General features: G+C 34.1%; 37 protein-coding genes. 11 read left to right on the top strand and 26 right to left on the bottom strand.

The genetic code is table 11. From position 1 onward, the window contains the following. The 5 genes from ACGH6R_RS10475 to ACGH6R_RS10495 all read right to left on the bottom strand — a co-directional run. On the bottom strand, positions 1–185 hold a 185-nt coding region (locus ACGH6R_RS10475; RefSeq protein WP_411599737.1), incomplete at its 3' end, for a hypothetical protein. Positions 186–246: 61 nt separating this feature from the next. Then, entirely contained in the window at positions 247–495 is a 249-nt protein-coding gene (locus tag ACGH6R_RS10480) for an antiterminator Q family protein (RefSeq protein WP_411599738.1), read from the bottom strand. A 127-nt stretch (positions 496–622) separates the two neighbouring features. Beyond that, entirely contained in the window at positions 623–781 is a 159-nt protein-coding gene (locus ACGH6R_RS10485; RefSeq protein WP_267360640.1) for a hypothetical protein, read from the bottom strand. An 853-nt stretch (positions 782–1,634) separates the two neighbouring features. Further along, positions 1,635–3,203: a hypothetical protein gene (locus ACGH6R_RS10490; protein ID WP_411599740.1), complete on the bottom strand. Its 1,569-nt coding sequence runs from the start codon at positions 3,201–3,203 to the stop codon at positions 1,635–1,637. 756 nt (positions 3,204–3,959) lie between these two features. Further along, the gene (locus ACGH6R_RS10495) at positions 3,960–5,948 is read right to left on the bottom strand and encodes a TonB-dependent receptor domain-containing protein (protein WP_411599741.1); all 1,989 of its coding nucleotides are present in this window, start codon (positions 5,946–5,948) and stop codon (positions 3,960–3,962) included. Positions 5,949–6,117: 169 nt separating this feature from the next. On the opposite strand from ACGH6R_RS10495, the gene ACGH6R_RS10500 reads away from it, so the two are divergent. From ACGH6R_RS10500 to ACGH6R_RS10515, 4 genes are all read left to right on the top strand, one after another. Beyond that, on the top strand, positions 6,118–7,047 hold the full coding sequence (locus tag ACGH6R_RS10500; protein WP_267349634.1) for a siderophore ABC transporter substrate-binding protein: 930 nt from the start codon (positions 6,118–6,120) through the stop codon (positions 7,045–7,047). A 393-nt stretch (positions 7,048–7,440) separates the two neighbouring features. After that, positions 7,441–8,757, top strand: coding sequence for a 30S ribosomal protein S12 methylthiotransferase RimO (gene rimO, locus ACGH6R_RS10505; protein WP_411599771.1), 1,317 nt, complete (start codon positions 7,441–7,443; stop codon positions 8,755–8,757). Between the two features lie 9 nt (positions 8,758–8,766). After that, positions 8,767–10,155 carry an MATE family efflux transporter gene (locus ACGH6R_RS10510; RefSeq protein WP_267349637.1) on the top strand — a complete coding sequence of 463 codons (1,389 nt, stop codon included), beginning with the start codon at positions 8,767–8,769 and terminating at the stop codon, positions 10,153–10,155. A 575-nt stretch (positions 10,156–10,730) separates the two neighbouring features. Further along, positions 10,731–12,053, top strand: a complete 1,323-nt coding sequence (locus ACGH6R_RS10515) for a phosphoethanolamine transferase (RefSeq protein ID WP_411599743.1) — start codon at positions 10,731–10,733, stop codon at positions 12,051–12,053. Between the two features lie 79 nt (positions 12,054–12,132). On the opposite strand, the gene tkt is transcribed toward ACGH6R_RS10515, so the two are convergent. From tkt to ACGH6R_RS10540, 5 genes are all read right to left on the bottom strand, one after another. Further along, the gene (gene tkt, locus ACGH6R_RS10520; protein ID WP_267349640.1) at positions 12,133–14,139 is read right to left on the bottom strand and encodes a transketolase; all 2,007 of its coding nucleotides are present in this window, start codon (positions 14,137–14,139) and stop codon (positions 12,133–12,135) included. Between the two features lie 122 nt (positions 14,140–14,261). Then, positions 14,262–15,212: a transaldolase gene (gene tal, locus ACGH6R_RS10525; protein WP_411599744.1), complete on the bottom strand. Its 951-nt coding sequence runs from the start codon at positions 15,210–15,212 to the stop codon at positions 14,262–14,264. Positions 15,213–15,572: 360 nt separating this feature from the next. Continuing rightward, entirely contained in the window at positions 15,573–15,803 is a 231-nt protein-coding gene (locus tag ACGH6R_RS10530; protein WP_267349643.1) for a FeoC-like transcriptional regulator, read from the bottom strand. A 95-nt stretch (positions 15,804–15,898) separates the two neighbouring features. Beyond that, positions 15,899–18,196, bottom strand: coding sequence for a Fe(2+) transporter permease subunit FeoB (gene feoB, locus ACGH6R_RS10535; protein ID WP_411599745.1), 2,298 nt, complete (start codon positions 18,194–18,196; stop codon positions 15,899–15,901). Further along, positions 18,193–18,435 carry a ferrous iron transport protein A gene (locus tag ACGH6R_RS10540; RefSeq protein ID WP_267349646.1) on the bottom strand — a complete coding sequence of 81 codons (243 nt, stop codon included), beginning with the start codon at positions 18,433–18,435 and terminating at the stop codon, positions 18,193–18,195. Before ACGH6R_RS10540 ends, feoB begins: the two co-directional genes overlap by 4 nt. A 353-nt stretch (positions 18,436–18,788) precedes the next feature. Between ACGH6R_RS10540 and ACGH6R_RS10545 the strand changes: the two genes are divergently transcribed. The 3 genes from ACGH6R_RS10545 (at position 18,789) to ACGH6R_RS10555 (ending at position 20,612) form a co-directional block, all read left to right on the top strand. Beyond that, complete coding sequence (locus ACGH6R_RS10545) at positions 18,789–19,145, top strand: ArsC family reductase (RefSeq protein WP_411599746.1); 357 nt, start codon at positions 18,789–18,791, stop codon at positions 19,143–19,145. 13 nt (positions 19,146–19,158) lie between these two features. After that, a complete protein-coding gene (dapE, locus tag ACGH6R_RS10550; protein WP_411599748.1) occupies positions 19,159–20,298 on the top strand; it encodes a succinyl-diaminopimelate desuccinylase in 1,140 nt (379 codons plus the stop codon). Positions 20,299–20,420: 122 nt separating this feature from the next. Next, positions 20,421–20,612: a hypothetical protein gene (locus tag ACGH6R_RS10555; protein WP_411599749.1), complete on the top strand. Its 192-nt coding sequence runs from the start codon at positions 20,421–20,423 to the stop codon at positions 20,610–20,612. 32 nt (positions 20,613–20,644) lie between these two features. Here ACGH6R_RS10555 and cysZ read toward each other — a convergent pair whose 3' ends face one another. The 7 genes from cysZ to ACGH6R_RS10590 form a co-directional block, all read right to left on the bottom strand. After that, positions 20,645–21,415, bottom strand: coding sequence for a sulfate transporter CysZ (cysZ, locus tag ACGH6R_RS10560; RefSeq protein WP_411599773.1), 771 nt, complete (start codon positions 21,413–21,415; stop codon positions 20,645–20,647). A 113-nt stretch (positions 21,416–21,528) separates the two neighbouring features. Further along, positions 21,529–23,472: a GNAT family N-acetyltransferase gene (locus tag ACGH6R_RS10565; RefSeq protein ID WP_411599750.1), complete on the bottom strand. Its 1,944-nt coding sequence runs from the start codon at positions 23,470–23,472 to the stop codon at positions 21,529–21,531. Between the two features lie 3 nt (positions 23,473–23,475). Then, positions 23,476–23,931, bottom strand: coding sequence for a DUF441 domain-containing protein (locus ACGH6R_RS10570; RefSeq protein WP_267349657.1), 456 nt, complete (start codon positions 23,929–23,931; stop codon positions 23,476–23,478). Continuing rightward, a complete protein-coding gene (gene purC, locus ACGH6R_RS10575) occupies positions 23,931–24,641 on the bottom strand; it encodes a phosphoribosylaminoimidazolesuccinocarboxamide synthase (RefSeq protein ID WP_267349659.1) in 711 nt (236 codons plus the stop codon). The genes ACGH6R_RS10570 and purC overlap by 1 nt, the downstream gene beginning before the upstream one ends. Before the next feature lie 258 nt (positions 24,642–24,899). Beyond that, on the bottom strand, positions 24,900–25,616 hold the full coding sequence (gene bamC / locus ACGH6R_RS10580) for an outer membrane protein assembly factor BamC (protein WP_411599752.1): 717 nt from the start codon (positions 25,614–25,616) through the stop codon (positions 24,900–24,902). 35 nt (positions 25,617–25,651) lie between these two features. Beyond that, positions 25,652–26,530 (bottom strand): 4-hydroxy-tetrahydrodipicolinate synthase, encoded by an 879-nt coding sequence (gene dapA, locus ACGH6R_RS10585; protein WP_411599753.1) that lies wholly within the window; start codon positions 26,528–26,530, stop codon positions 25,652–25,654. A gap of 95 nt (positions 26,531–26,625) precedes the next feature. Beyond that, positions 26,626–27,384, bottom strand: a complete 759-nt coding sequence (locus ACGH6R_RS10590) for a Nif3-like dinuclear metal center hexameric protein (RefSeq protein WP_267349664.1) — start codon at positions 27,382–27,384, stop codon at positions 26,626–26,628. Between the two features lie 370 nt (positions 27,385–27,754). Here ACGH6R_RS10590 and ACGH6R_RS10595 point away from each other — a divergent pair, with 370 nt between their 5' ends. Both ACGH6R_RS10595 and rnt read left to right on the top strand, forming a co-directional pair. After that, the gene (locus ACGH6R_RS10595; RefSeq protein ID WP_411599756.1) at positions 27,755–28,507 is read left to right on the top strand and encodes a hypothetical protein; all 753 of its coding nucleotides are present in this window, start codon (positions 27,755–27,757) and stop codon (positions 28,505–28,507) included. 106 nt (positions 28,508–28,613) lie between these two features. Further along, positions 28,614–29,297: a ribonuclease T gene (gene rnt, locus ACGH6R_RS10600; protein ID WP_267360610.1), complete on the top strand. Its 684-nt coding sequence runs from the start codon at positions 28,614–28,616 to the stop codon at positions 29,295–29,297. Positions 29,298–29,338: 41 nt separating this feature from the next. Here rnt and ACGH6R_RS10605 read toward each other — a convergent pair whose 3' ends face one another. Beyond that, positions 29,339–29,665 (bottom strand): Grx4 family monothiol glutaredoxin, encoded by a 327-nt coding sequence (locus tag ACGH6R_RS10605; protein WP_065558000.1) that lies wholly within the window; start codon positions 29,663–29,665, stop codon positions 29,339–29,341. Between the two features lie 455 nt (positions 29,666–30,120). Here ACGH6R_RS10605 and yccS point away from each other — a divergent pair, with 455 nt between their 5' ends. Then, positions 30,121–32,265 (top strand): YccS family putative transporter, encoded by a 2,145-nt coding sequence (yccS, locus tag ACGH6R_RS10610; RefSeq protein ID WP_267360608.1) that lies wholly within the window; start codon positions 30,121–30,123, stop codon positions 32,263–32,265. 106 nt (positions 32,266–32,371) lie between these two features. Here yccS and ACGH6R_RS10615 read toward each other — a convergent pair whose 3' ends face one another. The 7 genes from ACGH6R_RS10615 to yejK all read right to left on the bottom strand — a co-directional run bounded on the left by ACGH6R_RS10615 (position 32,372) and on the right by yejK (position 39,099). Continuing rightward, on the bottom strand, positions 32,372–32,959 hold the full coding sequence (locus tag ACGH6R_RS10615; RefSeq protein WP_267360606.1) for a hypothetical protein: 588 nt from the start codon (positions 32,957–32,959) through the stop codon (positions 32,372–32,374). 562 nt (positions 32,960–33,521) lie between these two features. After that, on the bottom strand, positions 33,522–33,851 hold the full coding sequence (locus ACGH6R_RS10620; protein ID WP_411599757.1) for a hypothetical protein: 330 nt from the start codon (positions 33,849–33,851) through the stop codon (positions 33,522–33,524). A gap of 111 nt (positions 33,852–33,962) precedes the next feature. Beyond that, complete coding sequence (locus ACGH6R_RS10625) at positions 33,963–34,529, bottom strand: hypothetical protein (RefSeq protein WP_411599759.1); 567 nt, start codon at positions 34,527–34,529, stop codon at positions 33,963–33,965. A 169-nt stretch (positions 34,530–34,698) separates the two neighbouring features. Then, positions 34,699–35,706, bottom strand: a complete 1,008-nt coding sequence (locus tag ACGH6R_RS10630) for a hypothetical protein (protein ID WP_411599761.1) — start codon at positions 35,704–35,706, stop codon at positions 34,699–34,701. 169 nt (positions 35,707–35,875) lie between these two features. Beyond that, entirely contained in the window at positions 35,876–36,883 is a 1,008-nt protein-coding gene (locus ACGH6R_RS10635) for a hypothetical protein (protein ID WP_411599763.1), read from the bottom strand. A 325-nt stretch (positions 36,884–37,208) separates the two neighbouring features. Then, entirely contained in the window at positions 37,209–38,051 is an 843-nt protein-coding gene (gene nfo / locus ACGH6R_RS10640; RefSeq protein WP_267377848.1) for a deoxyribonuclease IV, read from the bottom strand. A gap of 43 nt (positions 38,052–38,094) precedes the next feature. Then, a complete protein-coding gene (gene yejK, locus ACGH6R_RS10645) occupies positions 38,095–39,099 on the bottom strand; it encodes a nucleoid-associated protein YejK (RefSeq protein WP_411599765.1) in 1,005 nt (334 codons plus the stop codon). A 363-nt stretch (positions 39,100–39,462) separates the two neighbouring features. Here yejK and ACGH6R_RS10650 point away from each other — a divergent pair, with 363 nt between their 5' ends. Beyond that, entirely contained in the window at positions 39,463–40,854 is a 1,392-nt protein-coding gene (locus tag ACGH6R_RS10650) for an MATE family efflux transporter (protein ID WP_411599767.1), read from the top strand. Between the two features lie 137 nt (positions 40,855–40,991). Here ACGH6R_RS10650 and ACGH6R_RS10655 read toward each other — a convergent pair. Beyond that, a partial coding sequence (locus ACGH6R_RS10655) for an autotransporter outer membrane beta-barrel domain-containing protein (RefSeq protein WP_411599769.1) occupies positions 40,992–41,666 on the bottom strand: 675 nt, incomplete at its 5' end.

Below are 41,666 nucleotides of genomic sequence, written 5' to 3' on the forward strand. Positions count from 1 at the left end.
AACATCGTTTGCATCGATAATGCACCAATAATGTAACTTTCACCACTACTTTTTATTTTTCGGATATTGCCTTCACTGCACGCTAAATCCTGCGCTATTTCACGTAAATTTTTAGGTTTGATAATTAATGTCGACGATGTTTGTGTTTTGCTTCGTTCAATATAAAGATGATCATCAACAATCATTTCGTCTCCGTAATAGAATTTAATTAAGACTTTTGCTTCTTCTTTTATTTTCGCGATTTTACTATTTTTTCATCGTTGAGATAATGCTATCTATTATTAACCCGTCTTTATCTAAACAGACCTGTTTATATTCCTTTTTTTGGGATTGATATAGACTAAATACTTTGCGTTGTTGATAAGCTTCTTTTCGAGCCCAATTACCCCAACGGGTTAATACTTGAGTAATATCATAATCAGCATTCAAACTCACTTTATTTAACCATTGTGTCGGTTTATTATTTTTTTGAATATTCAGATACGGTGCTGTCATTATTTACCTCATATATTTTCCATATAATTCCAATTTATAATGTTTAACTATTTATTAATCTGTGACTATTAACTTATTGTCATATGTTGAAAAACTCTTTTTTTAGTAACAATATCGATAGGATTAATTAAAAAAGGGGACGCGTTACGTTAATGTTTTGATATTTTCCCTTATTAAGATCATATTGATTTATGAGTCGTCGGCGATAATCATAGAGTTGTTCAACATGTTTCTCAGCGACTTTTATTTTTTCATCAAGTAAAGCTAATTGCTGTTCTGGTGTCATCGTGAAGTTTTCCTATTCAAAATAAAACACACCTATAATAACAATAGTTATCATTAAAATCAATAACTATTGTTATAAAAAATTAATGATAATCCTATAAAAACAAAATGTTTAAAGTTTTACACTAACATAATATTTTTATTAAAATTGGTGTCATACCTCCTCAACAAAAAAACATAAATTAACTTAATATCAATTATTTATTAATAAATATTACGACAACAAAAATAATGATCTAATATGTATAGTACAATTTACAATCAAAATAGTGGTATTTAATATTTGATTAAAACTGAAAAACAATAACTTTTAGCCTTGACTAAATTGATAACTTATATTATCATAAGCGTTATCAAAACTAATTGACTTACCATAAAGTTAGCAATACCACGAGTTACTAATGGGGTAAGAAGATTCAAGTAGCTAGCAGAGGCGTACGAACATACTGCAGTTTTGATACGGTACTTGATAGCGTATTTTAAAGTTACAATATTGAGTACCTGACAACTGGAAAGACAGTGGTAGTCCACATTTTTGCCCCTATATTGGGGCTTTTTTAACCTTATTAGGACTATTCAAATTTTTATAAAAAGGTTAAAACAATACAGTTAATGATGAAATCCAGCAAGATAACAAAAAATCATTTTGATCATAACTGTGATTTAATATAGACATTTTATTGGAAGAAAAAGGTAAAGTGATAAAGAGGTTACCTATCCTATTTTCATATCAAACTTGATAAAATCATTTTAATAGGTAACGCTACTTTTGAAGTATTAGTCAGTGTAAATTCATCCCTAATACTAGCTAAATAACAACCCTTGTTGAATGGGTTAAATACTCCTTATAATCATTATAAGTAAGTTCCGCAAACGGCTCTTTTTGCTTCATCTATACCCCAAGCACTAGGAAACGAAATCATTCCATCGTGACTTGAAACCAGAATAGCTTCTGAAATGGCTTCATTATTGTCATTAGTGGTGTTGTGAGATTCATTAGTATAATACCAACCAAATTTCCAATTAGATTTTGGATAAGTTACAATCAAACTATTATACTGTTGATTAAGCGATCTCCCCCACTCACTGAAGACACCATATCCAATTCCGCGTGTAAACACATTATAAATACGACCTTTCGCACCATCTAAATTTTTAGTCGAGAACTCGGATGAATTATTTAATTCTTTTCGGCTCAACAATTTTGAAGAACCTGTACATTGAGCCCTTGCATCGTTTTGATTTTGGAAAGATTGTAATTTTGGTTCAAGCCATAAATCAAGACTGAATGTATAATCATAATGGATTTTATCATCAGATTTTAAGGTTGCCGTTATAGTGACCGTTTTAGTAGGCTGGTTAAGCGTAATTAAACCATCTTTATCAACAGTAACAGAACTATTATTTGTCGTGAAGGTATAATCGTTTTGTACACCACCCATGACTAACTGAAATTGCGCACCGGCAAAACCTGTCGTTGGAAAATGTTTTTTAGATAAGGTAGGCGTCACTTTAAATCCTTGATTGAAGACATAATCTTCAGTTACTCCGCCACCTACTGCAAAATTAGGTTTATTTTTAGGAATGTTATTTATACCAATTCCGGTGAGATTCCACTTTTCATCATTCTCAGATTTGTCATTTTTAACTGAACGCCATTGAGTAAGTGGATCTGAGATAAGACTATAAGGTTTTGCAAAGCAAGTATTAGCGATAGCTATTTGATAAGTTTTTGTTATAGGCTGAGCACCCATTGATTGAGTTTCAATAAAATTGACAGGATCACTTTCATTAGGATCGCCAAATTGAGTATGAACTTTAATATCAGTCGCAGTGATTTCTAATTTTAACGGCATTTTATATTTGTTATGGCTACAAGCAATATTATTAAAATCTGCAGGATCGATTTTAACATTATTACTATCCTTCCAAACGTAATTTAATGTGTTGCTGATGGGTTGCTTAGGATCAAAAGCATCATTATTAATATCAAAATAATCACCCTTATTATCATCAATAGTTGTTCTAGGAACAAAATAACTTTTTATGACAAAATCATTTAAGTTAGTCGTATGATCAAAATATTTGGTGGTATTACTAGTGATGTTACCGGATATTTCATTGTAATCAGTACCGTTGTAATTAAAACCTAATTTATTAACGATCGATTCTGTTGCAAAAAAAATAGGTTTATCCCCTTTTATCGAATTGACGGTCGTTGTTGATAGTGCTGCATTAGCAGGATTAACTGAAATGAAAGCCAAAACTGCACTTAAATAACTCAATTTAGTTGCAGTCCTATTTTTTTTTAGCATAGATAATAAGCAATTTAAATGTGAACCTATATTCAATTTAGAGATAACTAAATGGTTAGGTTTGTATTCACTAAAATTTCGTGAATTAGGGTTGATAATGTGCTTCATATAGTTTTCTTCATTAACAAAATAACAAATCAATCACAAATCTTAAGATTGATTTAATAACTTCACATTCATCCAATTAATTTAAATGAAGAGGTGATCCTTTTAAATATTATTGATCGGATTTATCGATCCATCAACACCCAATCAATTTAAAATCACTATCAAAAATAATAAGATACTGCTATATTCCTTACATTATTTTCAATATGAGGAGATAATAAAATTGATTTAATAATTGAAAAATTTATCCACTTAATTTAAAAGAAGAGATAATCTTCAAAAATATTATTGATCGGATTTATCGATCTATCAATACACGATCAATTCAGAATCACTATCAAAACAACATAAAATCACGATATTTATGACATATTCGTTATAATGCAAACATAAAAACAGGTTAATCACATTAGTTCACACTTTAAAATAACATAATGAATAATATTAATTTATTTTTAAGCGTTTTATCTAGGTTTTATACAATTCATTTTCTTCAATAAATTTTTCCTATCAAAATTATAGGTTAAGTAAGTTACAATTTATTAAAACATATGTAAACGGATTGTTATGAATAAGTAAGCAATGTGTAATTTGTACAAAATGAATTCAAATATTTCAATGAGAATTTACCTAAGATTAAAAATATGATTAAAAAAGAAGATTTGATAAAAATGTTATTAATCATACCATTGACTAAAAACAATCATTCTCATCAATTAAATACATTTGATGACTAATTGATGAGAAAAATGTTATCTAGAAACTAATTTCTGTTCCAACAAAATAGCGACGTCCATCTAAGGTTTTACCAAAGTCTTCATTGTCAACATCTTTATCAAACAAGTTATAAATACCCGTGTAAATTTTTGCTTTCTTGTTGATTTGATACGCTGCTCCCATATCCCAGAACGTATATCCAGGATACGTGACATACCTACTTTGTTTACCCATTCGCTTATTGGCGTTTTCTTGTCCGTAGTATGCCATCTTAGCCCATAAGTCCCAATTATGACTGATGTACCAATCCAATTGCATATTAAATTTTTGTTTAGGTGTACGGTTTAATGCACGTCCTTTATTGATACCGGTTTTTTGTTCTGTCTTTGTCCATGAATAATTTGACGTCAACAAGAACTCATTAAACAATGGCGTTTTAAACGTTAATTCAACGCCTTTAAGATCGGCTTTATCGACATTTTCTCTGCCTTGAACAAAATCAAATTTTTCTTGGTAACCATTCACTTTACATTTACCTTTTCCAGCTGGTCCCTGACAAATGTAATAAGTTTGAATCTTATCTTTATATTTTGTATAAAACGCCGTGGCTGAAGCATCTATTCCATAATCATTAGTATAGCCCAGTCCAATTTCGATATTGTCTGATTTTTCAGGTTTTAAATTAGGATTTCCCAGTACCATTCCTTTATTACCCGTGCCGGAACCCCCTGTAACTTGTCCCCAATCAGCAACGACTTGCCGTAATTGTGGTGTTGCATAACCCGTTGAATAGCCGCCTTTGAGAGTGAAATTATCATCAATATTCCATACGCTATAAACTCTTGGATTCCAGTTGCTTCCATAGTTTTCATCTTTGTTATAACGTAATCCAACAGTTAAATTCCAATTTTCTAATAAACTTATTTCATTTTCAGCAAATAGAGCATAATTCCAACGATCTATTTTAGTTAATGTCTTCTTCAATTGATTACCTTTATCGTGTAACTCTTGGTAATTATATTTTCCCCCTACTGTTAACATATTAATATTAAGCGGAATTGTTACACGGGTATCAAGATCGGTATTTCGAATTTTCATCTTTCTTTCCGGGTTATTATTACCTTCATAAGCAATAAATGAAGTTGTCGAAATATCACCAAACAGCCCAGTATGAGTTAAACTATACGTATTACGGCGATTATCACGAGGAAAATCGCCTCTATTCTTAGCTCGGGTATTACCCGCTGTTGCCTTACTTTTTTGAATTGAACGCCCCATATCTAAATCAAATCGTTGCGTATCTGTTGCATTTAAAGACAGCTTACCATTTAGACTTTGAAGTTTTTGTTGGGCATGACCATTCAAAAATTTATCTTCATTTCGTTTTGAATATTGACCATATAGTTGGATGCCAACTCTATCATCAACAATCGGTCCCATGACTGAAAAACTTCCTGTATAAGTGTTTTTTTCTTCAGAACGATAAGGAATTACAGATTCTAAACGTAATCCTGCATGCCATTTATCTGACACTTTTTTGGTAATAACATTAATTACCCCACCCATTGCATCAGAACCATACAGTGATGACATAGGACCACGGACTACCTCAATGCGTTCTATCGCCGTTAATGGTGGTAACCAACCTTGTTCAAATCCGGAAACGTCACTATTTGGTCGCGTTTCTCGGGTGCTGACCTTTTTACCATCAACTAAAATCATCGTATATTTGGCATCCATACCTCGAATGCTTATATCTGTTGAATCACCGCTACCGGTAATGGTGACACCAGGAATATCTTTTAACGCATCAGTGACATCACGATACGATTTTTGACTAATTTCTTCTGAGGTAATAACAGAAATGGTTGCAGGGGCTTCTTTGATTTGCTGTGCAAAACCCGAAGCGGTAACAACCATTGTATCAGTATCTGAACTATTCACAGCGGCTAGTGCTGTACTTGATAATAATAAAAAACCTGAATTAATGACATAATTTGTCAGTTTAAATTTTAGCTTAACGTTCATTTATTATAACCCCATTATTTATAATGATATTTTATAATTACCCATGAGTATGAACACTACATTAGATGATAATAATTATCAATATCTTTTATTAAATTATTTTTCGCTAGACAAGCAACCTACTTTAAATGATAATAATTATTATTTACATTTAATATAAAGGGTGTCTATGAACAGAAAGAAAAAATTGCTGCTAAGTAGCATTGCATTAATAGTTTTGGGGTTAACCGGTTGTCAATCACCGTCGACAATGACTGTCACAAACAATAGTGAAACGATCATCGTACCTAAATCTCCGAAAAAAATTGTTGTCATGAATTATGGAGCATTAGATACATTAGATGCTTTAGGTAAAGGCTCAATAGTGACGGCAACCCCACAATCGGTCATTCCATCCTATTTGAATCAATTTAAAAGGGATGATGTGGTTGATACGGGTAATATGAAAGAACCCAATATAGATGCAATTAAACAAACTAATCCTGATCTTATTATTATTGATGGACGTCAAGCAAATAAAAAAGATGAGTTGTCAAAAATTGCCCCAGTGCTTAATTTAAGTGTTGATAGCAAACATTATTTTGAATCAACAAAAAATCATATCAATTTGTTAGCGAGCCTTACCGGAACCGAAAACACAGCAACTCAACTCATTGCTTCGCTCAATAACAAAATCAACCAAGCTCAAAGAATGACCTCAGCAAGCCCTAAAAAGGCCATTGTCGCTATTCACAACAATGGAAAAATGATTCTTATTAATAATAGCTCAAGTGCTGCGCTTATCCATGATGTATTAAAAGTCAAAAGAGCGGTACCACTTTTAGCTAACCAGCTAGCTACAAATGGAGAACGCCCAGCACCTACTTTTGTTGACGATAAATATATTAAAACCGTTAAGCCAGATATTATTTTTGTCATTGACCGAAGTCATGCTATTGGTCAACAAGCCATGAAAGCCAACTATTTTGATACAAAAGTTCTCAATAAAAGTAAAACCACCGTTGTCTATTTGACACCTGATCTTTGGTACTTATCTGGTGGTGGAGCAGAAAGTTTAGACCGTCAAGTGTCTGAAGTGCTCAATGCTTTAAACGATTAACATTTTGTTTAAATTAATTCATACAGCCCAATTAAAAGGCTGTATGAGTTAGCATTCAACGGATTTATCACATTAAATCGACCTGCCCACAAGTATTCTTAGGTCACAAAATTTGAGAAGTTAATATCCATCTATTAAGTTGTGCTCGCATGATTTCAATCAAATATGGTAAATTTAACAGGTCAAAATCCCACTTTATACACTTGCCTGACGTTACCACTTAAAACCCATTTTCTGTTAATTAAGAATTTGAAAATCAGTATATTTACAATGCTTAAATGTGTTAAAATGCCGACATTTTAAATTAACAACAACTAATTAATCGATAAAATTTATTTTATTATCAATTTAATTCCTCTTTAAATATTAAGCATTATTATAAATATTATGAATATGTCATCCCCTACTATTGGATTTGTGAGCCTTGGTTGTCCCAAAAATTTGGTTGACTCAGAGCGAATTTTAACTGAATTACGAACACAAGGTTATCAAGTAGTACCAAGCTACGAAAATGCAGATTTAGTTATCGTCAATACTTGTGGCTTTATTGATAGCGCCGTACAAGAATCGTTAGAAGCCATTGGCGAAGCTTTAAATGAAAATGGCAAGGTCATTGTGACAGGCTGTTTAGGTGCAAAAGAAGATCAAATACGTAATGTACATCCTAAAGTACTTGAAATATCGGGCCCCCATAGCTACGAGGCAGTACTTACTCATGTCAATAAATATGCCCCTAAACCCGCATATAATCCCTTTACCAGTTTAGTACCACAGCAAGGTGTGAAATTAACGCCTAAGCATTATGCGTATTTAAAAATATCAGAAGGTTGTAATCATAACTGTACATTTTGCATTATTCCATCGCTACGTGGCGAAATGGTTAGCCGACCAATTGGTAATGTACTTGATGAAGCAAAGCGATTAGCTGATAGTGGCGTTAAAGAGTTACTCGTTATTGCTCAAGATACTTCAGCATATGGTATCGATATTAAAAATCGTACCAACTTTTGGAATGGTATGCCATTAAAAACTGATATTCAAACGTTATGCGAACAATTAGCAACGTTAGGCATTTGGGTAAGGCTCCATTACATGTATCCTTATCCAAGTGTTGATAATTTGATCCCGTTAATGGCGGATGGGAAAATTTTACCGTATCTGGATATACCACTTCAACATGCCAGTCCTTCGGTTTTAAAATCAATGAAACGCCCAGGCACCATTGATAGAACACTTGAACGAATTCATAAATGGCGAGAAATCTGTCCAGATATTACTTTACGTTCAACGTTTATTGTTGGTTATCCAGGGGAAACAGACCAAGATTTCGAATTATTACTCGATTTTTTAAACAAAGCTAAGCTTGATCGTGTGGGATGTTTTCCTTATAGCCCGATTGAAGGTGCAGTAGCCAATCAGCTCGCGAATCAAATTCCGGAAGAAATTAAACAAGAACGTTTTCATCGTTTTATGCAATTACAGCAGACAATTTCTACCCAAAAATTACAAAATAAAATTGGCAAAACCTTATCGGTTATTATTGATGAAGTCGATGAAGAAGGCGCTATTGGACGCAGTATGGCTGATGCACCAGAAATTGATGGTGTTGTCTATTTAAATGAAGAAAAAAATGTTCACGTTGGTGATATTGTTCAAGTTGAAGTTGAACATTCCGATGAATATGATTTATGGGGAACTGTTAAACAGTAAACACATCCAATGAAACAACATTATCGAAACGAAATCAAAAAACTTATTGCCCTTTCGGTACCCGTACTGATAGCACAAATATCGCAAACAGCGATTACCTTCGTCGATACCATTATGGCTGGTAACTACAGTAACACAGCATTATCAGGGGTTGCCATTGCAGTCTCAATTTGGTTACCAACCATATTATTTGGACAGGGTTTACTTAGTGTCTTAACACCGATTATTTCCAATTTAAATGGGGCTGCTAAACGTCATCAAGTTGCTGATCACACTCGACAAGGAGTCGTTATTGCCTTGTTCTTATCAGTGGTAATGATGTTCATTTTATACCATTCAGATAAACTGATTAGTTTAAGAAGTTCAGTTGAACATCCTATCGATCCTGAAATGGTTGAAGTTGCCGTTTCTTTTTTACGTGCCATTATGTGGGGTGTTCCCGCGTTCTTATTATTTTTAGTTTACCGAAATCAGTGTGAAGGGTTATCCAATACCAAACCAGCCATGGTGATCATCTTTATTGCATTACTTGCCAACATTCCCATTAATTATGTATTAATTTATGGAAAATTAGGTTTGCCTGCTTTCGGTGGAGTTGGATGTGGCATTACCGCAGCGATTATATTTTGGCTAATGTTTTTTTTAATTCGCCTTTATACGTTAACCACCACTAGCCAACGTGATATTCGTATAACACCTTTCACAAAACTTATTGATTGGTCTATTATTAAAAAAGTTATCCTGTTAGGCACGCCTCTGGCATTGGCTTATTTTTTCGAAATGAGTTTATTTGCCGTCATAGCATTACTGATTGCCCCATTAGGTAAAATTACAGTTGCGGCACATCAAATCATATTTACGATTAGCAGTTTAACATTTGCCATTCCGCTTTCACTCGGTGTTGCTACTAGCATTCGTGTTGGTTATTTGTTAGGTCAAAAAAAGCTATCTCTTGCCAAACATACCGCGTATATAAGTTTAGCTATTTCGTTGGCTATAGCAATTATTGTCGCATTAATTTTGGTTGTCTTTCGAACACCAATCATTGCATTATTTACTAAAGAAGTTGCTGTCATTACGATATGTATGCACCTAATTATTTTATTAGCAATCTATCAGGCTTCTGATTATTTGCAAGTTGTAGCCAGCAATGTGCTTCGTGGTTATAAGGATACGCAAAGCATCTTCTTTATTACATTGCTTTCTTATTGGGTAGTAGGATTACCTGTAGGTTATATCTTAGGTTTAACCGATCTGATTATAGCGCCAATTGGGGCTGCCGGTTTTTGGATTGGCATTATTTTAGGTCTGGCAGTCGCCGCTATTTTATTAATAGCCAGAATGATCTATATCCAAAAACAGCCTGAAGCAATAATATTAAATCGATCATCAAAATAACGATTTATTGGCTAGTAAGCCACTTCCCATCTTAATATTTAACACTTATCAAATTAACCGATAAGTGTTAAATCATTAATAGCCTCTACTCCATAACAACTATTCAATACAGTTAACCATTTTTTAACTCAAACAGCTATTTTATTCCTTCGTTTAAGGCTGTTAAACGCCTTTTATTAGGTACATAAATGATAGAAAAATCATTTAGTTCAATTCAAATTGAATCAAACACAAAATGACGATATAAATTGATTAAATAATAATTCACTATATAATCACGTGCCTTGTAGATAAATTTAATATAGTGTAATAATGTTGTGAAGCTCTCTAAAAAAATTTTGTTTTCTCATTGTATTTGTCTTAGCCTTGCAGTCTTAGTCGTGTATTTATTAGGATATCCGAAAAGAATAGATCGTATATTGCTTACTTATTTTTCATTAATTTTCCTAGGCAGATTCACCATTTTTCGATTTTTTTTTGGTCTATCATTTGTTATAGCTGCTCTTTACTTTCCCATTGCTTATTATTACGGCCCTCCTAATGTAGCAGTAATAAGTGCTTTGTTTGAAACAGACATGGACGAAGTAAATGAATTCTGTTCGCAAATATCGACTTATCTATTTTTGATTACCTTCTTACTTCTAATCGCTTTTGTTCTAATATTTATCAAACTGCCATTTCCTACTGTTCACAATTATTACCTGATTATTTTTACATTGATTTTATTGTGCTATAAACCGATTAAAGCGTATATTAAGTTTATCCCGACCCCTTCTCATTCACTGTCTGAAGAGATAATGGATAATGTGAAATATCCTTTTTTTGAATTTTATAAAGCGCTTTTTACCAGTGGAAAAATTTATTGTTCCGAGAAAGAAGCACAACTTAAACAAATTGAACAACAAAATACGATTCCTATTTTATCGGTTAATCCAGACCACAAAAATTACCTTATCATTATTGGTGAAAGTGTCCGTAAAGATTATATGAATGCCTATGGATTTAGTTATGACAATACGCCTTTTGCCACTCAACATGCAAATGTGATATGGGATGGTTTAATCGCACCCGCTTCGAATACGCAAGCATCTGTCCCTCATTTGATTAGCCAAGCTATTTATTCAGATGATAAAATAGTGAATGCTCAGTTAAATAATAATATTGTTAGTATTGCTAACGATGCAGGATTTGAAACTTATTGGCTTTCTAATCAAGGCAAACTCGGAAAAATTGAGATTACCGTACCTCGCATTGCCGCTTATGCAAGCTATAACTTCTACACCAAAAAAGGGGAATATAATGGTAAGTCATCACACGGAAAACATGATACTTTACTATTACCAGAATTAGATAAAATATTATCAGATAAACAGGCTAAGCCAAGACTGATCGTCATGCACCTTATGGGATCTCATTCCAATTTTTGTCGTCGATTACAATTTGATATTCAATTCAATCTATATAACGAAAATATCTCTTGCTATGTCAGCAGTATAAAAGAAACGGACGACCTGATTAAATCAACAATTGATATACTAAAAAAACATAATGAAGATTATTCGCTTGTCTATTTTGCCGATCATGGTCTTACCCACTTGGATCAATATCAAGATTTAAGACATAACTGGGAATACCAAAATAGCTACGAAGTACCTTTTATTTTCTTTGATTCGAAAAGTACAACACAACAAAAAATTGAGAAAAAAATCTCAGGTTATCAGCTTGTTTACTTGTTAAGTAAATGGATGGGTATCACCTTAGATGTTTCACATGAATATATGCAAAACAAGTTGACAGATATACCACACCAAACAAAGATTAAAATTAAAGATTGGAAAAATGAGTTATATCCTTATGAGAAATTAAAAAAAGATCCGAATCCTTTTTTTATCAAATAAAATCATAATATCTTAAGATAGATGCCAAAAAAAAACGCCATTACCTATATGGTAATGGCGCTTTAAACAGGAATAACAATTATTTCAATAAATCATTGGCTTTTGCAATTACATTTTCAACTGTAAAACCAAATTTTTCAAATAACTGTTCAGCAGGTGCTGATTCGCCAAAACTTATCATACCCACAATTTTGCCATTTAGTCCCACATATTTATACCAGTAATCACTAATCCCTGCTTCAATCGCAATACGCGCAGTGACCGAAGAAGGTAATACCGACTCTTTATAAGCGCAGTCTTGTTTATCAAACGCATCAGTTGATGGCATTGAAACAACCCGTACTTTTTTCCCTGCATTTGTTAATTGATGATAGGCTTCTACCGCTAATTCGACTTCTGAACCCGTCGCAATTAAGATCAACTCTGGCGTTCCTGCACAATCATTTAAAATGTAACCGCCACGATAAACATTGGCTAATTGTTCAGCTGTTCGTGGTTGTTGTTTAAGATTCTGCCTTGAGAAGATCAATGCTGTTGGACCATCTTTACGTTCAATGGCATATTGCCATGCTATGGCTGATTCAACTTGGTCACATGGACGCCAAGTACTGACATTTGGTGTTACCCGTAAACTTGCCATTTGTTCAACAGGTTGATGTGTTGGTCCATCTTCACCTAGTCCGATTGAGTCATGGGTATAAACAAACAGTGAACGAATCTTCATTAAGGCAGCCATGCGTACCGCATTTCGTGCATATTCCATAAACATTAAGAATGTTGCCCCATAAGGAATAAAGCCGCCATGAAGTGCAATACCATTCATAATAGCAGACATCCCAAACTCACGTACACCATAGTGAATATAGTTACCATCCGGATTGGCTAAAATTTCTTTTGAACCTGACCACATTGTTAAGTTACTTGGTGCTAAGTCAGCCGAGCCACCTAGAAACTCAGATAATACAGGTGCAAAAGCTTCAATTGCATTTTGTGATGCTTTACGCGTCGCTATCGTTGCTGGGTTTGCTTGCAATTTATTGACAAAATCGGTAGCCACTTGTTGCCAATTTTCTGGTAAATCGCCCTGCATTCGTCGTTTAAATTCGCTTGCAAGTTCTGGATATGCTTTGGCATAAGCTTCAAAGCGAGTGTTCCACTCATCTTCAATTTGTTTACCTTTGGTTTTCGCATCCCACGCTTCATAATAAGCTTTCGGAATGTCAAACGGCGGATAATTCCACCCAAGTGCTTGACGGGTTGCTTCAATTTCAGCATCTCCCAGTGGTGCACCGTGACTGTCATGACTGCCCGCTTTATTTGGTGATCCAAAACCTATAACTGTTTTACACATCAGTAAAGAAGGTTTATCGGTCACAGCTTGTGCTTGTTCAATCGCTTGAGCAATGGCATTTGCATCATGACCATCAATACCGCGAATAACATGCCATCCATAAGCTTCAAAGCGTTTCGCGGTATCATCAGTAAACCAACCTTCTATTTCGCCATCGATTGAAATACCATTTTCATCATAAAATGCAATGAGTTTTCCTAATTTCAGTGTTCCAGCCAATGAACAAGCTTCGTGTGAAATCCCTTCCATCATACAACCATCACCCATGAATACATAGGTAAAATGGTCGACTATAGTATGACCTGGTTTATTAAATTGTGCAGATAAAGTTCTTTCTGCAATTGCCATACCAACTGCATTAGCAATGCCCTGTCCTAAAGGTCCGGTTGTGGTTTCAACGCCCGGAACATGACCATATTCTGGATGCCCTGCTGTGATTGAATGCAACTGACGGAAATTTTTCAAGTCATCAATGCTAACTTTATAACCGGTAAGATGTAGTAAGCTATAAATTAGCATCGAAGCATGACCATTTGATAATACAAAACGGTCTCGATCTGCCCAAGTTGGATTGTTCGGGTTATGTTTTAAAAATCCACGCCAAAGTACTTCCGCCATATCAGCCATACCCATAGGCGCACCCGGATGACCTGATTTTGCTTTTTGTACACCATCCATGCTTAATGCCCTTATCGCATTCGCAAGCTCGCGGTGAGATAGCGTCGTTGCATTCATGTTTTAATCTCCAAAATATATTTTAAGTTATTCAAATTCATTTTTTCTGTATTTTTGAAACAGATTTATATTATTAACTTTATAAAAAAAGTGAAAGGGGAATGGTGACTCCCCCTTTATTATTATAGAAGTGTTGCAATCATCTCTTCTAATTTACCTTGATCCACCGCAAAGGCACGAATTCCTTCTGCCAATTTTTCGACAGCCATGGCATCGCTATTATGTTGCCATCTAAATTCAGACTCGGTAATCGGTGCAGGTCGTTCAACGACAGTTTGATTTGGATACAGTTTTTGTTCAACAGGCGCTGTTGAATGTTGCATTTCAGCCAATAAATTTGGCGCAATCGTTAATCGGTCACAACCGGCTAATGCTAAAATTTGTTCAACTTTACGGAAGCTTGCCCCCATAACTATCGTTTTATAACCATGTTGTTTATAGTAATTATAAATATTACGTACTGATACCACACCTGGATCTTGATCGGCAATATAAGGTCCAATTGGTTTTTTAGCTTGATACCAGTCATAAATACGACCAACAAAAGGCGAAATGAGAAACACATTGACTTCAGCACAAGCACGTGCCTGTGCAAATGAAAATAGTAACGTTAAATTACAATTAATGCCCTCTTTTTCAAGAACTTCGGCAGCTTTAATCCCTTCCCATGTTGAAGCAATTTTAATCAAAATTCGTGATTTATCGATACCTTTTTGTTGATAGAGTTCTATAATTCGGCGGGCTTTTTCGATACAAGCTTGTTTATCAAAAGATAAACGAGCATCCACTTCTGTCGAAATTCGTCCGGGTACAATTTTCAAAATTTCCGCACCAATATTGACAGCAACTTGGTCACAAGCATTAACTAATTGTTGTTCTTTGCTACCACCTAATTTTTTTGCAGTTTCAACTGCAGAATCAATCAGATAACGATATTGAGGAAGTTGAGCGGCTTTTAATACAAGAGAAGGATTCGTGGTTGCATCTTCTGGTGAAAACTGTTTAATTGAATCGATATCACCTGTATCGGCAACAACGACGGTTAATTTTTTAAATTCATCTAATTGACTCATATACTTCTATATCCTCTACAGCTTCAATTTTCTAAAAGATTATAATAGCATTTATCTAGTGATAAAACGACTTAGCGACTCGTTATTTTAACGTTTTTATACATTTAACAATAACCTGAAATAGATAACAAAAAAGCAAAATTTTCACACAGTTGTGATAGCAATTATAGCTTGTTTATCTCTACTATCAGTTTGTTATTTTTACATTATAAATTGATTTTTTAATGTGACCTAAATCACGAAATTCACTTTATCAATATGAAAAATATCTCGATAAAAACTCAATCTAGTATTTTTCAGCTAATCGTTAACGCTATATTGACCAGCCCTAAAACAAAAATGCATGATATTAAATATTGACTAAATCCATGCATAAATCGTTTTATTCGCAAAATTACAACCAGCACAGTTATCACATTTTTTCGACTGACAAAAATCGGGTTGTTCTACAACGATGAGTTGCATCACTTTTTTCTTTACCCAAAAGTTTAGTATCGGCATAAGGGCACTTTCAGGCAATCTAAAATGACGTGCTATATCTTGCAATTCCACGCGCCCTTTTAATTGTACATAATCACGAATCGAGGTCATTAACATTTTCTATATTAGTCTTATAGGTTTTACCTACTTTGTTCTCCAGAGAATCAAATGATAAAAGCAAATCAATCACAACAAGATGATTTTCTTTATTTTTTATGATTGAAAATATTATTTTTCTTGAATGAATCATTCCCCACTTTGCTCAGAATAAACATCATCAATGTTATCAATAGTCCACAAGCGAACAACCAATAACTTGCAGTATTTGAATAGGCAAGTTGTGTAAATTGATAATAGATTGTCGCCACCAACCAAGCAATTGTGAATGTCCATACTGCAACAAAAATCATCCAACGCCACCCTGCTTCACGATAAATAGTCCCTAATACTGCTGTACATGGTGTATAAAGTAAGATGAATATTAAATAAGCTATTACGGCTGACGAAGACGTAAATGATGTCTTAATTTTAGAAATAGCAGTGGAATTGATCGCTAAATCAGTTTGTAAAGTATCGATATCATCATTTAATGATGACAATCCAAGAGGGTCAGTAATCGTTTCAGACAAAGCAAATAAATTATCTGGAATAGTGGCAAAAGCCGATTTAATGTCTTCAAACCAATCCGATTGCTCATCATCTTCTGGTTGACTATCCATAGAATAAAGTGAATTTAACGTCGCAATGATGGACTCTTTTGCAAAAATTCCCGTAAAAATGCCCACTGTTGCTGGCCAATTTTTGTTATCGATCCCCATGGGTTGAAAAACAGGTGTAATTTTTTGGCTTATGACTGATAATACCGATTGATTAGTATTTTCATGTCCAAAGGTATTATCTGTTCCCCAAGAGTTGAGTAAGCTTAAAATCGTCACCATAATTACAATCGCTTTTCCGGCTTTGAATATAAAACTTTTCAAGCGTTGCCAAGTTAAGCGTAAAATGCTACGAAGGGTTGGAATTCGATAAACTGGCATCTCCATAATAAAGGGGGTTAACTCACCTTTTAATAACGTGTTTTTTAAAATCATCCCCGACAGGACTGCGACACCAATACCAAGCAGATATAACATAAATACAACGAAAGAAGCATGAAGCGGGAAAAATATAACCGCAAATAATGCATAAACCGGTAATCTTGCCCCACAAGACATAAAAGGGATCATGCAGATAGCCATTATACGATCTCGAGAACTTTCTAATGTACGCGTGCCCATAATTGCTGGTACACCACAGCCAAAGCCCATTAACATGGGCACGAAAGCTTTACCCGGTAAACCGATAAAACGTAAAACCCGATCAACCACCATTGCGGCACGCGCCAAGTAACCGGAATCCTCTAAAAAAGATAAAGCAAAAAACATCGCGGCAATGACAGGAATAAACGTTGAAACAGTTTGAATCCCATTGCCTATGCCATCAGACAATATGACACGAACCCAATCGGGCGCATGAATAAATTCTAATAAACCTGCGGTTCCATTGACAAAAATTGTTCCGAAAAATTTTTCAAAAAAATCGATAAATACCGAACCAAAATTGATAGCGACCATAAACATGGCATACATCACAATTAAAAAAAATGGTATCCCTGTAAAGCGTCCAAGCGTAATTTTATCGAACTTTTCTGAAATATCGGGACTTAATTCTCGAGGTTTAGCAATAACCTTTTTACACACTTGATCAATCGTTTCATATCTGGCACTTGCTAGCGCAACATCAATTTCATTATCACACCATGCCGAAAGGAGTTGTCGACAAATTTCAAGTTTTTCTAATTCAAGTGAATTAAACTGATCTGTGTTGTGTCCTAATAAGGCTTCAATTAATTGCCAGCGATTAAGTTGATGAACACGACTTTCTTCTGGTAACTCACTAATATAACGAGTCAACATTTTTTGCTGAGATTGCCCTAACGTGTCTATGCAAGGTTGAGCTTTTTGCTTGTTGACAGCCCTATTTTCAATTGCTTGATAAAATGAATTAATACCTAATTTTTTGGTTGATGAAATAGGTACTACAGGACAACCCAGTAAAACGGATAATCGTTGGTAATCGATTTTTTCGCCCATATTCTTAACCGTATCAATCATATTGAGTACAACAATCATCGGTACTTGTAGATCAATCAATTGAAATGTTAGATATAAGCTTCGCTGTAAATTGCTGGCATCAATAACATTAATAATGACATTATTTTTTTCTGTCAGAATAAATTCACGCGTTATCCATTCATCTTGCGACATTGAAACCGCATCAGACTCAATAGAGTAAGTCCCCGGTAGATCTACGACCTCGTATTGGTGATGGTGATAAGAAAATAAACCTAATTTTTGTTCAACTGTCACGCCAGGCCAATTACCGACTCGCTGTTTTAATCCTGTCAGTAAATTGAACAGTGTTGTTTTGCCACAATTTGGATTTCCAACCAGTACTATTTTCACTCATTTATCTCCGTTACTTCAATGGTTGCTGCTTCACGATGCCTTAGACAAAGAAAAAATCCACGTATTTTAATCTGAAGTGGGTCTCCCAAAGGAGCCACACGAACAATCGAAATTTTACAGCCTGGAGTTAATCCCATTGCCAGTAACTTTCTACGAAAAGGTAAGGATTCAGGTAATAGACGAGAGATAACCGCCTCATTTCCTAAAGGGAGGTGATTTAATGTTAATACTGACATTAATGTTCCTGTGAATTATGCTAGCACGTTTTATTCTGCTTATTTTAAAAAATATTCACCTATAAAAATAGTTTTAAAATGCGAATAATTCGCAATATTAATATTTAATATTTAAAAAAATAGAAAAGTAACTTTAAAAAATAAAATTTATGTCAAAAATAAGGATTAATATGTTTTTTTCAAGTGTTTTGTTCTGAAAAACAAAAAGAATCTGAATAAGGTTAAATTCAAGCGATTAATCTTTCGATTATTCATTTAATTAATGTTTAGATTACTCAGCCAATTCAAAATTAGAGATTCGGTAAGACAACTGATATAATTTGACTTTATACTTTGCTTAAGGAATGAGAATTATGTTAACCATTTACGGTATTAAAAACTGCAGTACAATGAAAAAAGCGTTCACATGGCTTGATGAAAATAAAATCAAATATCAATTTCACAATTACAAAACAGATGGACTGTCAACTGAACAATTACAGACTATTTTGAAATTCGTTGATTGGCAAAGCCTACTTAATACACGGGGTACAACATGGCGTAAATTGGATGAATCAGTACGTGCTAACGTTGACAATGAGCAAGCTGCGATGAAACTGATGCTGGACAATCCTTCAATTATAAAACGACCGCTAATAATCAAGGGTAAGCATGTATTACTCGGATTTTCAGACGAAAGTTATTCGCAATTTTTCAAACAACAACAATAAAACCGAGATCATTATGACAGAGCCTGTTATTGAACTAACCAAAGCATTAATTGCCGAAAAATCGATAAGTCCGGATGATAAAAATTGTCAAAATATCCTTATCGAGCGCTTAACATCACTTAACTTTATCATTGAAGAATTCAATATTGGTCGCACTAAAAATCTTTGGGCTTATCATGGCGATCCGTCAGAAACAACACTTATGTTCGCTGGTCATACCGACGTAGTGCCTGCTGGCGATGAAAGCCAATGGCTGTATCCCCCATTTGAGGCAACCATTGATACTCATGGTGTACTTTATGGCCGTGGCGCATCAGATATGAAAAGTGGTGTCGCAGCAATGATCTGTGCTGCTGAAGATTTTGTTAAAGCAAACCCCAATCACCGTGGTCGTGTTGCGTTTCTAATTACCTCTGATGAAGAAGCTGATGCAACCGATGGAACAGTTAAAGTTGTTAATCGTCTTATTGAACGTCAGGAACGTGTAGACTATTGTATTGTAGGAGAGCCTTCTTGTGATAAGGTTTTAGGCGATCAAATTAAAAATGGGCGTCGAGGTTCTTTGACAGCAAATTTAATTATTCATGGTATGCAAGGTCATGTCGCCTACCCTCATTTAGTTGACAATCCTGTTCATCGATTTGCCCCTGCATTGGCTGAACTGGTTAATACGGTTTGGGATAATGGCAATCAATATTTTCCGCAAACCTCTATGCAAATTGCAAACATTCAGGCAGGCACAGGAGCTGAAAACGTTGTGCCCGGTGATCTATCGGTGCAGTTCAATTTTCGATACAGTAGTGAACTCACTGACGAATTAATTAAAACCCGCGTTGAGCAACTTTTACAAAAGCATAAATTAAACTATACGTTAAATTGGCGTTTATCAGGTCATCCGTTTTTAACGCCGCAAGGTGAACTGACTCAAGCTACAGCAAGTGCGATAAAAGAGTACACAAATATTAAGACAAAATTATCAACAAGTGGCGGAACATCAGACGGACGTTTCATTGCAAAAATGGGCTGTCAGATTATCGAGTTTGGGGTATTAAATAAAACAATCCATAAGATTAACGAAAATGTAAATTGTCAGGATATCATCACACTGAAAAAAATTTATCAAAGAATTTTGGAAAAATTACTCGTTTATTAAGATTGGCTAAGTTATCTAACTTGTTAAATCTGCTCAAACAAAATTTGAATAGATTATTTAATGCTACTTTGGACATTCGATTAAACGAGCGTCACTAACATGCATCCTACAAAGGTAAAAAAATGGAGTGGATAAAAGATTATTGGTGGGTAATTTTATTATTCATCTTAGGTATTTTTATTAATGCCATTAAAGCTCTCAATAAGCTTAATTTTAAGTCTTACATTGATAAAAAAGGGATTAAACCCATACCTTATGATGATGAGGAGAATAACCAAACTCGAAAAAGTGCTGAGGATAAAAACAAAAAGTGATTAATTTCGAAAAAAATTAATCACTTTCTTCCCTATCGGATATCGTTAATATCACTTTTAAATAAAGCTTGATGGCGATAACGATCGACCCACATCGCAGTTGAGCCACAAACTGCAATTGGCATAATAATTAGGTTTAATAGTGGCACCATAGTAAAAAAACTAACTAAAATACCGTAGACTAAATTATCAACTTTATCCTGCTTAAGTAACTCACGCATACGATGAAAAGTAATCTTATGATTATCGAAAGGATAATCAGCGTATTGAATATTAATTTGCCATGCAGTAAATAAAAACCAAATTATCGGTGTGACTGTTTGACCAATAACAGGAATAAAATACGTTAATAATATTGGGATAGACCATAATACATAATTGATTAATTTTTGAATTTCACGACCAAATATTCTAGGTAAATCTTTGATTAAACTTAACCAAGAAGTATCGGGTGCAGGTATACCCGTTAATTCAGCTTCAACTTGTTCGGCAAGCAAGCCGTTAAACGGTGCAGCAATAAAGTTAGCCACTGTACTAAAAAAATAACAAAATAATATGACTAAAATCAGAATCACCATAAAACTAATAATATAGCCAAGCCAAGAAAGCCACCCCGGTACATAAGATAATCCCCAGTCAACCATGCCGGTAATTGTGGAAAAAAACCAATAAAATAGCGCTGACATAATCACCATATTCGCCAATAAAGGCAAGAATACAAAATGTCTAATTTTCGGGCTGAATGCTAATGACCAGCCTAACAGAAAATATTCAAATCCCGATCTACGCCGATCATGATTAATATTTGAATTAAATCTTAATTTATCTACATTATCACTCTTCACTCTTGTTCCTTTTAAACATGAAATAACGCTAAATTTAACTTATCAGCATGGTTTTCAATAAAACAACATTGCTATTTTTCATAAATAACTTCATTGTTACTATTCAACCATTGCTTAACCTCTTGTTTAATTGTTTCTAATAATGCTTTTCGCCCAGTCAATTGAAATTGCTGAATGATCGCATTGCCTTGATTTTTATTTTTCAGTAAAGCACCTAAGACAGATAATTTCACTCGATTATTTTGCTTATCATTAAATTGTTGTAAGCGACATAATGAAGCATAAGTTGCTTCGAATGCTCGATGAAAATAACAAAATCCGTATAATTCCATAATATCTTGCTTAGTCAATTGCTGATCAGTATCAGCAATAAGCATTTCATCAAATGGGAGTGCGATGATCTCTTTTAGCCACATTATGTTACGTTGTAACTTTTTGGATAGCACGTTAACCAAATTTATACCATTTTGGTTAATCGGTTTTATTGCCATTACCGAATATGTGCCACTACTTGTCTCTAAACGACTACCAACATGTACAAGTACAAAACCTACAGATGACCAAAACTGATAATTTTCCCTACTATAGGCAAAACTCACGGATAAAAAATCTTGATGTTGTTTTTTTGCCGCTTCATAAGTATGTTGTATCAATTGCGTTGCAATATTTTGTCTTCGATAAGAAGCTATCACTGCAATGCGATTTATTCTGACAGATTTTAATTTTGCTGCTTGTTTAACACCTGCATGGGCTACCAAAGATTGTGCAACCATATTTCCTTTTGGTCTACGGTTACCCTTCCATATTTCTTCAATTAAGTCATCCGGTAAATCTCCTTCCTTAACCGTTATGGCTGCACCAATTAGGTTATGACTCTGTTTAGCCTGCAAAATCGTCAAATTTGTCGCGTCTAAAAGTCGCCTTAAATCAACTAACGTAGTTTGATAATGGGCTGTTTTCAGTAAATAAAAGATCTCCTTCAAACTACTTAAATCATGACGCGCTACTATGGAATAATCAATTGGCTTTGTATTATTAATTCGCTGATTTTCTGCTGATATTAGTCCATTGAGAACTAAACAATCAGTAAAATATTCTAACTGATCATCGCCATTCCACCGAATTGGTTTTTCAAGATGAAAATAATCACATTGTTTATCATTTAATAATTTTAATAAAAAACCTTGTCCGGTACCTTCGTAACCTTCAACCGTAGTAGTCAGTAAAATACGGCTTTTGTCTAAATTCACGAGTTGCAGCAATTTTTTTAGCATTGGCAAAGGTATCATGGCTGCTTCATCAATAATAAGATAGCCAGCAAAATCATCGACACCTTTTTCGATTAATTCATCAGGTGCATAAAAACGAACATCAGGTTTAGCAAAACGAAAGAAAGTGGTCAGCGATTTTTTGTTAGGAGCCGTAACAATGCAATGTCGATAGTGAGAGAATTGACCTGCCAAAGCGGATTTTCCCCTACCTCGTTTTGCCGTGATAACATGGATAGGCTTATCACTGTTTAACACTTGTTTTAATGTGTGTTGCTGTTCATCATAATCAGGGGATGTCAAATAACATTCAGAAAAGTTATTTTTTTGGAAACCGTTAAATTTAGAGATAGTGTGCTGTAAATGGTTTATAAAATTAGGCACAGGTATTGGATAAGCATCTTCATTCCAACGTAAACTATCTTTGTCTGCCCAAAGATTATAATTTTCAGGCAATAACAAAATCAATCGGCTTCCTTTTACAAGCGTTCCTGACAACATGGCAAATGCTTCTAAATTAAATGACTGAGTTGCATCAAAAATGGCATGTAAATACTCTTGTCCTAAAAGGGTTTTAGTATTAGATATTGATACGATATTTGGCACATAATTTGATAAAATGGCTTGATCACTTATTGTGATCCAATCCCCTTTATGTTGCTTAATGATGTCACTTAATTGACTGAATAATTTCGTTACATCACCACGCAACACCCATAAAGTTCTGGTGCTATCAAGATTAATCATCGACTAACTTTTTCCAATCAATATGGAAAGCAAGCCTGCGGCAATAAGGGGGCCAACTGGAATACCTTTGAAAAAGGCAACACCAATCAAGGTTCCAATGATTAAACCATTAACAATGGTGGGATGTGCGCCAATTAAAGAAACCCCACGGGTACCTAGCCAAGAGACTAGTATGCCGACAAAGATAGCTAAAATTGATTGCCATGTTGTGAATGATTTTAATATGTCTTTGATACTCAAAGATCCGTCGGCAAGCGGAACCATCATAGCCGCCGTTAAAATGACAATACCAATTGTCAGTCCATATTGATTTAAAAACGGAAAATAGGTCGACAATGGTGTTAATTTAAATAATAGTAGCAATAATACGGCAAAAGTGACTGTGTTATTATGCGTTAAATAACACAGTGCAGCTAAACCCAGTAAAAGAAAAAAGGAGATATCAAATTGAGCAAACATTACAAAGCAACGCCGATTCTGGTGGCGACTTCCTCATAAGCTTCAATGACACCGCCAAGCCCTTGGCGAAAACGATCTTTATCCATTTTTTTTAAGGTCTCTTTTTCCCATAATCGACAACCGTCAGGGGAAAATTCATCACCTAACGTAATTTCACCCTTAAACAATCCAAATTCAAGTTTATAGTCCACTAAAATAAATCCTGCTTTATCAAAAAGATCGGTCAAAATTGAATTGATTTTAAAGCTTAGTGCCTTCATCGTTGATAACTGTTCATCAGTAGCCCAACCAAATGTTTTACAATATGACTCATTAACCATGGGATCATGCAATGCATCATTTTTTAGGAATAATTCAAATGTTGGCGGATTTAACACCTTACCTTCTTCAACCCCTAAGCGTTTGACCAAAGAACCTGCGGCACGATTTCGAACCACACACTCCACGGGTACCATATCCAGTTTTTTGACGATGACTTCTGTATCAGACAAAAGCGTTTCAACTTGAGTAGGAATACCTGCTTCACGCAGTTTATTCATAATAAAATAATTGAATTTATTATTGACGCGCCCTTTACGCTCTAATTGTTCAATACGTAAGCCATCAAAAGCGGAAGTATCATTGCGAAACTCTAACACTAATAGATCGGGATTTTCAGTAGTATAAACCGTTTTTGCTTTACCACGGTAAAGCTCAGCCAACTTTTTCATGGTTCTAACCTTATATCAAATTGCCAACAAATGATTAAGGAGCTATTCGCTCCTTAGTTTTAAACTTTTCGATACTCACCTATTTGTACCAATGCAATAAATAATAAGATGCTATTGTTTGCTATATCGTCTCGAATAGTGAAGTTCAATCTATAGCCAGTTTTACATAAAAGAATTAACTAAATTCTTCACTACTGATTATCTTAACTATTTATCAAAATGTTACTTGTCACAAATAATATCTCATAGCGTCTTGCTTTATTTTGAATCTTCATGAATGGTTTTGTCTTCAACGGCGTTTTCATCTGTTTGTTCTTGCGCTACTTGTGATGACTTAGGTGCAGCCTCATCCATTATTAAATTAAATAAGCGAACAACGTACCGTTGCACTTCAATAGAATCAGAAGAAATATCTTGTGTGCCACGCGTTAATGTTTTCAACTCGACAATGATATTTTCTGTACCAGGATAATTTTGTCGATGAATAACATAAGACGCTTGGATGTTCGGCTCTTCATCACTTGAAAAAATTGAAGCATTGCCCGTAACAATAACATTATTATCACTGCTACTAATCGGAATATTGTATTTATTCAGCGCAGTTGGGATAACAGACCATACATTTGCATCAGCAGACGCATTTAATGAAGCGGTACCATAGTTATAAGACGCATAAGAATCAGGAATAGTTGGAATAGGAATGATAGGTGCCCGAATATCCACTTGCTTACCATATACAGCGCCTTCATTTTTATTAAAATGAATATAATATTCGGAACTTTCAGCAGGTACCGTTACACCCTGAGGGACAGTTAGCGGTTTCAAAACTGGCGAATTCAAATAATCTTCGTTCCCATCAACTTCTCGTTTATAATTTTGATCGCTACCACAACCAACCAAAAATAAAGATGCAATGGCTGTCATCACCATTGTGTTTTTAATCGCTTTGTTTTTTAACATAGTTTTATTAAACATAGATATCTGCTTATAAATTATTGGTTATACATAAATTAGAGTAAATTCGCATCTTTAAGAGCTTTTTCAACCACAGACACAGAAGCATCTGTAAGTGAAACCAGTGGCAAACGGATCGTATCGTTCGCCATTAGACCCAATTTTGTGCAAGCCCATTTTACTGGAGTTGGGTTAGGCTCAATAAATAAGCTACTATGTAGTGCTGATAACGTATCATTCAGTTTTCGAGCTTCTTGAATTTGATTTTTCGTTGCAAGTTCACAAATTGTTGCAACCTGTTTGGCAGCTACATTCGCTGTCACGGAAATCACACCGTCACCACCTAAAATCATGAAATCTAAGAAAGTCGCATCATCACCACTTAATAATTTAAATTCACTACCAACAAGTTTACGAGTATTATAAACTCTTGATAAATCACCTGTTGCATCTTTCAATGCAACAATATTTTTTATTTTAGATAATCGTCCAACTGTTTCAGGCTTAATATCACTGCAAGTACGACCCGGTACATTATAGATTATTTGGGGTAAAGCTGTATTTTCCGCAATTGCTTTAAAATGTTGATACAGACCTTCTTGAGTTGGTTTATTATAATATGGCGCAACGGTTAAACAGCCAACTACACCAATATTTTCAACACGGTTAGTTAATTCAATTGCTTCTTTAGTCGCATTTGAGCCAGTTCCAGCAATGACATTTATTTTGCCATCTGCATATTCGATCGTTCTTTTAATTACATCGATATGCTCATGATGATCAAGCGTTGCTGATTCGCCAGTGGTACCAACAGAAACAATTGCCGATGTGCCATTGGCAATATGATATTCGACCAATTTTTTTAAGCTTACTTGGTCTACATTTCCTTTTGTATCCATTGGAGTAACAAGGGCGACCAGACTTCCTGTAAACATAAAATGACCTCTCATATTATTTATTGATAACCAACTTCAAGAATAAAAAATCTACCGACAAGTATGCGATATTTCTTATTTAAATTCAACTTTTGTTATGCAGGATTATCAATATCAATAAAAATAGTTTCAAGGTCATATTGCTTGGCTAGCCATTCACCAAGTTTTTTGATTCCGTAACGTTCAGTGGCATGGTGCCCTGCTGCATAAAAATTAATTCCATATTCTCGAGCAATATGAATGGTACGTTCAGAAACTTCACCTGTAAAAAATGCATCAAATCCTTGTTCTGCTGCCGCTTCTATAAAGTCTTGACCACCACCACTACACCACGCAATTCGTTTAATTATTTGAGGAGCATTATCGCCACAAAATAATATTTCTCGTGAACGATGATGCAAAACTTGTTCAAGTTTTTGCTTAAATTGCCGTGATGTGGTCGGTTCAATGAGTGTCCCTTTAAATAACAAATCGGTTATATCCTCACGTTTATCCACTTCGATATTGAATAAATCCGCAAGTAATGCATTATTGCCGATAACGGGATGTCCATCTAAAGGCAAATGATACGCAAATAAATTAATATTATTTGAAAGCAATGTTTGCAAGCGTTTATATTTAATTCCTGTTATCGTTAGTGGTTCATTTTTCCAAAAAAAGCCATGATGAACTAAAATCGCATCAGCATCTAATTTAACGGCTTCATCTAATAAACGTTGACATGCGGTCACCCCAGTTATCACTTTTTTTATTTGCTTACGTCCTTGTACTTGTAAACCATTAGGTGCATAGTCACGGTAGCGTTCAACTTGTAATTCATGATTAATAATTTGTTGAAGTTCAAAATTTTGCACGTTTTCCTCTCGTATTTTTAATGATTTTTTAAAGAAAAAAGTAAACTTTTATGAAAATCATTTAATGGATCTCGAACTTATTATAATCGAAATATTGGCAATTTTTTATAAACCTTTCTATATGATTAAGTACAAACTATGATAAATCATCTCACTTAACGGTTCGATATAGTGACCATAATGGTAATCGTTAAAATAAATTATTTCATATTTACAATAAGTTTAATAAATAATACTCTGTTTTGTAATGATTTTTGGATGCATAAAAACACGAAGTAAAACAAATTAACAAATTTGTTCTTTTCTATTATTTATTAAGTTTTAGCTAAATGATACATTACGTCGGTTTATATTCAATGAGGTATATGTTTTGCCATTTTTAGGTATAGGATTCAGTACAATTATCGCTCTATTTTTTGCTGTTCATGTAATTAAAACAGAGCAAGAACGATTTTGGCTGTCTATATTGTTCCTTTTTCCTTTTATTGGTAGTTTGATTTACTTTTTAGTCATATTTCTACCCGATTTTAGACAAACCTCAGTGGGATATCAAATTGAATCAAAATTATTAAAAGCGTTAGATCCGCAACGTGAACTTCGCGAAGCTTTAAGTAATTATGAAATTTCGCCCACTGTTGAAGCAAAAGTCTGTTTAGCTAAAGCACTCGTTGATAATGATAGAGCTCATGAAGCGTTAATTTATTATCAAGAAGCATTAACTGGGATCTATGAATCAGCACCAGATATTTTATTACAATATGCTTACGCACTCTATCAAGTTAAACAGTACAAAAAGGCAAAAGAAACTTTGGATTATCTAAGAGATAAAAATCCAACTTATCGTTCTGATGAAGGACATTTACTTTATACCAAAATCTTAATTGGACTTGATTTAAAAGAAGAAGCTCAAGAAGAATTTAATGCATTAATCAGTTATTATCCAAGTTTAGAAGCCGCTTCATACTATTTACAAACCTTAATTGAGTGGCAGCAATTTTCACTCGCTAAAGAAGTTTTACAAAAAATTGAACTACGCTTAAAACACATGCCTAAACATGCTAAACGTATTAATCAGACTTGGATAAAATCAATTGAACAATCTAAACAAAAATTATACAGATAGCGTTTTTAGTGTTTTTATTTAGTATATTTTTTTTCGCGTTCAACAGTACTGAATCGAAGGTAAAACTAGGCGAATACGGTAAAAACTGGCATAATAATTTTATTTTATGCTAAATAAGACAACTATTGTGCCAAATGCTAAATTATGTGAACGCTTCCGTGGTTTTTATCCTGTTGTAATAGATATAGAAACATCAGGATTTGACCCAAAACTTAACGCTATTCTAGAAATTGCGGCAATCACACTACAAATGACTGAAGAGGGATGGCTGATTCCAGACCAAACCCTTCATTTTCATGTCAATCCATTTGAAAACTCAATTTTAGAACCGAGTGCCTTAGCTTTTAATGGTATTGATATCGACAATCCATTAAGACAAGCTGTTGACGAAAAAATGGCGCTTGAAGCGATATTTAAAATGGTTAGATCGGGAATTAAAGCAAACGATTGCAATCGTGCTGTTATGGTTGCGCATAATGCAAACTTTGACCATAGTTTTTTAATGGCAGCAGCAGAACGAGCCAATATTAAACGTAATCCGTTTCACCCTTTTGCTACTTTTGATACTGCAGCACTGAGTGGTTTAGTGTTTGGGCATACCGTTCTAGCAAAAGCATGTGAACTTGCTCGCATTCCTTTTGATCACAAGTTAGCCCACTCTGCACTTTATGATACCGAAAAAACCGCTATTTTATTTTGTGAAATAGTGAATCGATTTAAGCGATTAGGAGGCTGGCCACTGCCTCAACTCAATCCAAGTTCAATAGACGAAGAAGTTCAAGAGAATTAAGAGAGTAATTAAACTCTCTTATTTAAATAATGTGTCAATTTTTAAGCTTTATGTTTTTCAGCTGTCTGTTTTATTAATGTTTGCAGTTCACCAGTTTGGAACATTTCGATCATAATATCACATCCCCCTACTAGTTCACCTTCAACCCATAACTGTGGAAAAGTAGGCCAATTTGCATAGTTTGGTAATTCAGCACGAATATCGGGATTTTGTAAAATATCGACGTACGCAAATGGCTCACCACATTGAGATAATACTTGTACTGCTTGTGCTGAAAAACCACAACTCGGTAATTTAGGCGAGCCTTTCATATACAGAATGATAGGATTTTCTGCAATTTGTTTTTTTATCTTATCAAGTGTTGTCATTTCAGTTGTCATAACGATTTATTCCTTGTTATTTAATATCTACTTTACGTCGTATTTTAACTTAGAAATAAGGCGAGTTATACTCTTACCCATTTAGTTGACGTAATGATAACCTTAGATTACGTCATTAGTAGATAAGTTAAGTCAGTAATCAATCGGGACATGAGCAGATAAATTACTTTAAATTCAGTGAGTAACATGGTTTTATTTTGCATTAAAAGAAGCCAAACAAATAAATAAAAGGCTTAACCTATTAGTGTAATAAATGCATTCATTAATAACGAGATCTCACTTAGCAATGACTTTTGTGTCAATGATATATTTTAATTTAACTTTAGTTAACACAAATAATCAAAACATTAGTTTTAGCAAGTTGCCTCAGCCCTTTTACAAATTGACACAATATAGTATGCTACTTACATTTACAGTAACTAACATTCAATTCAAAAAACATCGTGCATCCAATAATCTTAACTTTACGTAAAGTCTTTTATAGTAGTAATCTACTTTTTAGTATTCGTATGTTAATCAGTTTAACAGGTTCAACCTTGGTTCCTTGGTACTTAGGCTATGTGTCGTATGTCATTCCTTTAACACTGGGTGTTGTGGCTGCGGGATTATCCGAAATTGATACACGTTTACTAAGCCGATGTATAAATATTTTATTAACGTTAGTGTGTTTTGCGATTGCTACCTTTTCTGTCGAGCTATTATTTAATATTCCTCTTCTTTTTATTATAGGATTAATGAGTTCAACATTTATCTTCATTATGCTTGGTTCTTTGGGTCAACGTTATGGTGTGATTGCTTTTGGATCGTTATTGATCGCAGCCTATACCATGTTAGGGCATAATTTATTTGATGATAATTACACGCTACCTTGTTATTTATTACTCGGCGCTTTATGGTATAACATTGTCTCTTTGATTGAATCTCTCATTCAGCCGATTCGAACGACCCAACAGACTATTTCAACTTGTTTTGTAAAATTAAGTCATTACCTTGATGCTAAAGCAGCGATGTTTGACCCAGATGAAACTCATGAATTTAAAAGTCAAACATTAGAATTAACCGAATGTAACAATCAATTGATTAATGTGTTTAATCAGGCTAAACACGCTCTTTTTAACCGATTAAAAGCTTATCAAGGCCAATCATATGTGAAAAAAATGCTTAGTTATTACTTTGTTGCTCAAGATATTCATGAGCGAGCAAGCTCTTCACATGGTGATTATCAAGCGCTAAGTCAACATTTTAAACATAGTGATATTTTATTTCGCTTTGCACGAATTTTGAATTTACAAGCAAAAGCATGTGCCAAATTAGCTGTTGCCATTAAAATGAATCAAACTTATCAGCATGATTCCTTATTTGCTCGTCATTTTTCATATTTAGAAGAAGCTATTGCCCATTATCAAGCTAAAAATAAAACGGAAGCCTTACTGGTTAAATCCCTACAAAATCTTTATCAAAATTTGTTATCTATCGACTTATTATTAGCAAATATTGATAATGAACAACATCTTTCAAAAGACAAAGAAAATAATGAATTAATTGATGAGGAACTCACAAGTTTCTATGATATTTTTACTAAAATTAAACATAATTTAACTCTCAAGTCTTCTCTTTTTCGTCATGCAATACGTATGAGTATTGTCCTGTTTGTTGGCTATATCATCATTTATTTTTCTAATCTTTCTCATGGTTATTGGATTATCCTTACCAGTCTTTTTGTTTGCCAACCAAACTATTCAACGACTAAATATCGACTAAAATTACGTATTATTGGTACTATCTTGGGTATTATTGTCGGCATTCCGTTAACCTATCTATTTCCAAGCATCATTGAACAGTTAATTTTAATCATCATAACTGGTTGGCTATTTTTCTTATTTAAAAATTCTCAATATGCTTACGCTACCGCATTTATTACATTATTAGTCTTTTTTAGTTTCAGTTTAATTGGCGAAAATAGTGTAGAAGTTGCTATCCTACGAATTATTGCAACACTGATAGGTTGCTTTATTGCATGGTTTGCTGTTAGCTTTATTTGGCCAGACTGGAAGTTTAGAAATTTAACCAAACTAATTGATCGCGTTTGCCATGATGATAGTCACTATCTGGCGCTTATTGGAAGTCAATATTTAACGGGTAAAACCAATGACCCAAAATATCGATTAGCAAGACGCGCCGCCCACGATAGTAATGCTGACCTATCGACATTGATTAGTCTGATGACAAAAGAACCTCATGTAAATCGAAACGTGATTGAACAGGGTTTCCGTTTATTAACGCTTAATCACACTTTAATCAGCTATCTTTCAACATTAGGTTCGCACCGAGATAAAATCATTGCTCAACATACATTGGATCTATTTGATGATCTAGCAGTCTATATCATCAATCTTTTAAACGATAAAAAAATCGATGAAAATGAACAAGTCATGAAAAAAATGATTTCAAATTATATTGAAACCATTTCCATTAATGACGAACAAAACACCAATGATATTTTGGTTTTGCAGCAACTGGCATTAATATTAGACATTTTGCCAGAATTCATTCATTTAGTAGTGGAGTTAGAAGAACCAACAAACTGATTGCTTAGAAATTTAGATGTTTGAGGATCATTAATGAATCTGGTCAATACAATTAATTATATTCTCAAACATCTAATAAAAATTTTTGGAATGCTTCAAGGAAATTTTAATGAATAAATGGATTTTCTTTACCAATGTAAACTAATGGATTGGTAAAATCCTTTAATTTATCAGCATCAATTTCAAATCCAAATAAAAAATCGGATTCAAAATAAGGACCACTATCTTTAATAGAGTGATCAGGGCTAATTATTGCTATAGCATTCAACTCATTTAATGCAAATGACTTAAGTTGTTTCGAATCTTTATCAAACACGAAGACAAAATCTGAATTTGATAAGCCTGATTTAGCTATAAATATTTCATAGTCTTTACCTTCAATACGGTAATATTTTTTTTTGTATTCTGCACTTACCGGATCGGTATGATTTTGCTCTGCATGACTTAAGAAAAAAGCTTCTATTGAACGACCACCATGTTTAAGTAAATCATCAGTGACAGGGATAAAGGCAAAACTTTTTTTTTCTTTTAAATAATCAATATAGTTTAATTCACGTAATTCAACATTTTTAGCTATTTGTTTATCATTAGATGGATTTGATGCAGGGGCAGCTATTGCATAACAAACAAAATTTAATAGTGTAACAACCACTAAAATACCAATGTTTCTAAATAATTTTTGAATATAACTCATACTACATCCTTGATTTTAAAAATATTTAAGCGTATAGGGTTAAACTATAATGTTTTTAAATTATGATTAATCTATCTAAATACAATACAATCTAATGAACATAGAAAGAAACTTTTTTATATCAATCATAATTTTATTTAATGTTAGGCAATTATACTCTTATTTATGTAACAACAACTCAAAAAAATATAAAAAAACGAATAGTATATTCTCGCTATTATATATTTTTACCTTTTCAGTTCAAAAAATATCTTACTGATTTAATGATTTTTTTCAATATATTATGACCATAATTTTTAAATTTATATGATCATTAAATGTTTTAAGTGTATTACATCAATTTAATAATGCGTTATGCCATATCCAATAAAATCTTAGTGATTATTATTTTTATTTCACTGCCAATGCCGTTTATTAAGACAAATTATTGTTACTGGTTGTCGAGCTCACGGTTTTAGCACATTTAGTGAGCCTTCCTATTACATTTATTGTTATTGTAATTCTTTCAAACACCAATAAACTTTGGTTAAAGTTTAACTAGATAATATTTTGAAAGTACCATTTAATGGCGATTATCACATTTAAATTCTATACCGTCCCTGTAGGGTGCGATAAAATCGAGACCTTCACAACCAAATGAAAACCATTGAAAACCAAATACCACTGGGGGTAAATCTTTGAATAGTTGTCCTGCCCATTGGAATTTTTCATTTTCATAATCATGGTAATTGTTTAATCCAACTAATGACATACCTTCACCTTGATACATACGCCTTTTAAAAAGAGTGTTTCCTTCGTTATCTACAACTAGAAGCTCTCTTTCAAAAATTTTATAAATATCTCGTCGTTGTGGCTCTTTTTCATCTACATAATCCTGAACATAAAAAGTCATATTATTCGCATTGGCCATGTAACTTTTTAGATACTTCGGGAGATTTCCATAATTTCTATTTGATAATTTATCTGGCCCTGTATCCGGATAATTTGCATTTGGAATTAACCGTCAATCAAGTGGTGTAAGTTGTTCTTGTGCAAAAGGATTGTCTTTTGTTATAGAAACGAATAAATCATAATTTGAACGAAATCTTGGCAATAAATCTTGCGGTAAGTCGAATCCAATTCGATAATCTTCCGTATCATAAGGAGGCGAACGATCGGATCTATAAGAATCTAATATCGCCGTTGCTTCCATAGATAAAATTGGATAGGAGTAGAGTTGATTGTTTGTGTAATCATAAATCCAGAAATACGCATCTTCTGCAATCCCTGCCATTTTCATAAACAATTTACGTTCTTTGTCGGTTAATGTATATTTTTTTTGGGTTAGATTGGCAGGCAGTATTTTCTTGTCAGCATCAGGCGGTAAAGTTTCCGATAACGATACGTGAAAAAATACCCTATCAGGGTCGAGATATTCGACGCTCTCCACATAATATATCTCGACATCTTTTATTACTTTTATGTTCGTTCCAGAAGTTTCAGATTTATCCGAATTGGTGTTGGTGCTGCAATTGCTGAGTAATAACAATGTGATAAAACTCATCAGTAATAAATATAACTGTTTTTTCATTTTATTTCCTATGCACTTTTTATAAGACAACGTTAGGCTACTGGTTGTCTGGTTCACTGTTTTAGCACACTGAGCGTGCCTTCCTATTACCTTTATTGTTATTGTAATTCTTTCAAATACCAATGTACTTTGGTCAAATTTTAACTGGATAATGTCTTTAAAGTACCATTTAATGGCGATTATCACATTTAAATTCTATTCCGTCCCTGTAAGGCACAATAAAATCGAGGCCTTCACAGCTAAATGAAAACCATTCAAAACCAAATACCACTGGGGGTAAATCTTTGAATAATTGTCCTGCCCATTGGAATTTTTCATTTTCATAATCATGGTAATTGTTTAAACCAACTAATGAGGTTCCTTCCGATTGATACATGCGCCTTTTAAAAAGAGTTTTACCTTCTTTATCTACAACTAGAAGTTCTCTATCAAAAATTTTATAAATATCTCGTCGTTGTGGCTCTTTTTCATCTACATAATCCTGAACATAAAAAGTCATATTATTCGCATTGGCCATGTAACTTTTTAGATACTTCGGGAGATTTCCATAATTTCTATTTGATAATTTATCTGGCCCTGTATCCGGATAATTTGCATTTGGAATTAACCGCCAATCAAGTGGTGTAAGTTGTTCTTGTGCAAAAGGATTGTCTTTTGTTATAGAAACGAATAAATCATAATTTGAACGAAATCTTGGCAATAAATCTTGCGGTAAGTCGAATCCAATTCGATAATCTTCCGTATCATAAGGAGGCGAACGATCGGATCTATAAGAATCTAATATCGCCGTTGCTTCCATAGATAAAATTGGATAGGAGTAGAGCTGATTGTTTGTGTAATCATAAATCCAGAAATACGCATCTTCTGCAATCCCTGCCATTTTCATAAACAATTTACGTTCTTTGTCGGTTAATGTATATTTTTTTGGGGTTAGATTGGCAGGTAGTATTTTCTTGTCAGCATCGGGCGGTAAAGTTTCCGATAACGATACATGAAAAAATATCCTATCAGGGTCGAGATATTCGACGCTCTCCACATAATATATCTCGACATCTTTTATTACTTCAATGTTCGATACAGAAGTTTCAGATTTATCCGACTTGGTGTTGGTGCTGCAATTGCTGAGTAATAACAATGCGATAAAACTCATCAGTAATAAATATAACTGCTTTTTCATTTTATTTCCTATGCACTTTTTATAAGACAATGTTATGCTACTGGTTGTCTGATTCACTGTTTTAGCACACTGAGCGTGCCTTCCTATTACCTTTATTGTTATTGTAATTCTTTCAAATACCAATAAACTTTGGTTAAAGTTTAACTAGATAATATTTTGAAAGTACCATTTAATGGCGATTATCACATTTAAATTCTATACCGTCCCTGTAGGGTGCGATAAAATCGAGACCTTCACAACCAAATGAAAACCATTGAAAACCAAATACCACTGGGGGTAAATCTTTGAATAATTGTCCTGCCCATTGGAATTTTTCATTTTCATAATCATGGTAATTGTTTAAACCAACTAATGAGGTTCCTTCCGATTGATACATGCGCCTTTTAAAAAGAGTTTTACCTTCTTTATCTACAACTAGAAGTTCTCTATCAAAAATTTTATAAATATCTCGTCGTTGTGGCTCTTTTTCATCTACATAATCCTGAACATAAAAAGTCATATTATTCGCATTGGCCATGTAACTTTTTAGATACTTTGGGACATTTCCATAATTTCTATTTGATAATTTATCTGGTCCTGTATCCGGATAATTTGCATTTGGAATTAACCGCCAATCAAGTGGTGTAAGTTGTTCTTGTGCAAAAGGATTGTCTTTTGTTATAGAAACGAATAAATCATAATTTGAACGAAATCTTGGCAATAAATTTTGCGGTAAGTCGAATCCAATTCGATAATCTTCCGTATCATAAGGAGGCGAACGATCGGATCTATAAGAATCTAATATCGCCGTTGCTTCCACAGATAAAATTGGATAGGAGTAGAGTTGATTGTTTGTGTAATCATAAATCCAGAAATACGCATCTTCTGCAATCCCTGCCATTTTCATAAACAATTTACGTTCTTTGTCGGTTAATGTATATTTTTTTGGGGTTAGATTGGCAGGTAGTATTTTCTTGTCAGCATCGGGCGGTAAAGTTTCCGATAACGATACATGAAAAAATATCCTATCAGGGTCGAGATATTCGACGCTCTCCACATAATAAATCTCGACATCTTTTATTACTTCAATGTTCGATACAGATGTTTCAGATTTATCCGAATTGGTGTTGGTGCTGCAATTGCTGAGTAATAACAATGTGATAAAACTCATCAGTAATAAATATAACTGCTTTTTCATTTTATTTCCTATGCACTTTTTATAAGACAACGTTAGGCTACTGGTTGTCTGATTCACTGTTTTAGCACACTTTGTGTGCCTTCCTATTACCTTTATTGTTATTGTAATTCTTTCAAATACCAATGTACTTTGGTCAAATTTTAACTGGATAATGTCTTGAAAGTCCCATTTAATAGCGATTATCACATTTCAATGCTATCCTATCCTTTTCAGGCACAATAAAATCGAGACCTTCACAGCTAAATGCGAACTATTCAAAGCAAAATACCACTGGCAGTAAATCTTTGAATAGTTGCTCTTTTCATTGGCATTTTTTAATTTAATTTTATTTACTCTGTGCTTTTAGCCATGCAATTTCTTGCGCCCAAATATCCGGATCGATAGTTTCGAGAATCAGCGGGATTTCATCAATTCTTGGATCTTGCATAATATATTTAAAAGCCGTTTCACCAATGTTCCCTTTTCCTAAACTATTATGGCGGTCAACATGGCTGGCAAGTTCACTTTTGGCATCGTTTAAATGCATGCCTCGTAAATATTCAAAACCAACAATTTTTTCAAATTCGGCGAACGTTTCTTGACAGGCTTTTTCAGTACGTAAATCATAACCGGCAGCAAAGGCGTGACAAGTATCAATACAGACACCAACGCGACTTTTATCTTCCACTTGGTCAATGATTTGTGCCAAATGTTCAAATTTGTAACCTAAATTAGAGCCTTGACCTGCGGTATTTTCAATTACAGCAACCACATTGTTAGTTTTATCTAACGTAATATTAATAGATTGAGCAATCCGGCTGAGGCATTCATCAACTGATATCTGTTTTAAATGACTACCCGGGTGGAAATTAAGTAACGTTAATCCGAGTTGCTCACAGCGCTGCATTTCATCTAAAAAGGCGGTGCGTGATTTTTCAAGTTGTTCACTATCCGGATGACCTAAATTGATAAGGTAACTATCATGAGGCAATATCTGTTTACTCGTAAAGCCGTATTTTTCACAGCGCTTTTTAAAGCTATCGATCATAGCGCTTTCAAGTGGCTTTGCATGCCATTGACGTTGATTTTTGGTGAATAGCGCAAAAGCAGTTGCACCAATTTGATAAGCATTGATTGGGGCGTTATCGACCCCACCGGAAGCGCTCACATGCGCGCCAACATATTTCATACTTTTGAATCCTGATAATTGTGTTAAAAAAGGGAGTGTATAATTAGTTTGAACCACTATTGCGTTGCAACTGATCACGTAAGTTAGGTGGCACGCCTTTTATTACTAATGAATCGGTTTGCGGATCCCATTTAATTCGTTCTCCGAGGAGATCGGAATCAAAACTTAATGTTAATCCCCCTCCACTTCCTGAGAATTTTTTAAGTTGGCGCAAAGCACTACGATCAACCGGAAACGTTTCTTCCAAGTCGTAATCACTATTTTTAACAAATTCTATAAAATTGTTATCGCCATGAGTTGGTAATTCATTAGCCAGATTTTTAAGCTCAATTTCTTCACCGGCTTGCAACTGAGCTTGGCAATAATTGTAAACATTTTCACGTGCGTGAACTTTGTCTTGTTTATCAAATTGCATTTCCTGACAATAATCATCAACCGCTTTCACTAAAGTTTTATTCTGTTCTTTGGCATCTAACCCTTCACTTGCATCTAAGTAATCCATAAAAAAGTCTGATACTTTACGCCCTACTCTTCCTTTTAAAAAGGTTAAGTAACGTTTAGAATCTGCATCGGTTTCCCATTCAGTGATATCAATTCGAGCGATAATATCAGCATGATCAATATCTAAATATTGTGTTTCAGATATATCAAGTTGTTCATTGACTAACATACTCGAACAACTATTTAAAACCGCAATGATCAGATACTCTACGGCTAAATAACGATAGTGACAAAAAACGACTGTGCCACCTTCAGCAAAAGGATATTTAGCCAGTTCATTGCGTAACTGTTTGGTAGATTCTTGACTAAAATGTAAAAAATCTTGGTTGCCAAGCCGTAATTCTTTAAGGGATTGTTCAAATAAACTTTCTTCGTTGAACAGACCATATGCTTTACTTTTATTATTATAAATACGGTTTATATCTTCAATTAAATTAACCACAGCTTGTTGATTACTTAACATCGAGTCACGCAATTGTAGTTCAATTTCAGTATCGCTTTTTCTAATTAATTTATGCAAGATAACTTTTTCTATTTGTACACTCATTAGGGATTCCTATTTGGATCGCAGTATTAAATTATGATATATTTTACCAAAGCACTGAAAAAGTGCTATCAACAAATGAAAACCTGTTTGACTTATATGAGATAAACATTCCAAAATCGGCAATAACATCTTATCTACTTAAGCTTTCTTACCATTTAAAGCTACAATAGATGACGATGACCCGCTTTCTTAAAAAAATTTACTGGTATTAATTGAATATTAATTTTAAATGTTGGTTTGATAAATCGTCAAAGTAACGAATTTTGCTAATTCAACTAGCAAACATTACTGACTTTAAATAATATATTAAACTATATTGTAAACAAATAACTTTTAAAAAACCTTATTGTGGTAAGAATAACTATGGCTCACTCCAAAGATATTTATAATGATTTCAGAAATAAAAAAATCAGTTCATTATTTTGGCAATATGCATTGCCTGCGGTAATAGGAACAATTGTTAATACGTTATATAACATTATTGATGGTATTTTTATCGGTCATTGGATTGGACGTGAAGCACTCAGCGCCGCTGGGCTTATTTTGCCAGTCATGAATTTTGCGGCAGGAATAGGTATGTTAGTTGGAATAGGTTCTGCTAGCCGAATATCAATTTTTTTAGGGCGAGGCGAAAATGATCAGGCAGAAAAAGTTGCTGGTACCTCGTTTATGTTAACTGCGCTATTAAGTGGTTTAACATTGTCATTATTGCTTTTTTTTGTTGATCCCGTATTACGGTTTGTGGGGTCAAGTCCCGTTAATCACACTTATGCCAGAGAATTTTTAGAAGTCTTTTTACCTGGCAGTATCTTCCTGACATTGACGTTTAACTATAATAATATGATGCGTGCAAGTGGTTATCCGTTTAAAGCGATGGTAACGATGTTTGTCAGCGTTATTGCTAATATAATTTTAGCGCCAATCTTTATTATTGGTTTGGGTTGGGGTATGCGAGGGGCTGCTCTGGCAACCACACTATCTATGTTGATAAGTTTTCTGTTTGTCATGCAGCATTTTATTAGTAAAAACAGCAATATTAAATTGTATCTACGCAATTTCAGACTTAATTTAAAAATTGTCAAAGCGATCTTATCCATCGGGATGTCACCTTTTGCTATGCAAATTGCCGCTTCCGTTGTGGTTGTGTTTATCAACTGGCAACTTAATCACTATGCACCATTAGCCCATGAATCGAGCGATGATGCTATCGCAGCTTATTCAAATGCAAATCGACTTATTACCTTAATTATTATGATAGTCATCGGTATTAATCAAGGCATGCAACCTATAATTGGTTACAATTATGGTTCTAAAAATTACGCACGAGTTAAAGCAACGTTTTTTTATGCGGTTAAGGTTGCAACGGTGGTCACATCTATTGGATTTATAATGGGATTTTTTATTCCCGATACACTTGTTCGTGCTTTTAGTTCTGAACAGGATTTGGTTTCTTTATCAGCTATAGCGCTTCGCTATACGACACTTTCATTTGCTTTTGTTGGATTCCAAATGGTGACAACAAGCTTTTTCCAATGTATTGGCATGGCAAAAATTTCGATCCTATTAAGTCTTTCAAGGCAGATTTTAATTTTATTACCTGCGTTATATATTTTACCGCTATTCTTTGGTTTTGATGGTGTTTGGGCAGCATCGCCAACAGCAGATCTGCTATCGACAGGAACGGCCTATATTGTGCTCTATTGTTATTTTAAATCCATTAAAAATCGAGATTGTTCATCAAAACTAAATGAATAATTTTTCAGCTGTTTAGAATCGGTTATTAGGTTAGATTAAGCCATACAATTGTATCGTTTTTGATGTTATTAATAATTATCTATAAAAAAAGCAGTACTTAATTGTACTGCTTTGTATTTACTAAGATATTACTATTGTTAGAATGAATAATTTAAACCTAGTTGTCCACCAATTCGTGAATATTTATCTGAGCCAAATCGAGTATCAAGTTGAGCATAAGCACTTAGTGATTTTGTCATGCTTCCACTCACACCGACTTTAAACTCTGCGTAATTTTTACCTTGATTTGAGTCAACATGTTTTCCTTTTACTTTCGCTTCTGGTGAAGATGAATCATATAGCCAGTTTGCTTCAATAAATGGTAACACGCCGTAACCCGATTTTGTGCTTTGACCATAGTAACGTGCACCTAGGCGTAATTGCGCACCATCTGCATTAATGTTGTCAACTTTACCTGCACGACCTAAATTAAACTTATCACTGTCTAACCAGGTATAACCAATTTGAGCATGTGGCTCAAGTAACCAGTTTTTCTCATCGCCTTCAAGGACAATTAATCCATAACCAACTTCAGCAGATAAACTTAATGCGTTCCCATTATATTTGCTTGAATAGTTTCTTGAATTTGATAAATGAACTGAAGTTTTATGTTTGAACCAGCTATATTGTGCCCAAGTATCGACATAAAGCCCTTCACCATTGGTTTGTGCATTCCAGTTACCGTAAACCCCTAAGTTATAACCACTAACACTGCCATCACCGTTACGTTTACTGTGTTTTTGTTGAGTGTCTATTGAGCTGTGACCGTATCC

The organism is Gilliamella sp. CG13, from assembly GCF_046635805.1.
Classification (GTDB): domain Bacteria; phylum Pseudomonadota; class Gammaproteobacteria; order Enterobacterales; family Orbaceae; genus Gilliamella; species Gilliamella apicola_I.

Excerpts from the sequence above, each read along its gene's own strand:
- ACGH6R_RS10630 (WP_411599761.1), bottom strand. The coding sequence starts at position 35,706 with ATGAAAAAGCAGTTATATTTATTACTGATGAGTTTTATCGCATTGTTA.
- yejK (WP_411599765.1), bottom strand. The coding sequence starts at position 39,099 with ATGAGTGTACAAATAGAAAAAGTTATCTTGCATAAATTAATTAGAAAA.
- ACGH6R_RS10605 (WP_065558000.1), bottom strand. The coding sequence starts at position 29,665 with ATGACAACACTTGATAAGATAAAAAAACAAATTGCAGAAAATCCTATC.
- nfo (WP_267377848.1), bottom strand. The coding sequence starts at position 38,051 with ATGAAATATGTTGGCGCGCATGTGAGCGCTTCCGGTGGGGTCGATAAC.
- dapE (WP_411599748.1), top strand. The coding sequence starts at position 19,159 with ATGACAGAGCCTGTTATTGAACTAACCAAAGCATTAATTGCCGAAAAA.
- ACGH6R_RS10480 (WP_411599738.1), bottom strand. The coding sequence starts at position 495 with ATGACAGCACCGTATCTGAATATTCAAAAAAATAATAAACCGACACAA.
- ACGH6R_RS10530 (WP_267349643.1), bottom strand. The coding sequence starts at position 15,803 with ATGACCTCGATTCGTGATTATGTACAATTAAAAGGGCGCGTGGAATTG.
- ACGH6R_RS10485 (WP_267360640.1), bottom strand. The coding sequence starts at position 781 with ATGACACCAGAACAGCAATTAGCTTTACTTGATGAAAAAATAAAAGTC.
- ACGH6R_RS10510 (WP_267349637.1), top strand. The coding sequence starts at position 8,767 with ATGAAACAACATTATCGAAACGAAATCAAAAAACTTATTGCCCTTTCG.
- ACGH6R_RS10565 (WP_411599750.1), bottom strand. The coding sequence starts at position 23,472 with ATGATTAATCTTGATAGCACCAGAACTTTATGGGTGTTGCGTGGTGAT.
- ACGH6R_RS10625 (WP_411599759.1), bottom strand. The coding sequence starts at position 34,529 with ATGAAAAAACAGTTATATTTATTACTGATGAGTTTTATCACATTGTTA.
- purC (WP_267349659.1), bottom strand. The coding sequence starts at position 24,641 with ATGAAAAAGTTGGCTGAGCTTTACCGTGGTAAAGCAAAAACGGTTTAT.
- ACGH6R_RS10545 (WP_411599746.1), top strand. The coding sequence starts at position 18,789 with ATGTTAACCATTTACGGTATTAAAAACTGCAGTACAATGAAAAAAGCG.
- ACGH6R_RS10620 (WP_411599757.1), bottom strand. The coding sequence starts at position 33,851 with ATGACTTTTTATGTTCAGGATTATGTAGATGAAAAAGAGCCACAACGA.
- dapA (WP_411599753.1), bottom strand. The coding sequence starts at position 26,530 with ATGTTTACAGGAAGTCTGGTCGCCCTTGTTACTCCAATGGATACAAAA.
- ACGH6R_RS10515 (WP_411599743.1), top strand. The coding sequence starts at position 10,731 with ATGGACGAAGTAAATGAATTCTGTTCGCAAATATCGACTTATCTATTT.
- rnt (WP_267360610.1), top strand. The coding sequence starts at position 28,614 with ATGCTAAATAAGACAACTATTGTGCCAAATGCTAAATTATGTGAACGC.
- ACGH6R_RS10490 (WP_411599740.1), bottom strand. The coding sequence starts at position 3,203 with ATGAAGCACATTATCAACCCTAATTCACGAAATTTTAGTGAATACAAA.
- ACGH6R_RS10495 (WP_411599741.1), bottom strand. The coding sequence starts at position 5,948 with ATGAACGTTAAGCTAAAATTTAAACTGACAAATTATGTCATTAATTCA.
- ACGH6R_RS10540 (WP_267349646.1), bottom strand. The coding sequence starts at position 18,435 with ATGTCAGTATTAACATTAAATCACCTCCCTTTAGGAAATGAGGCGGTT.
- ACGH6R_RS10635 (WP_411599763.1), bottom strand. The coding sequence starts at position 36,883 with ATGAAAAAGCAGTTATATTTATTACTGATGAGTTTTATCACATTGTTA.
- rimO (WP_411599771.1), top strand. The coding sequence starts at position 7,441 with ATGTCATCCCCTACTATTGGATTTGTGAGCCTTGGTTGTCCCAAAAAT.
- ACGH6R_RS10650 (WP_411599767.1), top strand. The coding sequence starts at position 39,463 with ATGGCTCACTCCAAAGATATTTATAATGATTTCAGAAATAAAAAAATC.
- bamC (WP_411599752.1), bottom strand. The coding sequence starts at position 25,616 with ATGTTTAATAAAACTATGTTAAAAAACAAAGCGATTAAAAACACAATG.
- ACGH6R_RS10555 (WP_411599749.1), top strand. The coding sequence starts at position 20,421 with ATGGAGTGGATAAAAGATTATTGGTGGGTAATTTTATTATTCATCTTA.
- tal (WP_411599744.1), bottom strand. The coding sequence starts at position 15,212 with ATGAGTCAATTAGATGAATTTAAAAAATTAACCGTCGTTGTTGCCGAT.
- ACGH6R_RS10615 (WP_267360606.1), bottom strand. The coding sequence starts at position 32,959 with ATGAGTTATATTCAAAAATTATTTAGAAACATTGGTATTTTAGTGGTT.
- ACGH6R_RS10500 (WP_267349634.1), top strand. The coding sequence starts at position 6,118 with ATGAACAGAAAGAAAAAATTGCTGCTAAGTAGCATTGCATTAATAGTT.
- tkt (WP_267349640.1), bottom strand. The coding sequence starts at position 14,139 with ATGAATGCAACGACGCTATCTCACCGCGAGCTTGCGAATGCGATAAGG.
- ACGH6R_RS10570 (WP_267349657.1), bottom strand. The coding sequence starts at position 23,931 with ATGTTTGCTCAATTTGATATCTCCTTTTTTCTTTTACTGGGTTTAGCT.